Annotated in this window: 29 protein-coding genes, 1 tRNA gene and 2 pseudogenes (2 of these 32 running past the window's edge); 4 read left to right on the top strand and 28 right to left on the bottom strand. The window is 54.8% G+C overall.

Annotated features, from left to right (window positions below):
* The 27 genes and pseudogenes from QZ298_RS01720 to QZ298_RS01590 form a co-directional block, all read right to left on the bottom strand.
* Positions 1-1247, bottom strand: a pseudogene (locus QZ298_RS01720) (peptidase domain-containing ABC transporter) (it extends 923 nt beyond the left edge of the window).
* A gap of 35 nt (positions 1248-1282) precedes the next feature.
* A complete protein-coding gene (locus QZ298_RS01715) occupies positions 1283-3535 on the bottom strand; it encodes an outer membrane beta-barrel family protein (protein ID WP_296005001.1) in 2253 nt (750 codons plus the stop codon).
* A 47-nt stretch (positions 3536-3582) separates the two neighbouring features.
* Positions 3583-4779 carry a radical SAM protein gene (locus tag QZ298_RS01710; protein ID WP_296005000.1) on the bottom strand — a complete coding sequence of 399 codons (1197 nt, stop codon included), beginning with the start codon at positions 4777-4779 and terminating at the stop codon, positions 3583-3585.
* Positions 4780-4928: 149 nt separating this feature from the next.
* A complete protein-coding gene (locus QZ298_RS01705) occupies positions 4929-5117 on the bottom strand; it encodes a hypothetical protein (RefSeq protein ID WP_296004999.1) in 189 nt (62 codons plus the stop codon).
* A gap of 273 nt (positions 5118-5390) precedes the next feature.
* Positions 5391-5762 carry a hypothetical protein gene (locus QZ298_RS01700; protein ID WP_296004998.1) on the bottom strand — a complete coding sequence of 124 codons (372 nt, stop codon included), beginning with the start codon at positions 5760-5762 and terminating at the stop codon, positions 5391-5393.
* 225 nt (positions 5763-5987) lie between these two features.
* Positions 5988-7640 (bottom strand): hypothetical protein, encoded by a 1653-nt coding sequence (locus tag QZ298_RS01695; protein WP_296004997.1) that lies wholly within the window; start codon positions 7638-7640, stop codon positions 5988-5990.
* Between the two features lie 195 nt (positions 7641-7835).
* Positions 7836-13331 carry a helicase-related protein gene (locus tag QZ298_RS01690; RefSeq protein WP_296004996.1) on the bottom strand — a complete coding sequence of 1832 codons (5496 nt, stop codon included), beginning with the start codon at positions 13329-13331 and terminating at the stop codon, positions 7836-7838.
* Positions 13321-13761: pseudogene (locus QZ298_RS01685) on the bottom strand (DUF1896 family protein). Before QZ298_RS01685 ends, QZ298_RS01690 begins: the two are co-directional and overlap by 11 nt.
* 161 nt (positions 13762-13922) lie before the next feature.
* Entirely contained in the window at positions 13923-16013 is a 2091-nt protein-coding gene (locus tag QZ298_RS01680) for a type IA DNA topoisomerase (protein ID WP_296004995.1), read from the bottom strand.
* Between the two features lie 59 nt (positions 16014-16072).
* On the bottom strand, positions 16073-17536 hold the full coding sequence (locus QZ298_RS01675; protein ID WP_296004994.1) for a DUF3945 domain-containing protein: 1464 nt from the start codon (positions 17534-17536) through the stop codon (positions 16073-16075).
* A 122-nt stretch (positions 17537-17658) separates the two neighbouring features.
* Positions 17659-17988 (bottom strand): helix-turn-helix domain-containing protein, encoded by a 330-nt coding sequence (locus QZ298_RS01670; RefSeq protein ID WP_296004993.1) that lies wholly within the window; start codon positions 17986-17988, stop codon positions 17659-17661.
* Positions 17985-18326, bottom strand: a complete 342-nt coding sequence (locus tag QZ298_RS01665; RefSeq protein WP_288816342.1) for a helix-turn-helix domain-containing protein — start codon at positions 18324-18326, stop codon at positions 17985-17987. Before QZ298_RS01665 ends, QZ298_RS01670 begins: the two co-directional genes overlap by 4 nt.
* Positions 18327-18479: 153 nt before the next feature.
* Positions 18480-19517: a Fic family protein gene (locus QZ298_RS01660; protein WP_290016487.1), complete on the bottom strand. Its 1038-nt coding sequence runs from the start codon at positions 19515-19517 to the stop codon at positions 18480-18482.
* 137 nt (positions 19518-19654) lie between these two features.
* On the bottom strand, positions 19655-20044 hold the full coding sequence (locus tag QZ298_RS01655) for a BRO family protein (protein WP_290016488.1): 390 nt from the start codon (positions 20042-20044) through the stop codon (positions 19655-19657).
* Between the two features lie 2 nt (positions 20045-20046).
* Positions 20047-21279 carry a site-specific integrase gene (locus QZ298_RS01650; RefSeq protein ID WP_296004992.1) on the bottom strand — a complete coding sequence of 411 codons (1233 nt, stop codon included), beginning with the start codon at positions 21277-21279 and terminating at the stop codon, positions 20047-20049.
* 302 nt (positions 21280-21581) lie between these two features.
* A tRNA-Ala gene (locus QZ298_RS01645) sits at positions 21582-21655 on the bottom strand.
* Between the two features lie 432 nt (positions 21656-22087).
* Positions 22088-23116 (bottom strand): 2-oxoacid:ferredoxin oxidoreductase subunit beta, encoded by a 1029-nt coding sequence (locus tag QZ298_RS01640; RefSeq protein ID WP_296004991.1) that lies wholly within the window; start codon positions 23114-23116, stop codon positions 22088-22090.
* 5 nt (positions 23117-23121) lie between these two features.
* A complete protein-coding gene (locus tag QZ298_RS01635) occupies positions 23122-24966 on the bottom strand; it encodes a 2-oxoacid:acceptor oxidoreductase subunit alpha (RefSeq protein ID WP_296004990.1) in 1845 nt (614 codons plus the stop codon).
* A gap of 261 nt (positions 24967-25227) precedes the next feature.
* Positions 25228-26022: a gluconate 5-dehydrogenase gene (locus tag QZ298_RS01630; protein WP_296004989.1), complete on the bottom strand. Its 795-nt coding sequence runs from the start codon at positions 26020-26022 to the stop codon at positions 25228-25230.
* A 290-nt stretch (positions 26023-26312) separates the two neighbouring features.
* Positions 26313-27155 carry a 5-dehydro-4-deoxy-D-glucuronate isomerase gene (kduI, locus tag QZ298_RS01625; protein ID WP_296004988.1) on the bottom strand — a complete coding sequence of 281 codons (843 nt, stop codon included), beginning with the start codon at positions 27153-27155 and terminating at the stop codon, positions 26313-26315.
* A 274-nt stretch (positions 27156-27429) separates the two neighbouring features.
* Positions 27430-28803 (bottom strand): DUF4302 domain-containing protein, encoded by a 1374-nt coding sequence (locus QZ298_RS01620; protein ID WP_296004987.1) that lies wholly within the window; start codon positions 28801-28803, stop codon positions 27430-27432.
* A 12-nt stretch (positions 28804-28815) separates the two neighbouring features.
* A complete protein-coding gene (locus QZ298_RS01615) occupies positions 28816-29814 on the bottom strand; it encodes a putative zinc-binding metallopeptidase (protein WP_296004986.1) in 999 nt (332 codons plus the stop codon).
* A 14-nt stretch (positions 29815-29828) separates the two neighbouring features.
* The gene (locus QZ298_RS01610) at positions 29829-31520 is read right to left on the bottom strand and encodes a RagB/SusD family nutrient uptake outer membrane protein (protein WP_296004985.1); all 1692 of its coding nucleotides are present in this window, start codon (positions 31518-31520) and stop codon (positions 29829-29831) included.
* Between the two features lie 13 nt (positions 31521-31533).
* The gene (locus QZ298_RS01605; RefSeq protein ID WP_296004984.1) at positions 31534-34869 is read right to left on the bottom strand and encodes a SusC/RagA family TonB-linked outer membrane protein; all 3336 of its coding nucleotides are present in this window, start codon (positions 34867-34869) and stop codon (positions 31534-31536) included.
* Positions 34870-34967: 98 nt separating this feature from the next.
* The gene (locus tag QZ298_RS01600; protein ID WP_296004983.1) at positions 34968-37142 is read right to left on the bottom strand and encodes a hypothetical protein; all 2175 of its coding nucleotides are present in this window, start codon (positions 37140-37142) and stop codon (positions 34968-34970) included.
* Positions 37143-37167: 25 nt separating this feature from the next.
* Positions 37168-39447 (bottom strand): DUF4906 domain-containing protein, encoded by a 2280-nt coding sequence (locus QZ298_RS01595; RefSeq protein WP_296004982.1) that lies wholly within the window; start codon positions 39445-39447, stop codon positions 37168-37170.
* 542 nt (positions 39448-39989) lie between these two features.
* Entirely contained in the window at positions 39990-40661 is a 672-nt protein-coding gene (locus tag QZ298_RS01590) for an XRE family transcriptional regulator (protein ID WP_296004980.1), read from the bottom strand.
* Positions 40662-40806: 145 nt separating this feature from the next.
* Between QZ298_RS01590 and QZ298_RS01585 the strand changes: the two genes are divergently transcribed.
* The 3 genes from QZ298_RS01585 to QZ298_RS01575 all read left to right on the top strand — a co-directional run bounded on the left by QZ298_RS01585 (position 40807) and on the right by QZ298_RS01575 (position 44111).
* On the top strand, positions 40807-41100 hold the full coding sequence (locus QZ298_RS01585; protein WP_296004979.1) for a hypothetical protein: 294 nt from the start codon (positions 40807-40809) through the stop codon (positions 41098-41100).
* A gap of 370 nt (positions 41101-41470) precedes the next feature.
* On the top strand, positions 41471-42931 hold the full coding sequence (gene terL, locus QZ298_RS01580; RefSeq protein WP_296004977.1) for a phage terminase large subunit: 1461 nt from the start codon (positions 41471-41473) through the stop codon (positions 42929-42931).
* A gap of 73 nt (positions 42932-43004) precedes the next feature.
* Entirely contained in the window at positions 43005-44111 is a 1107-nt protein-coding gene (locus tag QZ298_RS01575; protein ID WP_296004975.1) for a nitronate monooxygenase, read from the top strand.
* 75 nt (positions 44112-44186) lie between these two features.
* Here QZ298_RS01575 and QZ298_RS01570 read toward each other — a convergent pair whose 3' ends face one another.
* On the bottom strand, positions 44187-45683 hold the full coding sequence (locus tag QZ298_RS01570; protein WP_363323902.1) for a peptide MFS transporter: 1497 nt from the start codon (positions 45681-45683) through the stop codon (positions 44187-44189).
* Between the two features lie 253 nt (positions 45684-45936).
* Here QZ298_RS01570 and QZ298_RS01565 point away from each other — a divergent pair, with 253 nt between their 5' ends.
* A protein-coding gene (locus QZ298_RS01565; RefSeq protein ID WP_296004971.1) for an alpha-amylase family glycosyl hydrolase crosses the window boundary here: on the top strand, positions 45937-46552 show its 5' portion. Its footprint extends 1421 nt past the window's final position; the window shows 616 of its 2037 coding nt (coding positions 1-616); its start codon is at positions 45937-45939; the stop codon falls past the right edge of the window.

The following is a 46552-nucleotide window of genomic DNA, read 5'->3' as shown; positions in this document are numbered from 1 at the left end:
TTGCCGTTGATTACAGCAATCGCGGTCATGGCTGTAATCAGTATATTTTTACCCTCATTGATTAGGATGCTTCCGGCGTCCTGCGTTTGGGTTAGCGACAATGACTGGAGGTTCACATCGAATTTGTCTGCCTGAATGTCTTCCCACTCCCAACGTTTTTGCAACTCATAATTTTGCAGCTTGATTTCCTGCATGCCAGTAATGAGTTGGTAGGTAGAATTTCTGTCTCTTGCCTGCTGCTCGAAATATTTGTAGTCTAAGATTCGACGTTTACGTAAAAAGAACAGAGTCCAGATTCCGTAAAGAACACTGCCGACTAAAAAGATCAAAAATATTTTGATGTTGTAAATACAGAGCACCGCGCCGAAAATCACGAACGTAAATATCGAGAATAGAACGTTCAGAGTTTGTGCCGTAAGAAAATCCTGTACACGCCTGTGATCCTCAATGCGTTGCAGTAGATCGCCGAGCTGCTTCGTATCGAAGAATTTCATCGGCAAACGCATCAGTTTGATAAGGAAATCAGAAATCAACGAAATATTGATTCGTGTGCTGATGTGCAACAAAATTCGGCGGCGAATGAAATCGATGCTTGCTTGGCCCAGCAAAAGCATCGCCTGCGCCATTAGAATCAGCCAAACGAATGGAATGTCCCGTCCGGAAATACCGACGTCGACGATCGATTGTGTCAAGAACGGGAACAATAACTGCAATCCGCAGCCGACGAGCAAACCAATAGAAAGCTGTCCAAAGAATTGTTTATAACGAATAAAATATCGATAAAGAAAGTGTATTTTCCCCAATCCTTTCGGTGTCTGTTCATCGCCCTGCTGTTCATAGAAACGTGCGGTCGGCTCCATGAAAAGAGCGACGCCCTTTTCTTCTTGGTTGCGAGAAGTACTGAGCCAATGGGTCAGAAACTCCTCTTTCGTATATTCTACCAGCCCGCATCCGGGATCGGCGACGTAGACAATCGTGTTCTTTTTATGTTTTTTAACTTTGTAAACGACTACGAAGTGATTCTGATTCCAATGGACGATGCAGGGCAATACGGCTGTCGTTGCCAATGTATCGAACGTAACCAATCCCCCGACGGTTTTGAACCCCAATTTTTCGGCTGCCGATGCGATATTCTGCAACGAAACTCCATCTATACCCGCAAACGTAGTGCTGCGCAACATATCCAAGGAATAGTTGCGACCGTAATAGGATGCTATCATTTTCAGGCAGCATGAACCGCAGTCCATGGCATCGGGCTGCATAAAAAAATGGGATCGCATTGCTATAAACGCTCAAGTACGTCCGAACTATGATGCACCCGATATTTCGGACGAGAATTGTTAAAATTGTATCTCAAGGATAACCGGACAAATCTTGTATCGTCATTTCTCCATGCTCTCGCCTGATAATATTCATAACGGTCGTACCAATCCTGGCCCGTCTTCCGGAAAATATCGTAGACCCCTACAGAAACAAGCATTCGCCCTTTGAACAATGATTGGGTGCAGAATACTGATAAATTATTAATCGGCTCGAAAACGGTCATCAAATCAGCCGAACGCGATTGGTAAATAAAACTACATGACAGTTCCGTAGTTTTCGTAATCTGCAAAGAGGCATTCCAGGAACCGTTAAAGGCCCACCGTTTGTTTGTGAGGACTCCATCCATGAAAGGAATCCGTGTATGAGCATATTCCAAGATGACATCTGCTGAAAAAGAAAATATCCCCCACTTATTGTTGTATGAAGCCAATGCCCTTCCGATATGCGAATTACGAACATTTATAGGCGCAAAAATAATTTTACCATCATCGGTTAAAGTGCCGGTCTCCAAAATCGGATTCTTTTTGTAATCATACTCCAACGAAACAGATAATCGGTCATATAATGTGGTGGTTAAAGAAAAGCTATGTGCAATAGCTGATTCCAACAAAGGATTGCCTGTCCTCATTGTAATGCTGTTCGTATACATCAAGGTCGGCGAGAGTTGCCATACGCTCGGACGCCGAATACCGGATGTATAATTGAACGCCAGCGCAACGGACTCCCAGAGGGAATTCGTATAAAGGGAAATAGAAGGGAATAAATTGTTTTCCCACTTGTTCCTCAATACCCGATCGCCATTTTTCGTGACATCGTTAGTGACTTCGTTACGGAGCCCTACTTCGCACCCCCATTTTTCATAATCAGCACGGAATATGAAATAAGCCCCTATGGTATGATTATCGAACATGGTCGAAGTAAAATCCGAATCGTAGTCCGACTGTACATCACCTGAAAGATAATTATATTGAACACCCGCATTCAAGGTCATCTTTCCGATCTTCTTGCCATATTCTATTTGTCCTTCAAAAGCGGCATTTTTTGAATAATTTGTAATGTAGGAACTATTGACGATATTATTCTGTAGAAAAAAAAGGTCTTCTGCTTGCTGGGATTTGCTGAACAGGCCGTCAGCATCCACTCTGAAATAACAGGTCGTATCCATATCGATCCGATAACCGATATTTGCATGATGACGGGTAGATGCACTCTCCTTATAGGTATCGGTTCGTAAGGGCGAAGACGGGATATCGTTTTCTATGACATGTTCTATGATTTCACCCGAATTGTCTGTATCTCCCGGAGCTTTCACGTGGGATAAAACATACTGCCATCGCAACATCCCTTTCGTTCCTATGCGGAACTGACTGCCATAAGTCAGATTGCAAGTATGAATTTTATATGGCACATCGTAGAAACAAGTATCCCTCAAGGAATAGCCTGGTATCGTAACGGCCTCCACTTCTTTTGAATAATTATGGCAATGGGCATAATCATGCGAGATCGAGATAAAATTGGTCCATTTTTTCGTATTGAACTGCGCCTGAAGTCCGGCACGGTTGTTCAGAAAGCGATGTAACGACAACTGCTCGTAAATTGTGGCAGCGTATCCTTCTCGGGTGCGGTTCGTTTTTATTCTTAAGCACGACGCGTATTGCGCATCATAACGAGCCGAGGGGTTGCGATCCACCTCTATTGAAACGATTTCGGAAGGCAGCAGCAATTTCAACTCCTCATACGACGCTTTCCGGTTATCGATGAAAATCAAAGGAGTCCCTTTCCCGAAAATCAGTATTTCATCCTTGTCGGCTCTGACGGACGGCACTCGTTTCAGAATATCTTCCACATCGCTAAGATTGCCCAATGCCGTTCCTCCGACCAATATGGTTGTTTTCCCCCGAAAGACATTGACCGTTCGGGCTGCCACTATCACATCGTCGATCACCGACGGCTGCATGACAACACGAATCGGAGCGTTGCTAAACGGATTGACTTTCACATATGTGTCGTTGAATCCCAAAGATGAAAAATGCAACATTATTTCATCCATACCCAGCAACGGACATTCAAATGTCCCCGAGTAATAAGTGTTTCCTTGAAGATATGTCGAATCCGCTGGGTTCTCCAATACCAGATTGAAATACTCCAAAGGGTAGCCGTCCGTGTCACACACCTCGCCTCGAACAATATGCTGTGCCTGGATGGAAGCCATATAGAAGAAGACCGCACAAAAAAAACAAACTATTTTTCGCAACATAGTCAAGACAATAAAAATTGTATACGACGCCTAATTATATTTCGTTTCAATGAGGGTGAATATGCTAAAGGGCAAGATTTCAAATCAGTAGTAGTCATTCTGACTTTATAACATCCGCCCATACATAGTGGAAAGATTTTGCATTTTGCGCAAGCCTTGTTCGGGAAACTGTTGGATAAAAACTTTTTATATTTATCATTAAAAACTAACTTTCCTTTTTTTGTTAATTGTCCGACACGATTATCTGTTGTAAAATCTTGAGCAGTACATTTATACAAATCACCATTATAGTTTACTAACACTTGCGCATTGTCATCTGCGTAACACTTGCTGCCCATGTACAATGATTTTGTTCCGTCTGAAATCTCGAGATTGTGTTTTTTCCCGTAGGATACGATGGCTTTGAACTGTTTTTGGATATACTTGTTATAGATCGCATCTTTGTCTTGCCATATACGATGAAAGTCGAAATACAAAATCTTTTTCTCTTCATCGGATGAATTGACAAATTCCTGTAATACTGATAAAAATGATTGGATAGTAATGTGGGTGAAATTACATCGTACAATTACAGGCAATTTGTTATGTATGGTATTCTTTATATTATCTATTGTTAATCGATAAGTTCCTTCGGATTTATGATGGAAAAATTTGACTGTATTGTGATGGGATTCACCTCCATCCAGTGCTATTTGGAAATTTATATTAGGCGTGTATTGCAATAAGCGTTTAAGTTTATTATCGGTTAAAAGAGTGCCGTTAGTTGTAAACGAAATATATAGTTTTTTTGAATACGTATCGCACAAATGCTTCACTTCGTCTAATAGCGGGATGATAATATCCTCGAAAGATAAGAGTGGTTCTCCTCCAAAGAAAGAGATGGAAATATTTTTTTCAATTACATGTTGTCGAATAAGGGCCAAAATATTGCTATAAATATCTTGAGACATTTTGCTCAATGGAATGTGTTTTTCATAGCAATACCAACAATGCAAATTACAATCTAATGTGGGATTGATCGTTATTGAATAAATGTCACGATCAGCATCTTTTTTTATAAATCGCTCAATTGCCAATCCATATTCGTCACAATCAAGTTTGACAATAAACCTATTTTCCAATAAAACATTATAAAAATCGGGGTGAATCTCCCGAAGAGCCTGCGGCTGATGTTTATTTGTTTTTAACAAAGAAACCATATCAGGCAATAGTACGAGAATCTTGTCAGAAAGGAGATTATAGAGTACAAACTTACTTTCCGTAATTTTGTAAATGAAATTATAACGACTATATTTCATAATTATTAAAAGTAAGATAAGGGTGTCCAATGAACACCCTTATTCACAAATTACAATTCTCCAATATCCTTTCTTACAGTGCAAGAGCAGTTGTTCGTGCAATGGCCTGTATTCTTGACTTTATCATCCATCAAAGAGAAAGAATTGACAGATGCTAAAGCAAAACCGCCTTTCAACATGCCGGATTCTTCGCGGCTAATAGGCTGAATGTTAATCTTCTCGAGTTTTTTCGTTTTCATGTTTTTAGTTTTTTATGAAAAATATATGAATTTGTTTTGGGCCATTTCTTGAATGACCTCTCTGTATTCGAGCATATACTGCTTAAATACGAAAAAATATATATCTTTGTCTGCCTTTTTCCATATTAGTGAATAGTATAGAGCCTCACCACTTTACTCTATTTCCTTTTTGGAAAGAGGCTTTTTATTTTACAGAGGATGGCAAGTCTCCTGCAAAATTCGAGATCAACGCGTAATCCCAACCTCTTTTATTTGTAGATGCTTTCCCTTATGTTAAAGCAGGGAAAAATCGCCTTCGTAAGAATTTCCGGATACTGTATCGATGGATACCGTATATGTACCGGTTTCTCCGGAGATAAATACTTCGCAATATCCGTTATCATTCATCTCGAACCATTGCTCGCCAGTCGAAGTGTTGACGACTATCGCGGTAAATGAAACGTCATCATCGGGAAATTCGACCACGACTGAGCTGTTGAAGCCGTCGTATCGGCAAGTAGGCAACAATACTACACTACGGGGCCCCAATATTTTTACTTTGTCATGAAGTATAACTTCTTTATTGACGTGTTTTTCATCTCCCTGTACAGTTCGAGAAGTTGCAATACCCATTATCAGGCTAATTGCGAGAATGATTTTTTTCATAAGCGTTGCATTTATTACTATGCAAAAAGTACGAGACAATAAAGTATAAAGACTAAAAAATGGGCTAAAAAATTCTATCATTGCAAAATTGTAATATAGTGGATATAAATAAATTACGCATGTGATAGATGCTGATTTTCTATCGCATGCGTAACGTGTTGATTATTAGATGTCTTTCCTCTTGCGGGGGGGGGTATTTTGATAGATGTGCTGAATATCAGAAGTTTATCCGATATTTTGCAAGAATAACTCCTTGGATGCCGCTGCGGAATTACCGATCAACATTTTCAGACGGGATTTTCGGTTATAGATATTATCTATTTTTGTCTGCATGAAAATGCTGATGGCTCGGTATGAAAACCCGGCACAAAGATAACAGAACAAATCGTAGTCCGCCATTTTTATCTCCGGTATTTGCGTTCGGATTTTCTTCAAAATGTCCTCGTTGCAAAGATTCACGATACGCTCCAACTCGCTCTTCGTCTGTTTGTCGGTGCCTAAATTTTGAATCGCCCGTTTGACCTCATTATAAATCGCGATTTGTTCGTTCGGAGTATCCCGACGTTCGTAATAGGTACAACCCAAGCTGTCTATAAGCTTGAACTTCTCATGGAAAAGCTGTCTGACCAAGTGAGACATCTCGGTGTTCTTGCTCTGCAATACATCTTGAATATCGCTCGCGATATTCATATATCGTTCAATTTCTGCATTCTTCCGTTGAATGCGTCTGTACAACCAAAAAATTACCACTCCGGCAAAAAGACAAATGGATAGGATAATAATAATTCCTAAGCGATGGTTCGCTTTCAGTTTATACATAGCTAAATCGGCTCGGCTGCGGAAATGATCACGCTGAGTGGCGATTACTGATTGTTGAAGCATTTGTCGAGATACTGCATTCTGAAAATCATTGCAACATTCCAATGCTTCGAGTGCTTTTTGCGGATTATTGCGTTTTTTTTCGACACAATATATCCGGAGTAAAATCTTTGCACTGTCAGCCGACGTGGCAGCCGAATGCCCTGCTTCGTTCAAGCAGAAGTCCACGCTGTCCGTCTTGTTTTCCCGGGCATAGCAATGAGCAAGAGTAACCCAATCTCGAAGGTCTATTGGCAACCTCAATCTATTTTTTAAGGATAAGATGGATTCTTTGGCTCCGCGATAGTCTTCGGTGACTTCCTGGCACAAGGCATAACTGCTCAAACATATACCCCACAACAACGTATCGCATCGTTCCCGAGCTAAAACGATAGCTTGTTCCAGAAGTTCTTTTTCCTTGGTTCTATCGGATGTATTGCCATAGGCTACTGCCAGTATCGGCAGTGCATAATCCCGATACTCCATCGCATCCGCCCGGCAGAAACAATCATACGCTTTTTGAGCATATCTCAATTCTTCCGCAGCATTGTATGTATCGTTGTAGATGTTGGAAATATTCCGATATATCAGACCACAATAAAGATAATCTTCTGCGCGAAGGGCATATTCCTCAGCTTGCAAAAACGAAATAATGGCGCTTTGATAAGCTCGGGCGTTATACTGCACCCGTCCGAGATAATAATACGCAAGCATCTTTTCCTGCTCGGTTCCATGCTCTTGATAGTAATCGACTGCTACGAGAATCAAGGAATCGTTCGTCTTGTCGATATAGTTCTTATCAAGAGCCTGAGAATAAAGCAGAGCGTACTTCGCCTTGTCTTTCCGGCGCGATAATTTGTCGGAATCGATGTGCTCCAGAATATATAATGAACTATCCGGTCTTTCCAGCATGAATGATGCTGCTGTTTGCAGATGTTCTGTAACCCGCGCAGTGTCTTTTATACACCCAGTACAACTCAGTAAAAGCAATAATATCAGTCCGGCTGTTTCTTTTATCATATGTCTACCACTCGTTATTTGGGTCTGTAATTCTTAACGTGTAAATATAAATAAAAAATGGGAAACTTAAATTTCGGCAAAGAAAAACAGTGCTATACCCAGAGATTGTACCCCTATTTTCTTAATTGATAAGCCGAATGAAAAGGGACTCTATTTCAGGAATAAAGGCGGCTGATTATCGCCGCCTTTATTGGATTAAATCTTAAGACTTTTATAAGAAGTATTGTTTTCATTTGTTCGTTTGATCTGTATGAAATGAACAGAATCGTTGGTAGCTTGCGATATATCCGCTTTTTCGGAGACATTTTCTTTTTCTTGCATATTTGGTTTGGGCGGCGCCAACTCCAACTGAATCTTGCGCTCCAACGCCGCGACTTCGGATTTCAACTGCTTCAACTCGTCCTCCTTTCTCCATACGCCGCCGACGGTCTGTTGCAAAATCGGAATATCGCGCTCGTATTCGACGTTCTTCTCCCGATACTGCTCCACGAGCTTGGGTATACGCTCCAAAGCGTTGAGGAAATTCGACGCAGCGGCTTTCGTGTCGGCCATCGCTACCTGCCCGTTGTTGTAGGTGTACTTGAACGTCCCCTCCACGAAGAAACGGTTCTGCTTGACCTCCACGCCATCTTTCAGGGCGGATTCGGTCTTGACGAGAATCGGAAAGCCGTACAGTTCGCCGATACGCAGATACTCGCCGCCCGTCGTGGCGTTCTTGGCGAGTTCCTGTAAGCGCGTGCCGAGGCTCTTGTGGTCGGTGGCATCCAGTCCGTCGAGCCGCAGGGCGTTGAGTTTATTGCCCTCTTTGTCGGTCTGCACCCGCGCAAGAAACGTCTCGTAGTCCGCCGACATTTTGGCGATGCAGTCGTTGTTGTGGGCGAGCGTCTTGGTGTACTCCTCCAATTTCCACGCGGAGCCGCTCTTGGCCTTGTGGAACGACTTGCGTTCGCTCTCCAATGCCGCCACCTTCTTTTCCAACCGAGCTTTGTCGAGCAAGTCCGTGTTGCCGGATAAGATAGCCATGTACTCCGAGAAGTTCATGCCCGATTTCTCGTCCATCGCTCCCTCGTCGATGGTTCGCGCACCCATCGCACCGCTTTTGAGCTGCGAGATGAACGTCTGCTTGCAGTGCAGCAGGTTGAACTTGTAGCTGTCGAGCGACTTCTCGACGGCATAGATGATTACATCGACCTTGTTTCCGGCGAACTGCTTGGCGATCTCGTTGCCCTTGCGCACGGCACGTCCGTCGCGCTGCGCGAGGTCGGAGGGGCGCCACGGCGTATCGAGATGATGCACCGCAACGGCTCGCTTCTGCGCATTGACGCCCGTTCCGAGCATGGAGGTCGAGCCGAAGAGCACCCGCACCTTGCCCTCGTTCATCGCGTCGATAACGGCCTTGCGTGCCTTCTCGTTCTTGCACTCCTGAATGAAGCGAATCTCCGAGGAGGGAATACCGTAATCCTCCACGAGCTTGCGTTTGATTTCGCTGTACACGTTGAACTTCGTTCTACTCTTCTCCTGCTCGGCAGAGGGAACAAGTTCCCTTTGCCCTCGCTCAATCGAAGAGGCCCACTGCCCCGGCTGGAACGTCCCCAAATCCGAGAAGACGAACTGCGTTCCTTTCTGCGCGTCGTACTTGCGGTAGTATTCCGCAATCATACGGGCGCAGTGGCTCGCTTTGTTGTCTGTATGGTCGTCGTAGTTCGGGTCGATCAGCCGCATGTCGAGCGCCATCTTGCGGGCGTAGTCCGTTGCGATCAGCATCTTGGCCTTTTCTTCGGTATCCGACAGCTTTTCGCGTCCCAACAGCGTCGCGTCGCCCGACATAGCGAACTGCATCAGCTTTTCGATGAACTCCTCCTGCTGGGGCGTGGGCGGGATGTTGTGGAGTATCTCGTTCTTGTCGGGACGATCCACGCCGACGTCTTCCGCCGTGCGGTAGTCGGTAATCTCGGAATAGAACGCCGCCAGCTCCGGCACTTTGATGAAGTAGCGGAAACGTTCTTTCTGCACGATGTTGTTCGTTACCGAAAACTCGAAATCGGTGGTCTTTTTGGCGAAGATCGCCGCCCATGCGTCGAACGAGTTGATGTTCTGTCGCGCCAGTTCTTTCGGTCGCAGGTATTTGAACAGCAGGTACAGCTCCGTCAGCGAGTTGCTGATGGTTGTACCCGACAGGAACGTCGCGCCCAAATCCTTGCCCGTGCGCTCCTGTATGGTACGGATGGCATAGAGCATGTTGAGTGCCTTTTGACTGCCGTCCTGATTGCCCAGCCCCGCCACACGGTCGTGGCGCGTGTTGAACATCAGGTTTTTGAACTGGTGGCTCTCGTCCACGAAGATATGGTCGATGCCCATTTGATTGAAGTCCACCACATCGTCCGTGCGCGACTTGATGGCGTGGGCAATACTCTCCAGCTTCACGGAGAGGTTGATTTTGCGCTTCTCCAATCCCCGCAGCATCCCCCGCGAGATCTCCTTGCCCTGCTTGCGCAGCACCTCCAAATTCTCCTCCACCGTATCCAACTCGGCTTGCAGAATCCGTTGTTGCATTTCGGGCGACTGCGGAATCTTGCCGAATTGGTCGTGCGACATGATGACGCAATCGTAGTCGTTGTTTTTGATGTTGTTGAAGAACCGCACGCGGTTTTCGGGCGTGAAGTCCTTTTCCGAGGCGTAGAGTATCTTTGCGTTCGGGTAGGCCGTGCGGTAACACTCGGCTATCTCCGCGACGTTGGCTTTCAGCCCGATAATCATGGGTTTGTGCGCCAACTCCAGCCGCTTCATCTCGTGCGCCGCCACGCACATGATCAGCGTCTTGCCTGTGCCGACCTCGTGGTCGCAGATGCCGCCGCCGTTCTGCTTCAACATCCAGATGCAATCCTTCTGACTTTGATACACGTCCTTGATTCCGAACCGTCGGCCGAGGGCTTTCAGGTCGAGGTCGGGAAAGGTCTGGTGCGAACCGTCGTACTGCGGACGCACGAAGCAGTTGAACTTACGGTTATACATATCCGTCAGCCGCTTCTGAAACTCCGGAGACTGCTCCGAGAGCCATTCCACGAACCCGTTTCGTATCTCGTCGATCTTGGCGTTGGCGAGCTGTATGCCCTCGCTGTCGCGCACTTTGATGTCATGGCCGTTCTCGTCCTTGCCGATGCTCTTGGTCATGTCGGGCACGGTATTCACGAGGGCGTGTTTCAGCAGGGCGATACCGTCGTAGGTGCGATAATAGCCCCGGACACAGAATTGATCGAGGATTTTGGCGTTTCGCATGCTGCACTTGACAGCATAGTCGTCCATGCTCTCCGAATAGCCGATGCGTATGTCGGTACCGAACAAGTAGGAGGCATAGGCCGAGTAGATGCCCGTCGGTATCCACCGCTCGCCGAGGTTGAAGTCCAGCTCGTCGAACGTGATCGGACGCGGCGCGGCCTCCTGCAAGGCGGTAAGCGCCTCTTGTTCTCTCTCACCGTGCGGGTTCTCGGCCATCCATGCCTCGATGCGCTCCGCCTTATCGACCACGTTGCCCGCGATGAAGCGGTCTTTGATCTCGTAACCGCCGGAGAGCGGATTATAGAAGATGCGCCCTTTCAGCTCGTCGATCAACTCCTCGCGGCTGTTGTCCGAGAGGGATTCCATGTAGTCGAGATTCACGCCGCCGTAGCGGTTGAGCGAGGCCGAAAGAGCCTCCTCGGGCGTATCGACGTGCGTAATCCCGTTAAGCGCGAACGCTACGGGATGGTCGAAGATGTCGGCCTTGACGAACCGTCCGTTCTCCGAACGTTCCAATGCGAGGATGTCGCGCCCCGAAGCATCCATTATCAGGAGTTTGACGTTCGCTTTGGCGTTCAGGTTGCCGTAACGGGCCACGAACTCATCGTAACGAGCATTGAGGTCGTCGCGCATGGCATCGCCTTCGTCTTGGTACTCGGCTTCGTAGACATAGAGCCGCTCGTACGCATCGCGCACGGAGATGTAGGCCGCAATTTTCGCCTGCTGCGCCTTGTCCAAATCGAGCGGATGAAACGTCGCCCCGTAGCGGGTAACGTCTTTCAGGTGGCCGATCTGGTAACGTGCCCCGACGGTGTTTACCTTGACGAACGACCCCTCGCGATGGTACGGCTCCAGTAATCCGTCGAACGGTCGGGGTTGCATATCTTCTTCGTGTCTACGCTGTCGCTCGGCCTCCGATTCCAGCCTGCTCTGTCCGTTTTCGATAGAATGATCGGCCGTTGCGGTTTGGACGGGTTGCGCCGTTTTCGCTGTCGCTTTTATCGGTGTATCGAACAGCGACGGCTGACGCGGCTGCACCAGCTTGGGGTGGTTGCTCCGGCGGCGGGGTTTGCCGCCCGTCTGGGCGATGCGTCTCTCCTCTGCCGTGAAACCGAATAGGTCGTAAAGCGTCAGTACGGGAGGCTCGATTTCGGGTTTCTCCTCTTTGGCAGGTACGGCAGTCCGTTCCGTTTCCTGCCGAACCGTTGCGGTCGCTTGCGCCTGCTGCTCTTGCAGCTCTTGCAGCCGAGTATTCCGAATGCTGCCGGAGTAGAGCCGCATCGCCAACCGCGCATGCAGGTTGTGGTCGAGCAGTTCACGCAGCTGCGTCGCGATACCCTCTACACCGCCGTCGTGCTCGTAAACCATTGCCGGCCTGCCGTAAGGGTCGGTGTCCAGCTCCGCACTCGTATAGACGATTTGCTCTTTATGCTCTATGAAGTATCGGTTGGTGCTGACGCCGTGCAGCGTTCCCGTTTGGGTAAACAACTTTTCGTCCTCCGTCAGCCCCTCTTTGCGGGTATCCTTTTGCAGGATGATTAGGTCGCTTCCGACCTCCGTTCCGGCGTAGTCGGTAAAGAGGTTGTTCGGCAGGCGGATCGCCGAGACGAGGTGCGCCTCTCGGAGCATTTCGAGCCGCACTGCCTCGTTGCGCGGGGAGTTCATCACGCCTTGCGAGGTGATGAACGCCACGATACCGCCGTCGCGGACAGCGTCCAGCCCTTTGAGGAAAAAGTAGTTGTGAATGGCTTTGGACGCCGTGCGGCGACCGGCCGATTCGCTGGCGGTGAACGACGGATCGAAGACCGCCACGTCTCCGAACGGGATGTTGGAGACGGCTGCATCGAAATAGTCGTTGAAAGGCTTTTCGATGCGCTCGAAACCCTCCGTCCGCACATTCTTGTCGGGATAGAGGTGCGCGAGGATTTTGCCCGTCAGCAGGTCTTTTTCAAAGGCCATGACGTCGGCATCGGCGTTCTTTCGAAGAAACGCCTCGACGAATGCGCCGTGTCCTGCGGATGGTTCCAGCAGGCGGCGCGGGCGCACGTTGTAATCGTCCAGCACGTCGGACAACGCTTCCGTAATGGCCGGCGGGGTGTAGAACGCCGTCAGCACGGAGCTTTTCAGGCTGTCGACATATTGTTTGTACAGCGCCTCGGAGGTGCTGTACTCCCGAATCAACTTATGCAGTTCCAATGTCAGCGGAAACAGTTCGAGGTCGGATTTCGCCCACCGCACGGCGTCGGTCAGATCGGAGGCCGGGTTGAGGATACATTTCAACCCGCCGAAACCGCAATAGCGGGTAAGCCGCTCCCGCTCTTGGGGAGTAGCTGCCCGCCGTGCGCCGTCCAACTCGAAAGCCGTGCGTATCGCCTCGATGTTGTCCCGCAGCTTGGCTTTACGGTTAAATGCCATCTTCTTCGAGTATGATCGAAACGGCTCCCGTAAGCTCCGTGTAGAGCTGCTCGTATTCGGGCGAGTAGGCGAAGTCGTCCGAGAGCGGGTATTGCGTGAAGATGCCCTCCACGCAGGGCAGCAGCCGGAGCGCGACAGCGGGTGCGTCGCTCTGGGCTACCTCCTCCGAAAATTCGTTCCAGAGCACCTCGATGATCGTGTCGTACTTGGAGAAGCGAAGCCCCTCCAACAGGGCTGCCATCGCCAGCTCTTGCGCCCCTTCTGGCAGATAACCCTCGCGCCGCGCCTGCTCGAACGCTTCGGCGGCACGGTCGGTGCGCTCCTAGACGAAGGACGCGTCGTGCGCCTTGTCGGGATGGTTCTCTTTGAGGTAGGATAACAGGTAAAGCCCGTAATAGGACAGCTCCGCAGGCTTGTTTTGCTGATTCATAATTCTTGTGGATTTAGTGGTTGATGGAAAAGCGGATAGACGAAAAAGGCACTCGACGTCCCCGCCGAGTGCCACCACTAAATCCACAGAGAATAAATCGGTATCGGCTATCGAGTAGTCGCAACGACCTATGACCGTGAACTCAGTGGCGAATATACGCATTATTTCCTTTTCTTGGGTTTGCGCGGTTTGTTTTTCATCTCGGGAAACTCGAAAACAGTGTTGAACTCTGCGTCGAAAGCGACGACGGCGGAAAACGCCTTGCCTTGCTTGCTGTTGAAGCCCTTGATTATTTCTGTTCTCCCCTGCGTGAGCAGCTCGGTGATTTGCGCATCGGAAAGCGTCTTGCCCGCCTTGATGCGGAACACGGGCAGTCCGCACGCGGCGTTGTCGCAGCGCACGACCTTACCGTAGAATTGCATCCGTCCCGTTTTGCATTTGGGACAAAGGCAGTCCGATCCTTTGTGTGCAAAGAGCTTGTCCGAGGCGAGCAGCTCCGAGGTAATCTGCTTGGTGTAGATCTCGATCGCCTCGCGGAATGTCTCGGCACGCATCTCGCCCCGCTCGATCTTGGCGAGCGCAGCCTCCCAGTCGCCCGTCAGCTCCACGTTAGCGATACGCATATTCTTGACTACCGAGTAGAGTGCCAGCCCCTTCTCGGTCGGCACGAGCGACTTTTTTTGTCTTATCATATACTCTCGCGAAAAGAGCGTTTCGATGATCGCCGCGCGGGTCGCGGGCGTGCCGATACCGCACGCTTTGAGCGCTTGACGCATTTCGTCGTCCTCGATTTCGCGGCCTGCCGTCTCCATCGCTGCCAACAGCGTCGCTTCCGTGTGCAGCGGTTTGGGTTTGGTCTTGCCCTCGGTCATCGAACAGCCGCCGACGGGAAGCGTCATACCCTCCGTCCATTCGGGCAGCACGGTATCTTCCGTCTCCTCGCCATAGATGTCGCGCCAACCTACTTGCTTTACAACGACACCTTTCAGTGTGTATTCCACGCTGCTGCATGTCGCTACGACTGTTGTAACATCCTTGATGCAGGGTGCGGCAAAGGCTTCGAGCATACGCCCGACGATCATGTCGTACACGGTCTGCTCATCAGCGGAGAGGTTGCGCGGTTTCATGCCCGTAATCAGTAGTGCGTGGTGGTCGGTAATCTTCGTATCGTCCACGCTGCGGCGGGTCGGAGAGCTTGCCGATGCAAGGTGTTTGCTCCAAGTGGCGTTGTCTTTGAGTGCACGCAGCAGAGCAGGTACTTCCGCGAAAACATCTTCGGGAATATAGCGGCTGCCCGTGCGGGGGTAAGTGATCGATTTGGCCTCGTAGAGCTTCTGTGCGATGGCGAGCGTCTTCTCCGCCGAGAATCCGTGCTTGCTGTTCGCCTCCTTTTGGAGTGTCGTCAGATCGTAGAGCAGGGGCGGTTCTTGCACGGTTTCCTTGCGTTCGATTTTCGTAATACTTACCGTTTCTTGTGCTTCGAGAGCCTTATAAACAGCTTCGGCAGGGGCTTTCTCTTTCCATTTCTCGACAGAAGAGAACTTGACGACCGAATCGGCGTCCGTTCCGGGCGTGGCGAAATGCACCTGCCACATGGGTTCGGGTGTGAAACGGTTGTTCGCCCAATACCGTTCGCAGACCATAGCCAGCGTCGGCGTCTGCACGCGGCCGAGCGAATATGTTCCGCGTCCGGCGGCTATCGTAATGGCCTGCGTGGCGTTGATGCCTACCAGCCAGTCGGCCTCGCTGCGGGCTTTGGCCGCGTAGTAGAGGTTGTCGTACTTCGAGCCGCTCTTGATGCGTTCCAGCCCTTCGCGAATCGCCTTGTCCGTGAGCGAGCTGATCCAGAGACGGTCGAACGGCGTTGCGCAGCCGATGTATTCGTACAGGTAGCGGAAGATCAGTTCGCCTTCGCGTCCTGCATCTGTCGCTACGATGATGCGCTCGCTTTCGCGGAACAGCCGTGCGATAATCTTGATTTGCGCCGCCACATTGCTATCCGGCTTGTAGCCTTTGTCGGTCTTGACCTGTCGCGGCACGAGCTGGAAGACAGGCGGGATAATCGGCAGGTTGTCGCGGTGAAACCCCTTGATGCCGTAGCTGTCCGGCAGGGACGGTTGTACCAGATGCCCGAAAGCCCATGTTACGTTATAGCCGCCGCCCGTGTAATAGCCCGTTTCACGGCGGGTCGCCTTGACGATGCGCGCAATCTCTCGCGCGACGCTCGGTTTTTCTGTCAGAATAGTTTGCATATTTTACTGTGGATTTAGTGGTGTAGGACTGAAAGTCCCGATTTCGATGGATGTCGGAATTACATTTTCATCCCCGACCGTTTGCGGATATGTTGACGGCGGTTCTCGCCTTGCTCTTGCCGTTCCTGCTGTTTTGTGTCGGCAGGTGCTGTCTGACCCTTTTTCAGCGGCTCGCCAACGTGTTTGGTCGCTTCGTTGGTCTTGTCCTCCGTGTTTACCGCTACCTGCGTTTCCGAAGCGTGCGCGGGTTTGATTTCGTGGATCTGCGACTTGTCGGCTATGGTGCGGCGGAAGTCGTATTTGCCCTTCTCGTGATTCGGCCGGACGTAGGCGTTGAACGTGCGGCCTTTCTTGTCGGTAAGACCCTCCATCAGCACCCATTTGTTTTGTGCCCAGCCCTGTCGCATCTCATCGAGAATCGGCAGCCCGAGCAACGTTTTACCGATATAGACCTTGCGCCCGTCATCCTGCGTCTGCCCGTTTCGCTGTTCGGCGCGCTGCGTTTGCCTCTGTCCGCCGAAGTGAAAATCCAGTCCTTGCTTGTCGGCGTTGATCTGAATCGTGGCGTTGAACGGTTTTCCGCTCTTGGAGGTCATGCCCTCCAAATAGACGCCTTTGCCTGCGGCTAATGCCGCCTGCTGCTCCTTGTCGAGTTTGACACCCTTTACCTCGTCAGGAATACGGAGAGCGCTGACAGGTACGGCAATCGTTTCGTTCGTCTGGCGGTCGATACTGATATAAGAGGGGACGAGTTCGCCGGTGTTCTTGTCGAGCACTTCGGCGACACGTCCCAGATTGCCCGTCTTTTTCAGGCTCTCCCGATCCGAATCCGTGAACTCGATGTTCTCGTAAGATTTGAGATCGGGCTCGCGCCGTAGCGGATGCGGTACGAGCGATACCGTGCCGTCGGGGTTTTCCCGCAGCGACAGTCGCGCTTCGACCGGGAAACGCACGCCTCCGATTTCGGGATAACAAGTTACCAATGGCGACTTGCCGTGGCCGAGCATACGATCCCAGCATCCGGCTTGACGCAGGTCTTCGACCCTTACGCCCCAAAGGCGCTCGAATGCTTCGCTGTCGACCTGCGTTTCGTCGATAGGCCGATACTTCTCATCCTGTTGTTTCTCCTCCTTTTCGGGTTCGGGCGGCGTTTCCTGCACTTGCTGCGCAGCGGCCTGTTCGTACTTGGTCGTATCGACTTTGTGCGGCGCGAGCACATCCCGAAAACCTACGGGGTCTTTCAGCAGGTCTTTCATTACCGCAACCACGTTCTCCATGCCTTCGACAGCAACGCGGTAGAATCCGAAGCGGTTCGGCTCCTTGCATTGCCGGAAGAAGTTGGCAAAGAAGTTGTCCAGCACGTCCCCGTGTCTGTCGAAACGCAGGAAGTCCTGCGCGTGTTCTGTTTTGGCGGGTTTCAGATTCGGTGTGCCGTCGCTTTTTAGCCCCGCGACCACTCCGATTTCACCCGTCTGCTCGTCCCGGACGATCAGAACATCTTGGTCTTTCTTTTTCTGTTCCATACATGATTGATTTATAAGCGTGCACGATGCACGACTGCGAAATTAGCTGCGGAATAAACTGCTGATACCGTTTCTGTTGCGCCTGACAGCTTGTGGTGTCGGGTTGATAGCAAGTGGCGTCGTCAGCGCTTCGGATCGGAGGCGTGGCAACCTGCCGAGAACGTCTCCAAATGTTTTTTCAGGAACTCTTGTACGTCTGATTCAGTGTAGTAAGTTTTGTGCCGCAGCTTCCGATAACGCAGCATCCCCGAACTGCGGTAGCGTTGCAGGGACTGCTTGCTCGTTTGCAGGAGCTGGCATAAATCCTGATTGTCCAAGAGGCGTTCGCCGTCCACGTACATCGCCTCCTTGATTCCCGTACCCTTGAGCGACTGCAATAGGTGCTCTTGGCGATCGAGGCGCGCGATGATTTCGCGCATCCATCGCTCGAAAGTTTCGGTTTCGAGAATCATCGGTCGAGCGATTTGTGGGTAAGCAAATAGTTCTTGCGAAACTCGTCCAATGTTTGCGGAGTGCAGGAAACGATACGACGGGCGATGCACTCCTCGACGTCGGAGAGCCGATAGAGGCATTTGCTGCGCACCATCGTGTAGGGAATTACACGTTCTTTGCGCAGCCGTTGCAGCGTGCGGGTGCTTATTTTCAGCAGATCGGCCAGCTCCTCGCTCGTGAGCCAGATTTCCGGCGTATGCTGTGGTTGTGCCTCTTTTTTGAAGACGTAATCGGCGATTCGTTCGATCTTCTCGCTCAAATCCTGATAGACCTTGTGGTTGAAAGTGATGATTTCCATCTTTGCCGCTTCTTGGTTTATGCGGCAAAGATGACGGTTCGTCACGCGACGGTTTCCATAGTAGGTAATGACTATGGAGAGATTTTTTGGATATAAGAAACAAAACGGCGGTGGAAATCGCTCTCCACCGCCGTTGATTTGTTGTTTCGATTGTCAAAAGTACGTTTCGACAGCAAACTCGAATTGTTCTACGAATATCCGTTTGAATGCCGACACATTGTTTTGTTCATAGAACAGCAGCATCGCTTTCTTGTAGTCGATCGAATCGACCGTGCGGAACGACAGCGGACAGTAGCCGTTGGCTACAAGCAGGGCATTGCTGACAATCCGCGCCGTGCGTTTATTGCCGTCGGCGAACGGCTGGATATACGAAAGCAGCAACAGCACGAGCAGTGCTTTCTCGAATACGGATTCTTTTCCGTTTACCAGTGCGCAGGTTCGTTCCAGCGCTTCCCGAATTTGGAATTCATTGTCCAGCGGTCGGTAGTTCGTGCCCGTAATGCCTACACGCCGTACTCGGATGTTACGGTCTACGGCCAGTTCTTCGACCAGTATCGAATGGATGTTCTCGATCTTCGCTACGGTCAGCTCCGAAAGATAGTCCGGATGATCGAGGATGAAATCCAGCGCTTCTTTGTGGTTCAGCAGCATCACGGCTTCATCCTTGCTTTTACCGGCGGCGGTCTCTTTTTCAAGCAGCAGGCGTTCGGTTTCGAGCAGCGAATAGGTGTTGCCTTCGATTTGCGACGATTTCCAGCTCAAATCTACTCCTAACCGCTCCATCTCCTTGCGGTATTCGGTGGTGGTCAGTCTCGACAGATGGTCTGCAAAGGTTTTTTGCAATGCGTCGAGTTTCGCGGTCTCTTGCAGTGTGAAAAGCGATACCGTCGCAAGCGTGTCCAGCAGTTCGAAGTTGTAGGATTCGCAAATGTTTCGTTCGTCGATCTCCTTGCTGAAATAGGCTTCCATATCGACCAGTTGCAGTAGGCTGGATCCCGGCGCCACAGAATAGCGGGCTGCTTTTCGTTGTCCCGAAACGACAATCGTTCCTTCGGCAACGGCTTTCGCCAGTTCCCGTTTGACAGTGGCATAGCCGCCGATGTCGGGTAGGGCATCGAAAATGGCTTTCGAGGAGGATTGCGGGTTGTCGCGCAGGTAGGCGAGTATGGAATCGAGACGTGCGTTTTTCATCGCAGATAGTTTATAGCTCACAAATATATGCAAATAAAGCTCAATTTGGGCGTTTTTGCATGAAAAATCGCGCCGAAAATGAGCTTTATTCATAAGAAACGGTAGAAAGACATCAAATTCTTCCGCCGTCTTTCGGTTTAATTGACTTGGCTTATATGCGAATAAATTTGCAGAACAATAGGTATTATAGGTTTCAGCCTTACAGCTCGGACAACTTGTTCTGCAATCCACCGTCGGAACGCCTTGCTTGCAGGCGTGTCGATTCGATAGGAGAGTGCAATAATCATATCAAGATTATAATATTCAACAACGTACTGGCGTCCATTACGCACTATATTTTGTTCTGTCCGCACCTTGCGTTTATCCAATTCGCACTCGGAGAATAGCTTTGCGATATGCCGTTCCACACTTGCTCCCGTAATATGGAATATCGTAGCGATTTCTTCGACGGTCATCCATACCGTTCCATCGGATGACAAAGCTACTGCAACGTGGGCGGGTTCTATGATAATGGTGCCTCGTTTCATAGCTATTCCTCCAACGCTATTTTCTCGATTTCACCTAATTGTTCCGCCAGCGCTTGCATGTCCCGACCTATTTTGTCGTTGGTAATGCGGGCATAGATTTGGGTTGTCACGATGTTCGTGTGGCCCAGCATTTTCGATACGGTTTCGATCGGGACTCCTTTGGCCAGCGTCATCGTCGTCGCAAAGGTGTGCCGCGCCGTGTGGAACGTGATGTTCTTCTCGATTCCGCATAGGTCGGCAATTTCTTTCAGATACGAATTGAGTTTCTGATTACTCAGTACAGGTAGCAATTGACCGTCGGGCAGTGTTCCCTCATACTTTTTCAAAAGCATTTGCGGTACTTTCAGCAGCGGCACGTTTACCGGCGTCTGTGTTTTGTGGCGGTGCGTCATAATCCATAGCTTACCATCGAACGAGGTGCGGATATTCTCTTTGGTCAGATTCCGTACGTCTATATAAGCCAATCCCGTAAAGCACGCGAAGATAAACACGTCACGCACTTGTTCCAGCCGTACGCACGGCATCTTCTTTTGCAAAATGCGTTGCAGTTCTTCTTCGGTCAGGTAGCCGCGATCGACCTTTTTCAACCGGATTCGATAGTTGGCGAACGGATCGTTGAAAATCCATCCGTTGTTCTTCGCTTCGATGATAATCATGCGCAGCGTTTGTAAAAACTTGGCTGCCGTATTTTGACAGCATTGTTTTTCCGTCCGCAGATATTGCTCGAAGCTTACAAGAAACGAATGCGTTACTTCTTTCAGCGCGACATCTTTCATCCGATACTTTGTCTGAATGAACTCTTCCACCCTTCGGAAGCAGCGGTCGTATTTGCGATAAGTGGCCGCACTCTTGCTGATGCCTACCAGCTTCTGTACATCTTCGTTATGTCTGCGGAATGTTCCCAGCAGCGTTTGCTGTCGAATCGTTATCCCTAAAAAGGCATTGCGGACTTTCTCCGCCGTTACATAGGCTTCGTATTTTTCGATTTCCCGATAGTGGTTGCGCAGGCTCGTCCGTATTTCGTCGAGTAGTGCGTTGAATTCGCGTGCGGCTTTCGTCGTGCTGAGCATCTTTTGATTCGTCGCATCCCACAGCTCCGGTTCGATGTCCAGCTTCGAGCTGAATTGTACGGATTCTCCATTGACCGTAACACGAATCATAATGCCCGCTTTACCAGCTCTGTTTACTTGATTCTTTCGGGCATAGAAAAGAATCGTGAATGTGCTTTTGCTCATAATACCTCTCGTTTTGTTCTTGCCGGGCGATTTCAGTAACGACCGCCGTCGACAAAGAACCGGTTAATAATTGGTTTATGAGCAGACACTTTTAGGACAATAGACGACAAATCAGCGACTTGCGTCGTAAATCGTTACTAAAATCCCAAAGCCGTTTTAGTAACGGTTTTAGTAACGCGACTTTGTCCGAATGGGGCTTTTTCGTGTCTTCCGGATGTCCGAGAGAAGAAAACGAAAATCCCGCAAAACCTTGATTTTGCGGGATTTGTCTTCGTTTGGCTCCGATTTGTCTCGGATCGAAGTGGAGAATACGAGATTCGAACTCGTGACCTCTTGCATGCCATGCAAGCGCTCTAGCCAGCTGAGCTAATCCCCCGGATTGACTGCAAAGGTAAAACGAATTTTTGAAAATCCAAACAAAAAACAAATAAAGGTGGAGCGGATGCGAAATATGCCGGCGGAATGCCGCGGATCGATGGCCCGGGCGGAATTGCGGGAACTCCGAATGCGGGGTTCAGGAACGGGATATGAAACGCCGGGTGCGGTAGTAAACCCGGCGCGGGCAATCTGAAAACCGCTTTTGCCGCTTGCCGCGGAATTCCGGTTGACTTTGAACCCGAAAGCCGATCTGCTGCCGAGTTTGAAAACCAACCCACTTTGGCAGTTCCTCCCTTATAGAAACCGGTGCAGGGAACCCGGATTGCAGACCGGAGTTATGTGCCGGGCCGGAGGAGCAGAGACGCGAAAAAAAGCGGAGACTTCCGAAATCCGGAAGTCTCCGCCCAGGTGCAGCGGGAGGACGGGCAGCCTATACCTCCCACGTGGCGCCGGAGTGCAAGAGGTCGTCGACGCAGCGGATTTTCGATGCAGCCTTGACTTCCTCGACTTGGCGTTCGACCGCCAGGTCGTAGACTGCGTCGTCGTCGACGGCGCGGATCACGCCCACGGCAACAGGATAGTCGGGATATTTCATGGCCGCCAGCATCATGTGCAGCGTCGTGTCGCGCTCGTGGGCGTCGTGTGTCAGCACCTGGTCGAGCGTATAGCCATCCTGACCCACAGTCACAACCTTGAGTTTCATGTTTTCGAAGACGAGACCTTTCTCGTTGTTGGCCCCGAAAAGCATCTTTTCGCCATGACGCAGCGTGATCGTGCGTTCGGCGCGTGTGGCCTTGTCGGCGGCGAATGCGGCATGGGTCTTGTCGTTGAAAATCACGCAGTTCTGCAACACTTCGACGGCCGACAGGCCTTTGTGCAGCGCGGCGGCGACCATGCACTCCTTGGAGAGGTTGACTTCCATGTCGATCGATCGGGCGAAGAACGTACCTTTCGCGCCGATGACCAGCTCGCCCGGATTGAAAGGCTTTTCGACCGTTCCATAGGGCGAAGTCTTGGTAATCTTGCCCAACTTCGAGGTGGGCGAGTATTGGCCCTTGGTCAGACCGTAGATTTCGTTGTTGAACAGGATCACGTTCAGGTCGACATTGCGGCGGATGGCGTGGATGAAGTGGTTGCCGCCGATGGCCAGCGAGTCGCCGTCGCCGGTCGTGACCCACACGTTGAGCCGCGGATTGGCCACCTTGACGCCCGTTGCCACCGCGTTGGCGCGTCCGTGGACGGAGTGGAAGCCGAAAGTCTTCATGTAGTAGATGAAGCGCGACGAGCAGCCGATGCCCGAGACGAACGTAAAGAGGTTGTGGGGCGTGTCGGTGCGGTCGGCCACTTCGGGCAGGGCGCGCTGCACGGCGTTGAGAATGGCGTGGTCGCCGCAGCCGGGGCACCAGCGCACTTCCTGGTCGCTCTTGAAGTCGGCGGGGGTATATTTGTAGTCTGCCATAGCTTTTACTTCAATAAGGTTTCGAATTTCTGTTTCAGCTCGGCCACCGTGAACGGCAGACCCTCGCACTTGTTGATTTGTTCGTAGCGGAACTGCTGGAGCTGCTGGCGCAGGTAGGCGGCGAACTGCCCTTCGTTCAGCTCGCACACCACGATGCGGCGGAATTTGGCGAAGATCTCCTCGACGCCGCGGGGCAGCGGGTTGATGTAGTTGAAGTGGCAGAGCGAGACGCGTTTGCCCTCGCGGCGCATCTCGTCCACGGCGTTTTGCAGGTGGCCGCGCGTGCCGCCCCAGCCTACGACCAGCAGATCGCCCTCGGCGTCGCCATAGACTTGCTGCTCGGGAATGTAGTCGGCAACTTTGGCGACCTTGGCCGCACGTGTCGTCACCATCTTCTGGTGGTTGGCCGGGTCGTGGGAGATGCACCCTTTGACGCAGTCTTTTTCAAGGCCGCCGACGCGGTGTTCCAGGCCCGTTTTGCCTGGGAATGCCCAGCCGCGGGCCAGCTTCTCGTTGCGCACGTAGGGCATGAAGCCGCCTTCGGGCGCCTGATCGACGATGGGCGGACAGATGGCAGGGTAGTCCTTCATCTGCGGAATGCGCCACGGCTCGGAGCCGTTGGCGATGAATCCGTCGGTAAGCAGCACCACGGGCGTCATGTGCTCCATGGCCAGACGTCCCGCTTCGAACGCATAGTGGAAGCAGTCGCTCGGCGACGAGGCGGCCACGACGATTACCGGGCACTCGCCGTTGCGGCCGTAGAGCGCCTGCTGGAGGTCGCTCTGCTCGGTCTTGGTCGGCAGACCCGTCGAGGGGCCGCCGCGCTGTACGTCGACCACCACCAGCGGCAGTTCGGTCATGACGGCCAGACCCAGCGCCTCGCTCTTGAGCGAGAGACCGGGGCCGGAAGTAGTCGTCACGGCGAAGTTGCCGGCGAATGCGGCGCCGATGGCGGTACAGATGCCTGCGATTTCGTCTTCGGCCTGCACGGTCTTGACTCCCAAGTCCTTGCGCTTGGCCAGTTCTTCGAGGATCACGGTCGCCGGCGTGATGGGATAGGAGCCGCAGAAGAGCGGCAGTCCGGCTTTTTCAGCTGCGGCGCAGAGACCCCATGCCGTGGCTACGTTGCCGTTGATGGAGCGATAGGTGCCTTTTTCGAGCTGGGCCGGCGCCACGCGGTAGTTGTTGGCGAACTGGTGGGTGTTGGCGGCATAGTTGTATCCGGCCTTGATAGCCAGCTTGTTGGCTTCGGCGACGGCGGGATTTTTCTTGGCGAACTTGCCGTCGAGATATTTGAAAGCATGGTCTTCCGGACGGTCGAACATCCAGAAGCAGATGCCCAAAGCGAACATGTTCTTGCATTTGACGACGGCTTTGTTGTCCAGCCCCGTGTCTTTGAGCGCCTCGCGCGTCATCGAGGTAATGTCGGGCACCACGACGTTGTATTCGTCCAACTTGAGCTCGGTCAGCGGGTCGAGCGTGGCGAAACCGGCCTTGCGGATGTGCTCCTCGGTAAGCGAGTCGCCGTCGAGGATGACCGTGGCGCCGGGTTTCAGCCATTTGCGGTTGGCTTTGAGCGCGGCAGGGTTCATCGCCACCAGCACGTCGCAGTAGTCGCCGGGATTCAACTCGCGGCGGTCGCCGAAATGTACCTGGAAGCCCGAGACGCCGGCTACGGTGCCCTGCGGGGCGCGGATTTCGGCGGGGTAGTCGGGAAAGGTCGAGATGCCGTTGCCCATCAGAGCCGAGGTGTCGGAGAAAAGCGTGCCCGTAAGCTGCATGCCGTCGCCCGAGTCGCCCGAGAAGCGGATCACGACGTCTTGCAGTTCGCGCACAGAGAGCTGTTCCATGTTGTATGCGGTTAGGTTTTTATAAGGCTATACAAATATAGGAATTTATTGTTAGATTATTCACAATCGAGGAAATAATTTGATGCAAGGGAGAGTCGCCGGCTCCAGCTGGTTGCGGAATTTTAAGAAATAAGCCGCAAAATAGCTTCGGAAAGGGTGCCGGCCTGCAAGTTGCCGAACTGAGTTGAAGTATTCGGAGGATGAAAAACCGCCCTTTCGGAAATTTTCCGAAAGGGCGGTCGCTTGATCTAAATCTTTTTCTTATTTCGGCTGCTTGCCGATGTAGGCGAGGATGCCGCCGTCGACATAGAGGACGTGGCCGTTGACGAAGTTCGAAGCCTCCGAGGCGAGGAACACCGCCGGGCCCATCAGATCCTCGGGCGTGCCCCAGCGTGCGGCGGGCGTCTTGGCGACGATGAAAGCGTCGAACGGATGGCGCGAACCGTCGGGCTGCTTTTCGCGCAGCGGCGCGGTCTGCGGCGTGGCGATGTAACCCGGGCCGATGCCGTTGCACTGGATGTTGTACTCGCCGTACTCCGAGGCGATGTTGCGCGTGAGCATCTTCAGACCGCCCTTGGCTGCGGCATAGGCCGATACGGTTTCGCGGCCCAGCTCGGACATCATCGAGCAGATGTTGATGATCTTGCCGTGGCCTTTCTTGATCATCGACGGAATGACGGCTTTCGAGACGATGAACGGACCGTTGAGGTCGATGTCGATCACTTGGCGGAACTCGGCGGCGGTCATCTCGTGCATGGGGATGCGCTTGATGATGCCGGCGTTGTTCACGAGGATGTCGATCGTGCCGACCTCCTTTTCGATCTGGGCTACCAGCGCGTTGACCTGCTCTTCGTCGGTCACGTCGCAGACGTAGCCGTGGGCCTCGATGCCCTCGGCCTTGTAGGCGGCCAGGCCTTTGTCCACGAGTTCCTGCTTGATGTCGTTGAAGACGATCTTGGCGCCCTGGCGTGCGAATGCCGTGGCCAGTGCGAAGCCGATGCCGTAGGAGGCGCCCGTCACGAGCGCGACCTTACCTTCCAAAGAAAAGTTTACCATATTTTTATTAAAAGTTAAAAAACGAATACTGATTAGAATTTGACGCCGAATGCCGCATGTGCTTCAAGACCGATTGCCCTTCCGCATCCTGAACATGCACGCCGTACAGATACTTGCAATGATCGTACGTTGCGCCGGCACCGATGCGGATCGTATGTTTGTTCTGTGCGGAGAGACCGCAGGAAAAGAACAATGGAAAAACCAAGAAGAACAGCCTTGTCGCTTTCATTCTGAAACGATTTCGATTTCCGATATCGATGAGGCCGCACCTCATCGGTTTTTCCGATCGCTTATTTCAGGTCGGTGATCTTCGAGAAGTCCTGGTCGCCGTAGTCGAGATTCTCGCCGCCCATGCCCCAGATGAAGGTGTAGTTGTGCGTGGCGGCGGCGCTGTGGATCGACCACTCGGGCGAGAGGACAGCTTGGTCGCCCTTCATCCAGATGTGGCGCGTCTCGTCGACCTCGCCCATCAGATGGCATACGGCATGCTCCTCGGGCACCTCGAAGTAGAAGTAGGCTTCCATGCGGCGCGAGTGGACGTGGGCCGGCATGGTGTTCCATACGCTGCCGGGCAGCAATTCGGTCATGCCCATCTGCAACTGGCATGTGGGCAGCACTTGGTTGACCAGCATCTTGTTGATGTTGCGGTCGTTCGAACCTTCGAGCGAACCCATGTGGGCCACCACGGCGTCGGCCTTGGTTACCTTGCGGTCGGGGTAAGTGCAGTGGGCCGTCGTGGAGTTGAAGTAGAATTTGGCGGGATGCTGCGGATCGACGCTCTCGAAAGTCACTTCGCGGTCGCCGGCACCCAGATAGAGTGCTTCTTTGAAGTCGAGTTCAAAGATCGTGTCGCCCGACTTCACGCGGCCTTTGCCGCCGACGTTGAAGATACCCATCTCGCGGCGCGTGAGGAAGTGGGGAGCCTTCAGCGGGTCGACCGCTTCGAGTGCGAGCGCTTCGTGCACCGGCATGGCGCCGCCCACGATCATGCGGTCGTACATCGAGTAGACCATGTTCACTTCGTCGGCTGCGAAGACCTTTTCGATCAGAAAATCGCGACGCAGACGGGTCGTGTCATAATGTTTGGCATCCTCGGGATGCGCAGCGTAGCGGATTTCGTAGTTGGTTTTCATGAATGTATGCAGTTTTTTGGGTTTGCGGTCGTTATTGCCGGACGCATGTTGCATTCCGACGCATCGGTTCGGCGCCGGCAATTTTACAAAGGTAACCAATTTCTGAGAAAAACGAAATGCTGGTATGCGATTTTTAGGGCGGGGCGGCAACCCCGGGGGGGGGCGGGCGCGACGGAGTATGCGGCATGGCGGCGGTGCGGCCTGCTCGGCGCGAGGAGACGAAAAAAAGCGGCTCCCGTCAGGAGCCGCTTTCGAATAGGATGCGTGACCGGAGTCAGTTCTGCACCATCATGAACCCGACCATGGCGCCGGTTTCTTCGACCCCTTGGGTGGGCACGAGCGCCACGAACGGGTAGTTGCCGTTGTATTCGGCGCGGGGCCAGGCCTTGCAATAGAACGTGCGGCCCTTGAAGAACCCGTCGAGCAGGCAGGTCGAATGTCCCTTGACGATGTTGGAGACGATGTGGTCTTCGCCGTAGACGTTGGTGTAGCTGTCGCCGAACGTATAGGAGCCGTCGGGATTCATCGTCAGCGGGTATTGGTAGACGCTCGAATAGACCCGGCTGGTGTCCAGCCCGGCCGAAGTGACCAGGTAGTAGCCGATCTCGACCCATGCGACGGGATTGGTGTAGAACTGCACGCCGATGTAGGAGACGTAGAGCGGCATCTCGGGGTCTCGGTAGAGGTTGGTCATCATCTGCTGGACGATGACGTAGAACTCGCTGTTCCATTCGGTCTGCGCATTGGAGGGGAACGAATAGAACACATTCGACAGATCGGTGTTGCGCAGTCCCATGTAGGAGGCGGGCGTCGAGGTGCTCCGGACGATGTCGACCAGCTCGTTGCCGATGACGGCCGAATAGCCCGTCGCGGTCTTGTCGAAACGCGTGATCTGCTGGTCGCCCAGCGTGAGCGGGGTTTCGAGGATCAGGTTGCCTGCGAAGTCGATGCGGCTGTTGACGATCGCGCTGTACGGTTCGCGGCGCTCCAGCCGGCAGATAGCCGTGCGGCGGCCGTTGGATGAGAGTTCGTAGCTTTTGCCCCCGTAATTGAAGGTCAGGAACTGCGGTTCATAGATCGGCGAGCCGTCGATGCAGTCCATCAGGGCGCCGGCCTGCACGGCCTGGTACTCTTCGAGGGTGGCTTCGGTCAGCGTGCCGCTCATGCCGTGCTTGAGGCCTTGCAACAGGAACTGCCCCTTGTCGTAGGAGAGGATTTCGTACTCGAAGTCGGCGATCATGCCGATGCCCGTCTCTCCTGCGCCGTTGGCCAGCGGATCGGGATCGGCGAAGATCGAGAGGTAGGAGTAGGTGTCGAACGAAAGCGTGGGACGCTGCTGGGCCTTGACGGCATAGGTGCTCGTGTAGGGGAGGGTGCGGAGCGCCCGATAGTATTCGACGTAATCGGTGTACATGGTCACTTCGCCGTTGTCGGCGAACCCCATCCAGAGCCGGTGCGTGCCGCCGCGGCCCGTGGCGACATCGGCCAGCCAGCCGTAGGGCGCCGAGCAGAGGAGCGTTTCGTATTCGGAGAGCTGCGCCGCGATGCGGCTGTCCACGCTGCCGATGGACGAATAATCTTCTTTCAGATCGCAAGCCGGGAAGCATGCCAGCGCACAAAGTACTGAAATATGGATGATTTTCTTCATGGTGTCGTGTTTTTATTGTTCGTCGGCCTGGCTGTAATCGATCCCTGCGTTTTGGGCGAGCACTTGGGCGATGGCTTCCTGCACTTCGCCGACCAGCCCTTTGTCTCCGCCCTCTACATCGAAGAACTGGATGCCCCAGACGGTTTTCATGTAGCTGCTCACGATCTGTACCTTGTTCTGCAAGCGTTCGAGACCTTTGGCCGCCCGGGCCGACAGGTCGCGGCGCATGGCGGCTTCTTCGGACGTCTCGTTGTCGCCGGCCGGCAGGTCGACGAGCGTTTGGAGCACCATGTAGCGATAGTCCAGCCATTCGGGGCCGTAGACCATGATGAGCGATACGATCTCGACGAAATCTTCGTCGGCGCCCGACATGGAGTAGGACGAGAGGAACCCGTCGAGCAGCGCGTTGAGTTCCGAGACGTTGTACCAGCCCGTGGGGTTGTAGCTGCCGGCGCAGATGCTCTTGAAGCTGCTGTCGTAGCTGCGGGTCTGGTGGAGGATGTGGGCGAATTCGTGTTCGATGGTGTGCAGCAGGCGCTTGAGCCACTCCTCGTTGGAGGGGTTGAAGTTGTTGCAGTCGAACAGCGTGATCTTGTTGGCGCCTTCGGCCTGGCCCAGGGTCAGGTTGCCCTGTTCGTCGTACTCGGGGCTGCCCACCAGCACGATGTTCTTGGGCGTGGTCTGCTTGACGAAAGTTACCCCGGCGGTCTTTTCGTAGGGGGCGAACCATACGTCGTGGATCATCTGCATCATGGGTTTGACCAGGTTGCGGTGCACGGGCACGAGCTGCGCCGTGGTCGAGACCTCATAGGTGCTCCATCTGTACTTCACGTTGATGTTGTAGGGCGTCACATAGTTGTCGTGCAGCCATTCGTCCAGTTCGGTCTGCCGGTCGTTGCCGCCCAGACCGAAGATGGCGTCGTCTACATGGAGTGCGTCTTCCTGCTGGCAGGCGACGCTGCCGATGCCGAGCAAAAGCAGCAGCGGGAGAAAATATCGGTTGAGTTTCATGTTTCGTAGCATTGTTAGTTCCATACGTCGTCGACGTTCTGACGTTCGTTCTTTTCGACGCCCGAGAGCAGGGCCGATTCGGGGATTTGCAGCACGCGGCGTCCGTCGCCCGGAGCCAGCGTGTTCGAAGCGCCCGAGGCCAGCGTGTGCTTTACGGGAATGTTCCAGCGGCGGATGTCGTACCAGCGCAGTCCCTCTTGCCAGAACTCCAGGTTGCGGTAGCGCAGCAGCAGGATGACGAGTGCCTTCTTGATCTCGGGCCACGACGCGGTGTCGTTGTACTGGTTGATGAATCCGTTGACGGTGCGGTCGGAGATTGTGGCTTCCAGGGCGCGGTCGCGCGAGAGATAGAAGTTCTTCGGATCGTAGACCCGGCCCGAATCGGAGGTGGCGTCGCGTACGATGCGCTGCGAAAGGTAGACGTTCATGTCGGCGATGGCCTTGTCGAAGTCGTCGGTCATCACGTAGGCTTCGGCCCGGTTGAGCAGCAGTTCTTCCATGCGCAGCAGCGGCATGACGGAGTAGGGGATGCCGCTGGTGGCCGACACGGAGGACTTGTAAAGGTCGTAGTCGAGTTTGGGCAGGAACAGCATGTCCGAACCGTAGAAGCAGCCCAGGAAGATCCAGTCGCCGCCGCTCGTGCCGCTATCGGCGAAGAGCATCGACCGGGCATCGTTGAGCGAGAGTCCGAAGCGCGAATAGTAGCGGTAGTTGAGCAGTCCCAGCGAAGTGAACTGTTCGCTTTGGAGCAGGTTGGCCGCCGTCGAAGAGCTGGCATAGGCACCCATGATGCCGGTGGCGGTGCTCATGCTCGTATAGGAGGAGATGAACGGGTGGAAGTTGCCTGCCGCGAACGCGATGGCGTTGTCTGCGGGGCTGACGTTCTTCACGGGCGTGCCGTCGGCATTCTTCAGGGCGGTGCCTGCGGGTGTAAGGATGTCGTCGAACTGCGACGGCACGGGGAAGACCATGTCGGCATACTTGATGACGTTGCCGTAGTCGCCCTTGAGCAGGTAGAAGCGCGTGGCGAAGGCGCAGGCCGAGGCGATGCCGAAGTGGTACTTCGGGGCGTGGAATCCTGCGCCGTCGGTCATCAGCGGCATGCCGGCCTGGATGTCCTGGTCGATCTTTGCGTAGGTGTCGGCCACGGTTTCGCGCCGGTAGGTCACGATCGGACGTTCCTCGGGTTCGGTAACATAGGGAATGCCGGGATGGAGCGCCGCGGTGGTAGGGTTGTAAAGCTCCGAGAAGAGCGACACGAGATAGAAATGCGAGAAGGCTCGGGCCATGAGCGCTTCGCCCCGGGCGGCGCGGCCTTCGGTTTCGGGCAGATCGTCCAGTGCGTGCAGCGCATGGTTGGCATGGGCGACGGCTTCGTAGCAGGCCGTCCAGAATGCTTCTTCGGTGTCGTTGCCGTTGGGCTGGATACTCTCCGACCAGGTAAACTCCTCGCCGGCGAACTGCACCAGCGAAATAGGCTGTCCGCCGGTCTGCGTCATGCCGAAATCGGTAATGTTGTCGCAGCGGTAGTGCACCAGGGCGGCGAACGAACGCTGCGGATAGGCCGAGACGAGCAGCGCCTCGACCTTGTCGACCTTGTCGAGCTGCGTGCGCTCGTCGGGCACCGTGTCGAGGAACTCGGAGCAGCCGCCCAGCGGCAGCGCGGCGGCCAGTGCGATGGAAATGCTGTAAATTATGTTTTTCATGATGGGAACCGTTTTAGAATGCCAGATCGAGCGAAAGGATGAACTGCCGTTGGATGGGCTGTGCGACGCCGCCCGTGTTGACGAACTCGGGATCTTGGCCGTTGAGCTTCTTGTCGGCATAGAGCAGACAGACGTTCTTGACCGAGAAGCGCAGCGTGGCGCTCGAAATGAACGTGGTGGCCGTCATCCACTTCTTGGGCAGGTCGTAGCTCAGCGAGAGGGATTTCAGCCGGATGAAATCGCCCTTGGCGACCCGCGCGGTGGAGTAGTTGTAGGAGTTGTAGGGGTAGATGCCCACCAGTTGTTTGAGCGTTTCGTTGTCGGCGATCGAGGGGATGTCGGTGCGGTTTTCGTCGCCGGGCAGCGTCCAGCGGGCGAACATCTCGCGCGGCATGGCCTGCGTGTCGTCGTAGCTGTTGGCGAACGAGGGGGCGAGGCGCACGACGTTGCCGGCCTGGAACGTGAAGAACAGGTTGAGCGAGAGTCCCTTGTAGGTAAAGGTATTGTTGAATCCTCCGGTATATTTCGGGTCGATCGGCCCTTCGTATTTCAGGTAGTTCGTGTCGGTGCTCTGGAAGTCGGCCGTGAAGGTCTTCGTGCCGTCGGGGCCGTAGAACATCGGCAGACCCGTGGCGGGATCGAGACCTGCGAACGGGATAGAAAAGAGCGAGTTGACCGGATAGCCTTGCTTGTTGCCGCCTGTGGAGCGGGTCAGCCCCATGATGTTGTTCTCATAGTCGGAACGGGTAATCTTGTTGTGCGAGTATCCGAACGTGAGGTTGGTCGTCCAGCGGAAATCCTTGTAGACGACCGGTCGGGCGCCGAACGAAATGTCGTAACCCGAGGCCCGCAGGTCGGCGACGTTGGCATACTTGTACAACTCGCCGCCGATGCCGGAACTCTTGATGACGGAGATCAGGTCGAACGAGTTGCGGATGAAGTAGTCGAACGAGAAGTCCAAACGCCCGCTGAAGAGCGAGAAATCGAATCCGACGTTGGTCTGGTAGCTCTTTTCCCAGGTAAGTTCCTGATTGGCGAGCTGGTCGATGACGATCGACGATTCGATGTCGGTGCCCGGGCGCGTGGTGCTGGTGTTGATGTAGACGGCCGTGGCGTTGGAGATGGGCGGCATGGAGGCCGTCAGGCCGTAGCTGGCCCGCACCGAGAAGTAGTCGAGCCAGCCGGCGCAGGGTTCCATGAAGCGTTCGCGGCCCAGGTTCCATTTGGCGCTGAGGTTCCAGGTGGGCAGCCACCGCGACCCCGACGCCGTGCCGAGGTTGTTCGATCCGTCGTAGCGCAGCGTGCCCGAAATGGAGTAGCGCTTGTCGAACGTGTAGTCGAAGTTGCCGTAGAAGGCGGCGAAACGGTCGTAGGTAAGCGAACGGCTGTAATAGGGGAAGTTCGACTCGATCATCTGCTTGAGGATGCGGTAATCGACGTTTACCGTGCCGCCCATGTCGTACATGAAGCCGTAGCCCGTGTTGGTGTTGTAGGTGCGGTCGGTGTATTTTACCTGCTGGCCCACGAGCACGTTGAGATCATGCTTGTCGTTCCACGATTTATTGTAGCTCAGAGAATTACGGATGTCGTAGTTGATGAGCTTGTTTTCCGTCGTGTTGTAGAAGCCGCCGAACGGCAGCACTACGACCGGTTCGGAATCGGGATCGTCCGGATCGCGGTAAAGGTAGGGGTTGTTCTCCCGGACGGTCGAGTTGCCGGCAGCGCGGTAGGCGTTGGCCATGTTCGAGTTTTCGTGGATTTCGTGCGTCTGCTTGGACTTCACGTAGCGCACGGCACCTGTGAAGTTGTAGCGCAGCCCCTCGATGATCTTGTAGGTAAATTCGGCCTGGGCCTTGACGTCGATCACGTCGAGGTCTATTTTATTGTATTCCAGTTCGTCCAGGATGTTGAAGGGGGCATAGTTGAGCTGGTAGTACTCTTTTTGCCCCTGCTCGTCGTAGGGGCGCAGGGCGCGGCTGGTGTTGAGCGCATAGCTGAACGGGTTGATGTCGAAGTTGCGCGAAATGGTGCCGGTCACGCGGTTGGTCTCCTGCGAGAGCGAGCCGGGCGCGCGCTGCGAGCGCACCGAACCTTGGGCCAGCACCGAAAGTTCGAATTTTTTGGAGAGGATGAAGTCGCTGCGCAGGTTGGCGGTGTAGCGGTTTACCTTGTCGGCTACCGTCCATCCCGGATCGTTGAGGAAGCCCACCGACGCATAGGTCTTGACATATTTGGAGCCGGCGCTCACGCTTACCGTGTGCTCGTTCATGAGACTGTGACGGAAGAGCAGGCCGAACCAGTCGGTGTTGGCTTGTGCATGGCTCAGCAGGAAGTCGTGACGCGCTTGGTAGGTGTTGTCCAGCAGGAACTTGCCCGTAGCCGGGTCGTAGGTCTGCATGCGGTTGTACATCATGCCGTAGACGCCCCATGCCGCGTTGTTCACGATGTCGGGTTTCAGCATTCCCTTGCGCTCCATTTCGGCATAGATGGACATCTGGTCGGCGGAGTTCATGATGTTGTATTGATCGTAGGCAGGGATCGAGCGGATGGTGTAGTTGCCCGAATAGCGTACGACGGGACGTCCTTCCTGTCCGCGCTTGGTCGTGATGACGATCACGCCGTTCATGGCACGTGCGCCGTAGAGCGCCGTCGCGGCGGCGTCTTTGAGGATGTCGATGCTTTCGATATCGTTGGTGTTGATGCCTGCGACCGACGAACCCAGCAGCGTCGTGGGGTCGCCGCTGGCCAGCTGGTCGTTGGAGATGTTGACCACATCTTCCAGCACCACGCCGTCCACGACCCAGAGCGGCTTGTTCTCGCCGCTGATCGACGTCACGCCGCGCACGCGTACCTTGGGCGCCGCGCCGAACGTGCCCGAGACGTTCTGGATCTGCACGCCTGCGGCCTTGCCTTCGAGCATGCGGCTGATGTCGGTTTCGCCGCTCATCTGCAAGTCATCGGTCTTCAACTTGACGGACGAGCCGGTAAAGGTCGATTTCTTGAGCGTCTGGAAGCCGGTAACGACCACTTCGTCGATGCCCAGGCTCTCTTTGGCCAGGGCGATCAGCAGATCGGTGCGGGCGCCGAGTTCGACGGTCTGCGCCGTGTAGCCCAGCATACTGACGTAGAGACTTCCGGTCGATGCGGGTACCGTGAGTTTGAACGTGCCTTCATTGTCGGTCGTCGTGCCCAGCGAGGTGCCCGGTACGGAGACCGTGGCGAAGCTCACGGGCGACGAGTCGGCATCGTCTACGACGACGCCTGTTATCGTGCGGTTCTGTGCCTGGGTGTTGCCGAAACAGCACAAAGCAAGAAGCGCAGCCAGGAAAAAGTGTATTTTTATTTTCATAAGGTTTGTGAAGCAGGTCGTCGTCACAGCGGGACGATGGGACGTGTCCCGCTGTGGCGGCGACGGATGGGTGGTTGAATCTTGTCTGCGTCAGGCGTTTATTCTTTTACACAGCGCACCGAGCATCCCGAAGGACGGTAGAGCGACCACATGGATTCGAAGATGCTCTCGCCGGCCATGGCGTTGACGCCCATGAGCGAATGCTGCCAGACGGCGTAGACCAAGGTCTTCGAGATCGGAGTGCCCAGAAGCAGATTTTGGCCCGATCCGTATTCGAACAAACGGCCGTTGTAGGCATTGATGCGGCCCGAGCAGTTGGAGAAGAACTCCGTGCTGTTGTCCCAGCAGACGACGCCCTGCCGCGGGAAGCGGTTGTAGTAGCCCAGGTAGTCGGTGTTGCCTTCGCCCGGATTGGCGGGGTCGAACCACGACGGTTCCCACACTTCGCGGGGGGTCAGCGACTCGAACGTGCGGGTGTCGCCCGGCACGCGCCAGCCCGGAGGACACGGGTCGAAGATCGTTTTGCGGGTCGTATTGTTGGCGTCGCGCCACAAGTTGTCATTGTTGTTGTCGGGCTGGAGCCAGTCGGTCTGGGAGATGCCTTCCATGTAGAAGAATACCGTGGGGCTTTGGATCGCCTTGGCCAGGCTCACAGGTGCCGGCTGCTTGGTAGAGATGATGTGGTCGGTGGCTCCCGGCACGGACTCGTCCGTGGCGTATCCGTCGGCCGGAATCTCCTGGTCGTCGGGCAGAACGGCATAGAACGGGTCTTTGCGGCCCCATTGGTAGTACATGCCGGTCGAGGCCCGCAGGTCGGAGGGGTTGCAGGCCTTGGCGCCCAGGTCGCGATCCATGATGACGGCCTGTCCGCCGTCGAGGGGTACGTTGGCCGCAAGGCTGGTAAAATGGTGGACGTAACCGCCCGGTACGGCCGTTCGGCCCGGGTCGCCCGAAACGTTGGGAATCGGGCCGTCGGTGCCTCCGCCCGGTGCGTAGTCGGTAACCCAGATATGCCAGCTCCAGAGCGCCTTGGCCGTTTTCGGGTCGATGTCGTTGCCCTGCGTGGCATCGAACAGCCCGATGAGCGCGCTGCCGACCTTGCCGGAGGCCGGTTTGAGGATGAAATATCCGTTGGGATCGGTGCCCTCGGCCGTGGTAATGGCTACGAGGTCGTCGTCGGTCTCCCAGATGGTTTTGGCCACCCATTTTTTGACGGCGCCATCGTTCTTGCCGTCGTCGATGGCGTAGCGGTTGTTGCCGTAGACGTTGATCCAGAAGTCGTTGACTCGGCTTACAGGGATAGCCATCGGGATACTGCGGGTGGGTGCGAGCATGTAACAGTTGGCCGGCTCCTGGATGTCGAGCGATGCGTCGGCATCGGTTTTCGTCAGGCGCTTGTCGTTCTCGGCGTCGAAGTCGAGATGCAGTTCCTGGTGGTAGACGTTGCCGCGTGCCACGTCGAAATTGTCGGTGTCGTTGTTGCCGTAGAACGACGAGAAGGTGGCTGTCGTGCGGATGTTGTTCTGTTCCTTGGTGGCTACGATTTCGAGGTAGGTGCCCTTCTTGGTCGTGATGCGATCCTGCGGCGATGCGATGCCCGGCTCGGTGCCTTGCAGGTTCTCGCTTGCATAGCAGACTACGGGCATCTCAGCCGCGTTCGTCAGGAGGTCGCCCGACGAGAATCCGTCCGGTTCGGCGCCGGTTTCGAGCAGGCGGATCGGCGATGCGATGTTCTTGATCTGCATCGACTTGATCGTGTAGCCCGGGGTTATCGAAGCGATGCTGAACGATATTTTGGCGGCGATCCACTTGAGCGGCAGTTCGATCTGCTGGCCCTGCCGGTCGATCGTGAGCTGGCGGACGCCCGAATAGGGTACCTGCGAGTCGTCGGCAATGCGGTTGGGATAGGCCTTGCCGCAGAAGTCGGCATAGGGAGTGCCGAGCTGGTAGACCGTGCCGTCGTCGACGCCTGCGATCACGGCCACATATACGTCGTTGCCCGCCTCAAGTTCGACTTCGAGGGGCTGGGTCGTGTCGTGGTAGCGCTCCTTGCGGCATATCTTGTTATTGCCTGCGGCGTCCCATTGGAGGATCCAGACGTTGTTGAGGGTGGGCGAGGCTGCGGCGGGCGCAAGTGCCAGTTGCAGCGTCACGTTCGTTTTCTCGCCGGCAGGAACTGCGCCTGCGCCGTCGTCGGACGACGTGCAGGCGGCTGCGGATAACGCTGCAACCGTTGCACACGCCCAGACTTTGAAGGTATGGATGATATTCATGGTATATCGGGTTTGGAAAGAAAGATCAGTTCTTGATTTCGAGTACGCAGCGCACGGGCATCGCTACACTCATGGAGGAATTGGAGCCTATGCCGTCGTTGACGCACAGGTAGAGATCGTAGCGGTTGTCGCTATCCTCCGTGGCGTCGTAGGCCTGCATGCGGTAGGCTGCGCCCTTGTTGCCGTTGAGCAGGTTGCACCACCATTTGCCCCAGCTTTTGTATTCCTGCACTTTTTTGCCGTTGATGTAGCCGCCGGCAGGGAACCATATCTGCAAGTCGTTGTGCCAGAATAAATAGCCGTTGTCGAATGCGTCGGCCGCTTCCTGCGCCGTGGCATAGCCGAGCGATTCGCATTTTTTCAGATTGGGTTGCGACCAGATGGACGAGGCAGTCCAAGAATTGGTGGAGGAACCCACGGTAAACGGATTGTAGGCATTGCCGTTGGGCAGCATCCATCCTGCGGGACACGGGTCGTAGATCGACTTGACGGGAGTGTAGTTCGACCCCTCGTTCCATAGTTTGGTGTCGTTGGTGTTCAGCCAGTTGCCGATGCCGCAGATGAACTTCGTGGGATTCTGTACGGCAAAGGCGAGGGTTTGTTTATCCTCCACGCTGAAGTCGATGCCCGAGGCGTCGCCGTTCGGGGCGCTGAAGGGGTCTTTGCGGCCCCACTGGTAGTAGAGACCCACGGTCTTGTCGAACTGCGCCTTGTCGATGCTCGTGGCGCCCAGGTTGCGGTCCATGATGGTCTCGCCGTTGGTCAGAATGCCGAAGTTGCTGGTGCTGGTAAGGCTGTTGTACTGGTAGATCTTGCCGTTGGCGACCGGGAAAGCTATGCGGCGGGCATAGCTGTTGGGCGTGCTCGCCCCGGGCTGGTTGGGGTAGATTTCCATCGACGGGTCGAACTCGGGCAGGGCCACCCAATTGCCGTCGCCGGGGTTGTAGGCCGTGACCCAGATATGCCAGCTCCAGAGCGGCGAGGCGGTAGCCACGTCGATGTCGCTGCCGGCGGTGGCGTCGTAGATGCCTATCACGACATTGCCTTCGGCGCCCGTTCCGGCGGGTTTCACGATGAAGTATTCATCGGCTTCGGCGCCTTCGGACTTCTCGAAAGCAATCAGTTCGTTGCTGCTGTCCGACCAGATGACTTTTACGGCCCACTTCTGAATGGGCGAGTCGTTCTCGCCGTCGTAGAGTTCGTTGCGGCTGTCGACCGACTTCCAGAACGTGTTGACGCGGCTCACAGGAATGGCCAGTGCATGGGCTGCATCGGGCGTAAGCATGTAGCAGTTGCTTTCGGGCTGCCGGTAGGGCGCCGCGATGGCATCGACATCGGCACGATGGTCGGTTTCGTCCTCCATGCGGAGGTTGCCTACGAAAGAATAGCGCTTATTGCGCAGGAGGTTGAAATCGTTGGTGTTGTTTTCGCCGAGGAACATTTTCCACGACACCTTGTAGGACATGGCGATTTCCGGTGCCTCGTAAGCGCCTTTGACTTCGACGTAGGTCGCCGGTTTGTCGGTCATCTTGTCCTTGGCATTGGTAATGGTTTCGTCTACGCCTTGGAGGTTTTCGGGGATGATGTAGGTATAGGTGTCGCCGAGGTTGTCGACGATGATCTCTTTGTCTTCCACGTCTTCAGCGGAGACGGGAGCGCCCGAGATGAAATGGAATTTCTTCGGGACGTTGCGGAGCTGGTAGGAGGAAACTTCATAGGGCGTGGTCGGGTCGGGAATGTAGGCGATCTTGATTTCCGAGCCGATGTGTTCCAGGACAAGTTCTTTGCTTGAGAAGTTGGCGAAGCAGATGTCGACTTGGGCATGGGCCGAGTAGGGAAGCGATTCCAGCGTAACGGATTCCCCCCCCCAATGCGTAGCCTTGAGTTCGTCGAGCGACAGCCCCTCGAACGAGGTCTCGCCGGCTCCGGCGATGGCATAGAGGTCGACGCCCGTGCCGGCGATCAGGTCGACCTTGATTTCTTCGCCCAAAGCGTAGCTGCCGATCTTCTTCGCGGCCAGGCAGGTGCCGTCGGTGCCGTATTCCAGAATCCAGAGGTCGTCGACCGAACGTTCGGCACGCGGCTGTGCAGCATAGGTGTGCACCGAGTTGTCGGTGGCGCGCATGCCGATCGAAAGGCTTGCTTCTACGGGATCGCCGGCTTGGACGGGTGCGCCGTTGTCGACAACGGTCGGCGGTTCGGGACACTGGTGCGTGTCGTCGTTCTCGCATGCGGCGGCGATCAGGGCCACGACGCAAAAGCCCCGGAGGGCCATGCTCTTCAGGTTGAGACAGAAGTTGCTCATACGCTTGGGTTTAAGGGTTAAAGATAGGGTTGTTCCGGTTTGGAAACCTGCGGACGGAATGCGGAAACGATGCGTTGCTGCGGGTCTGCAAACTCAACCGGTCAAGGGCAAAGTTAACCGATAAATGGTATTGTCGTAGCGATTTTTTGGATTATTTTTCGAACTTTTTGAAATAGCTTTCAGTCTGTTAGCGATATTTTGGAAACGATTATGAATATGCTGTTTGTGCTCGAATTCTGTTTCGATTTGCAATCGGGTTTAACGATTAAACAGCATACCTTTGGATCTATTTTGATCCTGTTGGCTGTAATGCGTTGATTTATTGGTAGATTCTGCTCAATACAATAGGTAGGAGCCTATATAACATAGGTGTATTGTCGCAAATTGGATGTTGCGGTCGCAAAAGATGCAGAAAATGCGTATGGCCGACCGTCTTGTGCGGTGCGTTACGGAGAACGGTCAGAGGAAAGGCAGAAGGAAGACAGAGGAAAGCAGGCGGTCGGATAAATGGAACCGGATAGAAGTCCGCGCCTTTTTGCTTGCTATCGGATCGAATTCATGCGGATGCTGGCCTTGACCAGAGCAATGGCCCGGATGCGGTCGAGAGCCACATCCTTGTCGGCATGGTGGGGGTTCTGACTTACCAGTTTGACGTAGCCTTCGCGTTCGGATTTCTGAATGTATTTTACCGTCACGTATTCTTCGCCGTCGATGTCGATCGACAGCAGATACATGTCGCCCCAGAAGATGTCGTTGATGTCGTGCAGCTGCTTGTACAGCACGATGTCGCCGCTTTTGAGCAGCGGGTACATCGAGTCGCCCACGATGTAGATCGCGCCGTCGCATTTGGGCAGGTTGGGGATGTGTATGAAGTTCAGCGGTTTGGTGTGTGCCTGGTCGGCGAAGAGCGGCACCAGTCCCGCCGTGCCTTCGATCGAGTAGAGCGGCACGCTCTGCATGGGCAGCGAGTTGTCGGTGCGGTGCATGTAGGCCGTCAGGTCAGGTTCGGCGTTGAACATCGCGCCGCGTCCGGTTTCGAGCCACTCGGGGTTTACGTTCAAATCTTGAACCAGGATGTTGCGGTTGCGTGCCGAGAGCTTGGCTTTGCCCGTCTCGATCATCGAAAGGGCCGCCTTGCCGATGCCAAGACGTTGGGCCAGTTGTTCTTGCGTCATGCCGAGTTGCTTGCGTATCGATTTTACCCGTTCGTTCATGATTGTCCTATCGAAAAAAATTATAGTAAAAAAAAGCTGCGCGGCGATTGAAAATTCAATATTTGAACTTATCTTTGTCCTGCAAAGTTAAGCAATTTATTTTTGCATGCCAAGTTTTTCTGAAAAAATCCTTTAATTATCAGTCATGTATTCGGTTTCATCTGAACTTTACGGGCAGGTCGCGGCGTCGCTCGCGGAGGCCATCGGCGCAAGCAACTATTTTTCGGGATCGGTCGATGCGGCGGCCGACGGCGTGGCGTGGCGCTTGACGGCTTCGGTAATCGTCTATCGTCGCCGTGTGTCGCTGCCTGAAGGCGAGGAGGATGCGATCGTCGATCTGGTACCCGTGTGGTGGGAGTTCCACACCGTAGCGCCCGACGGCGAAATGCTCAACGACTTTTCGTTCGACGATCTTCGGAATGTAATAAGGAATTCGTGATCCGTAATACGCTCCGTTGACAGGAACGCGGCTGTCCGGAGCAATCCGTCTTCCCCAAAACCGCAGTCCGTCTTTTCGAAGAGCCGCCTTTCTGTCTTTTCCTTTCTTTGTGTTTCGGTTTCTTTCCCGCCTGGGGCGCGGCGCCGCCCGCCGGAACCGTCTTTTGTCGAACCCGCCTGTCGCGGCGCCGCGCAAGGGGTTCAAAAATCGATCCTTTTCAATAGGCCGAGTGCTGTGCCGATCTCGTTCGGACTATGCACAGGTCGGAAAGGTGCATGAAATAAACATTGCCATGAAATCAAAAACCGATTTTTCCTCTGCGGGAAGCGCTCCCGCAGAGGTTTTTGTTCCCGTGCCGAATGCGCCGAGCATGGTGCGTACGGACTTTCCCGAGCCTTCGAAATCTCCCGATCTTTCGGCCGCCGTGCTGTCGTTCTCCGATTTTGCATCGGAGGTCTATCCCTTTTTGGAGTTGCAGGTTTTCCACCGTACTTATTATAGGTTGTTGGAGGCTTTCGCCCGGGGGCGCGTGCGGCGGTTGATCGTTACCATGCCGCCCCAGCACGGCAAGAGCGTCGGCGCTACGACCTTGCTGCCTGCCTATGTGTTGGGTCTCGATCCCGATTGCCGCGTGGCCATAGCTTCCTATTCGGGGGCCTTGGCGTCGAAGTTCAACCGGCGGGTGCAGCGCATTCTCGAATCGCGCGAATATGGCGGCATCTTCCCCGCAACCACCATCAAGCGCGGTTCCAAGCCACCAAGTTACATTCGTACGGCCGACGAGGTGGAGATCATCGGCCGCCGGGGCGGTCTGTTGTCGGTGGGCCGCGAGGGGTCGCTCACGGGCAACCGGGTCGACTGCTTCATTCTCGACGACCTCTATAAGGATGCTTTGGAGGCTAATTCGCCGCTCATCCGTGCCAATTGTTGGGAGTGGTACACTTCGGTCGTGCGGACTCGCATGCACAACGCTTCGCGCGAGTTGATCGTCTTTACGCGTTGGCACGAGGAAGATTTGATCGGCACGATCATGGCGCGCGAGCCGGTCAGGGAGTTCGTTTCGTGGGCGCAGCTCGACACGTTGGCCGACGACGAGTGGGTGCATCTCAACTTCGAGGCCGTCAAGGCGTCGCCCCGCTCCGAAATCGACCCGCGGGCACCGGGCGAGGCGCTGTGGGAGGCGCAGCACGGCGCGGCGTTGCTGGCGGCCAAGCGGCGGCTCGATCCTTTGCAGTTCGAAGCCATGTACCAAGGGCACCCTTCGGCCCGCGAGGGGTTGCTCTACGGGGCCAACTTCGCCGAGTACGACGCGCTGCCCCGCGAGATCGTCCGCTACGGCAACTATACCGACACGGCCGACACGGGCGACGATTATCTGTGTTCGCTCTCTTATGCGGTCGATGTCGACGGAACGATCTATTTGACCGACGCCGTCTACTCGCGCGAGCCGATGGAGGTTACCGAGCGGGCGGTGGCCGAGATGCTGGTACGTTCGGGCACGCGGCAGGCCGCCGTCGAGAGCAATAACGGCGGGCGGGGTTTCGCGCGGGCCGTGCAGCGGCTGGCGCCCGACGTGCGCATCGAGTGGTTCCACCAGCACGGCAACAAGGAGGCCCGCATCCTCTCCAATGCAGCCACGGCGTTGCATCTGCTGCGCTTTCCGCGGGGTTGGAACCTCCGCTGGCCCGAACTCTACGCCCACCTGACTACCTACCGGCGGCAGTTCCGCGCCAACCGTTGGCACGATGCGGCCGACGTGCTGACGGGCATCGTCGAGCGCGAGGCTTCCGACGAGGGACGGCGAAAACTATGCGGAGTGCGGTTTTTGTAAAATTGTTCCCGATTTCCGAATTATTCGTCTTAAAATGCCTATATTTGCCCGTTACTTTTATACATACGTCTGAATGAAATCATTGAAAATCGGAAATTTGTGCGCCTCCGTCCCCATCGTGCAGGGCGGCATGGGCGTGGGCATATCGCTGGCGGGCCTGGCTTCGGCCGTGGCCGACGAGGGCGGCATCGGGGTAATCTCCTCGGCCGGCCTGGGAGCGATCTACAACGACTATTCGAAGGATTACCGGGCTGCTTCGATCTGGGGCCTGAAGCAGGAGTTGCGCAAGGCTCGCGAGGCTACGCGCGGCATCATCGGCGTGAACGTCATGGTCGCCATGTCCAATTTCGCCGACATGGTGCGCACGGCCGTCGCCGAGAAAGCCGACATCATCTTCTCGGGCGCCGGACTGCCGCTCAACCTGCCGTCGTTCTTGCCCGAGGGGGCCAGAACCAAGTTGGCGCCCATCGTCTCGTCGGCCCGGGCCGCAGCGTTGTTGTGCCGCAAATGGTTCTCGGAGTACCATTACGTGCCCGACGCCATCGTGGTCGAGGGGCCTAAGGCGGGAGGACATCTGGGTTACAAGCGCGAGCAGATCGAGGATGCGGATTATGCGTTGGAGAAGCTGGTGCCGGAGATCGTGAAAGAGGTCGATGCGTTCGGCGCCGAACACGGCTGCCATATTCCGGTAATCGCCGGCGGCGGCATCTATACCGGCGAGGACATCTACCGCATCATGGAGCTGGGCGCCGAGGGGGTGCAGATGGGCACGCGCTTCGTTACCACGGAGGAGTGCGACGCCGATCCGGCCTTCAAGCAGAGTTACATCGACGCGCAGCCCCAGGATATCGAGATCATCGAGAGTCCCGTCGGCATGCCGGGCCGGGCGCTCCGCAGTTCGTTCCTCGAACGGGTCAAGGAGGGGTTGAAGCGTCCCAAGGCCTGCCCGTTCGACTGCATCAAGACCTGCGATGTGACGCACAGCCCCTATTGCATCATGCTGGCGCTCTACAACGCTTTCAAGGGTAAGTTGCAGAACGGCTATGCTTTTTGCGGCGCCAATGCCTGGCGGGCCGAGAAGATCCAGTCGGTGCGCGAGTTGATCGCGTCGTTGCGCGACGAGTACGATAAGTTTTCGTTGCGTGGGACGCTTCAGCGTTTCGGCACGGCCGAGCGATAAACTTGCTTCCCTATGAGAAACCGGGCATCCTCCGACGGAGGATGCCCGGTTCGTTTATGCAAGGAACGGCGTTTCTTATTCGGTAACGCGCTCCAGCCACTTGACCATAGCCAGCATGACCAGCATCGAGAGGCCGCAGACCACGACGAAGACCGTCCAGGTCGCCGAAATCGAAATCTTGTTGTAGAGGATCGGGCCGATGAAAAGCAGGCCGTTGCCCAGGGCCGTGGCACCCAGCCAGCACCCCTGCATCAGACCTTGGAGCTTCTGCGGCGCGACTTTCGAGACGAACGAGAGGCCCAGCGGCGAGATGAACAGCTCGGCGACCGTCAGAATCAGATATGTGGCGACCAGCAGCCAGGGCGTCACACGCTCTGCGGTGGTCAGACCGCCCATGGCTTCGACTTCGGCACGGCCGGGCAGTCCCAGCGAACCGAAGACCATCAACACGTATGCCGCAGCGGCGATGCCCATGCCGATGGCGATCTTCATCGGGGTCGAGGGTTCCTTGCCGCGGTTGCGTAGCCAGGCGAAGATGGCGATGACGATCGGCGTGAGAGCGACCACGCAGATGGGGTTGGCCGACTGGAAGATTTCGGCCGAAATGGGAGCGCCGAAGATTTCGAGACGCGTGTAGTCTTGAGCGAACAGCGTCAGCGTCAGTCCGTTTTGGTGGAACGAGAACCAGAAGAAGATTACCACGGCGAAGACGGCGAACAACGCGTAGAGACGTTGTTTGATTTCGCGGGCGTCCTGCTGGATTTCGGCTTTCGAAACCGTCTTCTTGTCCGTTGCGCCCTGCGGGTCGGGCAGGTTCTTCTTGCTGAAAAGGAAGACCACCAGCGAGAAGAGCATGGCCACGATCGCCACGCCGAACGCATAGTGGAATCCGGTGTTGAACGCCGTCAGGTATTCTTGGGCGAAGACGGCCAGGTCGGCCGGGGCGCCGTTGAGGCTTACCTGCGCGGCCAGCTCGGAGAAGCGGCCGTTCATCACTTCCTCGGTCATGGTGCCGTTGTTGAAAGCGTGGCAGAGGGCCGAAAGGTCGGAGTTATAGAGGAATCCCTGCGTGCGGAGCCACCAGTTGCGCACGCCCACGGCGGCGAACGGTGCGACCATGGCGCCGATGTTGATGAACATGTAGAAGATTTGGAATCCCGTGTCGCGCAGCTTGGCGTATTGTTCGTTGTCGTAGAGCTGCCCCACGAGCGCCTGGAGGTTGCCTTTGAAGAGTCCGTTGCCGAACGCGATGACCATCAGGGCGCCCACGACCAGCGCCCGGGACGAAATCCAGGGCATCATCAGTACGACATAGCCCAGCGTCATGACCAGAATGCCGGCGATGATCGTTCCTTTGTAGTTGCGCAGCCGGTCGGCGATCAGACCGCCCGCCAGGGCCAGGATGTAGATCGAGGTGTAGAAGAAGGAGTAGATCTTGCCCGCCTGCTCGCCGTCGATGCCGAATTTCGACATCAGGAAAAGCGTCAGGATGGCCATCATGGTGTAGAAGCCGAAGCGTTCGCCCGTGTTGGCGAGGGCCGCGGCAATCAGACCTTTGGGTTGTTTGAACATAATCTTGATTTTAACGATTTGTACAAAGATAATAATAAGCGAGCGCAAAAACAAGTTTACTTGCATTTTGCCGAGCGCGAGTATCTTGGGCGTAGCTAAAGATAGAAAAATTTATTTGCATTGTTCGGCAGTGCCGAAGTGCAAAAAAATTCGTACCTTTGGTTGTGCCGAAGCTATTTCCGTTCGGTAAAGTGCAAGCGGGCTTGCTTTAGCCCTCGTTTATTCGTATGTTTGTATAAACACCTCTCTTCCTATGAAAAAAAACGCACCCCGCCTGCCCATCGTCGAGCGCGACGCATGGCTGCACCCCGTCGAAGAAGAGATGAACCGCCGCTGGGAGTGTTATCGGCAGAAGATCGACGACATCTGCCGCACGGCAGGTTCGCTCTCCGACTACGCCAACGGCTACCGTTACTTCGGTTGGCAGTGGGACGGGCTGCTCGACGGGTGGTGGCTGCGCGAGTGGCTGCCCGGGGCGCACGATGTCTATGTCTTCGGCGATTTCAACAATTGGCAGCGCACCGAAATCCGCATGCACCGCGATGTCGCAGGGGTGTGGAGCGCCTTTTTTCCGGCGGCCATGTACCGTGACCGCCTGACGCACGGATCGCTCTACAAGCTCCATGTCCACGGCGACAACGGGTGGAGGGATCGGATCCCGGCCTATGCCCGGCGCGTGGTGCAGGACGAGGAGTCCAAAAATTATACGGCGCAGTTCTGGGCGCCCGCCGAGCCGTTCGACTGGCAGGGCGATGCGTTCGATGCCTCGAAGAACGGCGATCTGTTGATCTACGAGGCCCATGTCGGCATGGCGCAGGAGAGCGAGGGGGTGGGCACCTACCGCGAGTTCGCCGAAAAGATTCTGCCCG

The organism is uncultured Alistipes sp. (assembly GCF_910580175.1).
Classification (GTDB): domain Bacteria; phylum Bacteroidota; class Bacteroidia; order Bacteroidales; family Rikenellaceae; genus Alistipes.
Note: the sequence above shows the minus strand (reverse complement) of the source record. Positions and strands in the feature narration are given on the sequence as shown.

Bases quoted from the DNA above. Each gene is read 5' to 3' on its own strand.
- QZ298_RS01715 (WP_296005001.1), bottom strand. From the start codon at position 3,535: ATGGCTTCCATCCAGGCACAGCATATTGTTCGAGGCGAGGTGTGTGAC.
- QZ298_RS01710 (WP_296005000.1), bottom strand. From the start codon at position 4,779: ATGGTTTCTTTGTTAAAAACAAATAAACATCAGCCGCAGGCTCTTCGG.
- QZ298_RS01705 (WP_296004999.1), bottom strand. From the start codon at position 5,117: ATGAAAACGAAAAAACTCGAGAAGATTAACATTCAGCCTATTAGCCGC.
- QZ298_RS01700 (WP_296004998.1), bottom strand. From the start codon at position 5,762: ATGAAAAAAATCATTCTCGCAATTAGCCTGATAATGGGTATTGCAACT.
- QZ298_RS01695 (WP_296004997.1), bottom strand. From the start codon at position 7,640: ATGATAAAAGAAACAGCCGGACTGATATTATTGCTTTTACTGAGTTGT.
- QZ298_RS01690 (WP_296004996.1), bottom strand. From the start codon at position 13,331: ATGGCATTTAACCGTAAAGCCAAGCTGCGGGACAACATCGAGGCGATA.
- QZ298_RS01680 (WP_296004995.1), bottom strand. From the start codon at position 16,013: ATGCAAACTATTCTGACAGAAAAACCGAGCGTCGCGCGAGAGATTGCG.
- QZ298_RS01675 (WP_296004994.1), bottom strand. From the start codon at position 17,536: ATGGAACAGAAAAAGAAAGACCAAGATGTTCTGATCGTCCGGGACGAG.
- QZ298_RS01670 (WP_296004993.1), bottom strand. From the start codon at position 17,988: ATGATTCTCGAAACCGAAACTTTCGAGCGATGGATGCGCGAAATCATC.
- QZ298_RS01665 (WP_288816342.1), bottom strand. From the start codon at position 18,326: ATGGAAATCATCACTTTCAACCACAAGGTCTATCAGGATTTGAGCGAG.
- QZ298_RS01660 (WP_290016487.1), bottom strand. From the start codon at position 19,517: ATGAAAAACGCACGTCTCGATTCCATACTCGCCTACCTGCGCGACAAC.
- QZ298_RS01655 (WP_290016488.1), bottom strand. From the start codon at position 20,044: ATGAAACGAGGCACCATTATCATAGAACCCGCCCACGTTGCAGTAGCT.
- QZ298_RS01650 (WP_296004992.1), bottom strand. From the start codon at position 21,279: ATGAGCAAAAGCACATTCACGATTCTTTTCTATGCCCGAAAGAATCAA.
- QZ298_RS01640 (WP_296004991.1), bottom strand. From the start codon at position 23,116: ATGGCAGACTACAAATATACCCCCGCCGACTTCAAGAGCGACCAGGAA.
- QZ298_RS01635 (WP_296004990.1), bottom strand. From the start codon at position 24,966: ATGGAACAGCTCTCTGTGCGCGAACTGCAAGACGTCGTGATCCGCTTC.
- QZ298_RS01630 (WP_296004989.1), bottom strand. From the start codon at position 26,022: ATGGTAAACTTTTCTTTGGAAGGTAAGGTCGCGCTCGTGACGGGCGCC.
- kduI (WP_296004988.1), bottom strand. From the start codon at position 27,155: ATGAAAACCAACTACGAAATCCGCTACGCTGCGCATCCCGAGGATGCC.
- QZ298_RS01620 (WP_296004987.1), bottom strand. From the start codon at position 28,803: ATGAAGAAAATCATCCATATTTCAGTACTTTGTGCGCTGGCATGCTTC.
- QZ298_RS01615 (WP_296004986.1), bottom strand. From the start codon at position 29,814: ATGAAACTCAACCGATATTTTCTCCCGCTGCTGCTTTTGCTCGGCATC.
- QZ298_RS01610 (WP_296004985.1), bottom strand. From the start codon at position 31,520: ATGAAAAACATAATTTACAGCATTTCCATCGCACTGGCCGCCGCGCTG.
- QZ298_RS01605 (WP_296004984.1), bottom strand. From the start codon at position 34,869: ATGAAAATAAAAATACACTTTTTCCTGGCTGCGCTTCTTGCTTTGTGC.
- QZ298_RS01600 (WP_296004983.1), bottom strand. From the start codon at position 37,142: ATGAATATCATCCATACCTTCAAAGTCTGGGCGTGTGCAACGGTTGCA.
- QZ298_RS01595 (WP_296004982.1), bottom strand. From the start codon at position 39,447: ATGAGCAACTTCTGTCTCAACCTGAAGAGCATGGCCCTCCGGGGCTTT.
- QZ298_RS01590 (WP_296004980.1), bottom strand. From the start codon at position 40,661: ATGAACGAACGGGTAAAATCGATACGCAAGCAACTCGGCATGACGCAA.
- QZ298_RS01585 (WP_296004979.1), top strand. From the start codon at position 40,807: ATGTATTCGGTTTCATCTGAACTTTACGGGCAGGTCGCGGCGTCGCTC.
- terL (WP_296004977.1), top strand. From the start codon at position 41,471: ATGGTGCGTACGGACTTTCCCGAGCCTTCGAAATCTCCCGATCTTTCG.
- QZ298_RS01575 (WP_296004975.1), top strand. From the start codon at position 43,005: ATGAAATCATTGAAAATCGGAAATTTGTGCGCCTCCGTCCCCATCGTG.
- QZ298_RS01570 (WP_363323902.1), bottom strand. From the start codon at position 45,683: ATGTTCAAACAACCCAAAGGTCTGATTGCCGCGGCCCTCGCCAACACG.